At 66.8% G+C, this 56,981-nt stretch carries 58 protein-coding genes (1 of these 58 running past the window's edge); 35 read left to right on the top strand and 23 right to left on the bottom strand.

Going from position 1 to position 56,981, the window contains the following annotated elements:
- The 8 genes from ABZY11_RS13125 to ABZY11_RS13090 all read right to left on the bottom strand — a co-directional run.
- Positions 1–2,744 carry the 5' portion of a hypothetical protein gene (locus ABZY11_RS13125; protein WP_356479211.1) on the bottom strand. The gene continues 508 nt to the left of window position 1, outside the view, so 2,744 of the gene's 3,252 nt are visible here — the first part of the coding sequence; its start codon is at positions 2,742–2,744; the stop codon falls past the left edge of the window.
- A gap of 167 nt (positions 2,745–2,911) precedes the next feature.
- Positions 2,912–5,194, bottom strand: a complete 2,283-nt coding sequence (locus ABZY11_RS13120) for a hypothetical protein (RefSeq protein ID WP_356479210.1) — start codon at positions 5,192–5,194, stop codon at positions 2,912–2,914.
- 40 nt (positions 5,195–5,234) lie between these two features.
- Positions 5,235–6,137, bottom strand: coding sequence for a hypothetical protein (locus ABZY11_RS13115; RefSeq protein ID WP_356479209.1), 903 nt, complete (start codon positions 6,135–6,137; stop codon positions 5,235–5,237).
- Positions 6,138–6,343: 206 nt separating this feature from the next.
- Positions 6,344–8,719, bottom strand: a complete 2,376-nt coding sequence (locus ABZY11_RS13110) for a DNA topoisomerase (RefSeq protein ID WP_356479208.1) — start codon at positions 8,717–8,719, stop codon at positions 6,344–6,346.
- A 156-nt stretch (positions 8,720–8,875) separates the two neighbouring features.
- Positions 8,876–9,001, bottom strand: coding sequence for a hypothetical protein (locus tag ABZY11_RS13105; RefSeq protein WP_356479207.1), 126 nt, complete (start codon positions 8,999–9,001; stop codon positions 8,876–8,878).
- 431 nt (positions 9,002–9,432) lie between these two features.
- Complete coding sequence (locus tag ABZY11_RS13100; RefSeq protein WP_356479206.1) at positions 9,433–10,611, bottom strand: hypothetical protein; 1,179 nt, start codon at positions 10,609–10,611, stop codon at positions 9,433–9,435.
- On the bottom strand, positions 10,608–11,015 hold the full coding sequence (locus ABZY11_RS13095; RefSeq protein ID WP_356479205.1) for a hypothetical protein: 408 nt from the start codon (positions 11,013–11,015) through the stop codon (positions 10,608–10,610). Before ABZY11_RS13095 ends, ABZY11_RS13100 begins: the two co-directional genes overlap by 4 nt.
- Before the next feature lie 297 nt (positions 11,016–11,312).
- Positions 11,313–12,125: a hypothetical protein gene (locus ABZY11_RS13090; RefSeq protein WP_356479204.1), complete on the bottom strand. Its 813-nt coding sequence runs from the start codon at positions 12,123–12,125 to the stop codon at positions 11,313–11,315.
- Positions 12,126–13,041: 916 nt separating this feature from the next.
- Between ABZY11_RS13090 and ABZY11_RS13085 the strand changes: the two genes are divergently transcribed.
- The 11 genes from ABZY11_RS13085 to ABZY11_RS13035 all read left to right on the top strand — a co-directional run bounded on the left by ABZY11_RS13085 (position 13,042) and on the right by ABZY11_RS13035 (position 21,003).
- A complete protein-coding gene (locus ABZY11_RS13085) occupies positions 13,042–13,809 on the top strand; it encodes a hypothetical protein (RefSeq protein ID WP_356479203.1) in 768 nt (255 codons plus the stop codon).
- Between the two features lie 289 nt (positions 13,810–14,098).
- The gene (locus ABZY11_RS13080; protein ID WP_356479202.1) at positions 14,099–14,551 is read left to right on the top strand and encodes a hypothetical protein; all 453 of its coding nucleotides are present in this window, start codon (positions 14,099–14,101) and stop codon (positions 14,549–14,551) included.
- 589 nt (positions 14,552–15,140) lie between these two features.
- A complete protein-coding gene (locus tag ABZY11_RS13075; RefSeq protein ID WP_356479201.1) occupies positions 15,141–15,431 on the top strand; it encodes a hypothetical protein in 291 nt (96 codons plus the stop codon).
- 39 nt (positions 15,432–15,470) lie between these two features.
- Entirely contained in the window at positions 15,471–15,686 is a 216-nt protein-coding gene (locus ABZY11_RS13070) for a hypothetical protein (protein ID WP_356479200.1), read from the top strand.
- Between the two features lie 229 nt (positions 15,687–15,915).
- A complete protein-coding gene (locus tag ABZY11_RS13065) occupies positions 15,916–16,230 on the top strand; it encodes a hypothetical protein (RefSeq protein WP_356479199.1) in 315 nt (104 codons plus the stop codon).
- Positions 16,231–17,024: 794 nt separating this feature from the next.
- Entirely contained in the window at positions 17,025–17,864 is an 840-nt protein-coding gene (locus tag ABZY11_RS13060; protein WP_356479198.1) for a hypothetical protein, read from the top strand.
- Between the two features lie 35 nt (positions 17,865–17,899).
- Positions 17,900–18,313 carry a hypothetical protein gene (locus ABZY11_RS13055; protein WP_356479197.1) on the top strand — a complete coding sequence of 138 codons (414 nt, stop codon included), beginning with the start codon at positions 17,900–17,902 and terminating at the stop codon, positions 18,311–18,313.
- 50 nt (positions 18,314–18,363) lie between these two features.
- Entirely contained in the window at positions 18,364–18,618 is a 255-nt protein-coding gene (locus ABZY11_RS13050; RefSeq protein WP_356479196.1) for a hypothetical protein, read from the top strand.
- A 29-nt stretch (positions 18,619–18,647) separates the two neighbouring features.
- Positions 18,648–19,352 carry a DUF6884 domain-containing protein gene (locus tag ABZY11_RS13045; protein WP_356479195.1) on the top strand — a complete coding sequence of 235 codons (705 nt, stop codon included), beginning with the start codon at positions 18,648–18,650 and terminating at the stop codon, positions 19,350–19,352.
- Between the two features lie 80 nt (positions 19,353–19,432).
- Positions 19,433–20,650: a recombinase family protein gene (locus tag ABZY11_RS13040; RefSeq protein ID WP_356479194.1), complete on the top strand. Its 1,218-nt coding sequence runs from the start codon at positions 19,433–19,435 to the stop codon at positions 20,648–20,650.
- Positions 20,647–21,003, top strand: coding sequence for a hypothetical protein (locus tag ABZY11_RS13035; RefSeq protein ID WP_356479193.1), 357 nt, complete (start codon positions 20,647–20,649; stop codon positions 21,001–21,003). Before ABZY11_RS13040 ends, ABZY11_RS13035 begins: the two co-directional genes overlap by 4 nt.
- A 507-nt stretch (positions 21,004–21,510) precedes the next feature.
- On the opposite strand, the gene ABZY11_RS13030 is transcribed toward ABZY11_RS13035, so the two are convergent.
- Positions 21,511–21,660: a hypothetical protein gene (locus ABZY11_RS13030; RefSeq protein ID WP_356479192.1), complete on the bottom strand. Its 150-nt coding sequence runs from the start codon at positions 21,658–21,660 to the stop codon at positions 21,511–21,513.
- A gap of 187 nt (positions 21,661–21,847) precedes the next feature.
- On the opposite strand from ABZY11_RS13030, the gene ABZY11_RS13025 reads away from it, so the two are divergent.
- The 13 genes from ABZY11_RS13025 to ABZY11_RS12965 all read left to right on the top strand — a co-directional run bounded on the left by ABZY11_RS13025 (position 21,848) and on the right by ABZY11_RS12965 (position 32,449).
- Positions 21,848–22,333 carry a single-stranded DNA-binding protein gene (locus ABZY11_RS13025; protein ID WP_356479191.1) on the top strand — a complete coding sequence of 162 codons (486 nt, stop codon included), beginning with the start codon at positions 21,848–21,850 and terminating at the stop codon, positions 22,331–22,333.
- Positions 22,334–23,039: 706 nt separating this feature from the next.
- Complete coding sequence (locus ABZY11_RS13020) at positions 23,040–23,477, top strand: hypothetical protein (RefSeq protein ID WP_356479190.1); 438 nt, start codon at positions 23,040–23,042, stop codon at positions 23,475–23,477.
- Between the two features lie 5 nt (positions 23,478–23,482).
- Positions 23,483–23,887, top strand: a complete 405-nt coding sequence (locus ABZY11_RS13015) for a hypothetical protein (RefSeq protein ID WP_356479189.1) — start codon at positions 23,483–23,485, stop codon at positions 23,885–23,887.
- Between the two features lie 571 nt (positions 23,888–24,458).
- Entirely contained in the window at positions 24,459–24,812 is a 354-nt protein-coding gene (locus ABZY11_RS13010; protein WP_356479188.1) for a hypothetical protein, read from the top strand.
- Positions 24,813–25,203: 391 nt separating this feature from the next.
- The gene (locus tag ABZY11_RS13005; RefSeq protein WP_356479187.1) at positions 25,204–25,791 is read left to right on the top strand and encodes a hypothetical protein; all 588 of its coding nucleotides are present in this window, start codon (positions 25,204–25,206) and stop codon (positions 25,789–25,791) included.
- Positions 25,792–26,055: 264 nt separating this feature from the next.
- On the top strand, positions 26,056–26,640 hold the full coding sequence (locus ABZY11_RS13000) for a TerD family protein (RefSeq protein ID WP_356479213.1): 585 nt from the start codon (positions 26,056–26,058) through the stop codon (positions 26,638–26,640).
- A 290-nt stretch (positions 26,641–26,930) separates the two neighbouring features.
- Entirely contained in the window at positions 26,931–27,503 is a 573-nt protein-coding gene (locus tag ABZY11_RS12995; protein ID WP_356479186.1) for a hypothetical protein, read from the top strand.
- Positions 27,504–27,694: 191 nt separating this feature from the next.
- Positions 27,695–28,420: a hypothetical protein gene (locus ABZY11_RS12990; protein WP_356479185.1), complete on the top strand. Its 726-nt coding sequence runs from the start codon at positions 27,695–27,697 to the stop codon at positions 28,418–28,420.
- A 105-nt stretch (positions 28,421–28,525) separates the two neighbouring features.
- Positions 28,526–28,921, top strand: a complete 396-nt coding sequence (locus tag ABZY11_RS12985) for a hypothetical protein (protein ID WP_356479184.1) — start codon at positions 28,526–28,528, stop codon at positions 28,919–28,921.
- Positions 28,922–29,060: 139 nt separating this feature from the next.
- On the top strand, positions 29,061–29,357 hold the full coding sequence (locus ABZY11_RS12980) for a hypothetical protein (RefSeq protein WP_356479183.1): 297 nt from the start codon (positions 29,061–29,063) through the stop codon (positions 29,355–29,357).
- A gap of 55 nt (positions 29,358–29,412) precedes the next feature.
- Positions 29,413–29,781, top strand: coding sequence for a hypothetical protein (locus ABZY11_RS12975; RefSeq protein ID WP_356479182.1), 369 nt, complete (start codon positions 29,413–29,415; stop codon positions 29,779–29,781).
- A gap of 450 nt (positions 29,782–30,231) precedes the next feature.
- Entirely contained in the window at positions 30,232–30,492 is a 261-nt protein-coding gene (locus ABZY11_RS12970) for a hypothetical protein (RefSeq protein WP_356479181.1), read from the top strand.
- 190 nt (positions 30,493–30,682) lie between these two features.
- A complete protein-coding gene (locus tag ABZY11_RS12965) occupies positions 30,683–32,449 on the top strand; it encodes a hypothetical protein (RefSeq protein ID WP_356479180.1) in 1,767 nt (588 codons plus the stop codon).
- A gap of 186 nt (positions 32,450–32,635) precedes the next feature.
- Here the strand turns inward: ABZY11_RS12965 and ABZY11_RS12960 are convergent, their stop codons facing one another.
- From ABZY11_RS12960 to ABZY11_RS12935, 6 genes are all read right to left on the bottom strand, one after another.
- Positions 32,636–33,874 carry a cytochrome P450 gene (locus ABZY11_RS12960; protein WP_356479179.1) on the bottom strand — a complete coding sequence of 413 codons (1,239 nt, stop codon included), beginning with the start codon at positions 33,872–33,874 and terminating at the stop codon, positions 32,636–32,638.
- The gene (locus ABZY11_RS12955) at positions 33,871–35,103 is read right to left on the bottom strand and encodes an aminotransferase class V-fold PLP-dependent enzyme (RefSeq protein ID WP_356479178.1); all 1,233 of its coding nucleotides are present in this window, start codon (positions 35,101–35,103) and stop codon (positions 33,871–33,873) included. The genes ABZY11_RS12960 and ABZY11_RS12955 overlap by 4 nt, the downstream gene beginning before the upstream one ends.
- A gap of 187 nt (positions 35,104–35,290) precedes the next feature.
- Positions 35,291–36,139 carry a methyltransferase domain-containing protein gene (locus ABZY11_RS12950; protein WP_356479177.1) on the bottom strand — a complete coding sequence of 283 codons (849 nt, stop codon included), beginning with the start codon at positions 36,137–36,139 and terminating at the stop codon, positions 35,291–35,293.
- Between the two features lie 31 nt (positions 36,140–36,170).
- Positions 36,171–37,475 (bottom strand): glycosyltransferase family 4 protein, encoded by a 1,305-nt coding sequence (locus ABZY11_RS12945; protein WP_356479176.1) that lies wholly within the window; start codon positions 37,473–37,475, stop codon positions 36,171–36,173.
- Positions 37,476–37,497: 22 nt separating this feature from the next.
- Complete coding sequence (locus ABZY11_RS12940; RefSeq protein ID WP_356479175.1) at positions 37,498–38,502, bottom strand: NAD-dependent epimerase/dehydratase family protein; 1,005 nt, start codon at positions 38,500–38,502, stop codon at positions 37,498–37,500.
- A 159-nt stretch (positions 38,503–38,661) separates the two neighbouring features.
- Positions 38,662–38,841, bottom strand: a complete 180-nt coding sequence (locus ABZY11_RS12935; RefSeq protein ID WP_356479174.1) for a hypothetical protein — start codon at positions 38,839–38,841, stop codon at positions 38,662–38,664.
- Between the two features lie 394 nt (positions 38,842–39,235).
- On the opposite strand from ABZY11_RS12935, the gene ABZY11_RS12930 reads away from it, so the two are divergent.
- Together ABZY11_RS12930 and ABZY11_RS12925 are read left to right on the top strand one after the other, a co-directional pair.
- Positions 39,236–40,534: an MFS transporter gene (locus tag ABZY11_RS12930; protein ID WP_356479173.1), complete on the top strand. Its 1,299-nt coding sequence runs from the start codon at positions 39,236–39,238 to the stop codon at positions 40,532–40,534.
- 372 nt (positions 40,535–40,906) lie between these two features.
- Positions 40,907–41,896, top strand: a complete 990-nt coding sequence (locus tag ABZY11_RS12925) for a methyltransferase (protein ID WP_356479172.1) — start codon at positions 40,907–40,909, stop codon at positions 41,894–41,896.
- 76 nt (positions 41,897–41,972) lie between these two features.
- On the opposite strand, the gene ABZY11_RS12920 is transcribed toward ABZY11_RS12925, so the two are convergent.
- Complete coding sequence (locus ABZY11_RS12920) at positions 41,973–43,259, bottom strand: MFS transporter (RefSeq protein ID WP_356479171.1); 1,287 nt, start codon at positions 43,257–43,259, stop codon at positions 41,973–41,975.
- Between the two features lie 154 nt (positions 43,260–43,413).
- On the opposite strand from ABZY11_RS12920, the gene ABZY11_RS12915 reads away from it, so the two are divergent.
- The 3 genes from ABZY11_RS12915 (at position 43,414) to ABZY11_RS12905 (ending at position 45,546) form a co-directional block, all read left to right on the top strand.
- The gene (locus tag ABZY11_RS12915; protein ID WP_356479170.1) at positions 43,414–44,001 is read left to right on the top strand and encodes a helix-turn-helix domain-containing protein; all 588 of its coding nucleotides are present in this window, start codon (positions 43,414–43,416) and stop codon (positions 43,999–44,001) included.
- 218 nt (positions 44,002–44,219) lie between these two features.
- Complete coding sequence (locus tag ABZY11_RS12910; protein WP_356479169.1) at positions 44,220–44,840, top strand: hypothetical protein; 621 nt, start codon at positions 44,220–44,222, stop codon at positions 44,838–44,840.
- Between the two features lie 481 nt (positions 44,841–45,321).
- Positions 45,322–45,546: a hypothetical protein gene (locus tag ABZY11_RS12905; protein WP_326742805.1), complete on the top strand. Its 225-nt coding sequence runs from the start codon at positions 45,322–45,324 to the stop codon at positions 45,544–45,546.
- 133 nt (positions 45,547–45,679) lie between these two features.
- Here ABZY11_RS12905 and ABZY11_RS12900 read toward each other — a convergent pair whose 3' ends face one another.
- Positions 45,680–46,354, bottom strand: coding sequence for a hypothetical protein (locus ABZY11_RS12900; protein WP_326742806.1), 675 nt, complete (start codon positions 46,352–46,354; stop codon positions 45,680–45,682).
- A gap of 612 nt (positions 46,355–46,966) precedes the next feature.
- Here ABZY11_RS12900 and ABZY11_RS12895 point away from each other — a divergent pair.
- The 5 genes from ABZY11_RS12895 to ABZY11_RS12875 all read left to right on the top strand — a co-directional run bounded on the left by ABZY11_RS12895 (position 46,967) and on the right by ABZY11_RS12875 (position 49,130).
- Complete coding sequence (locus ABZY11_RS12895; protein WP_326742807.1) at positions 46,967–47,209, top strand: DnaJ C-terminal domain-containing protein; 243 nt, start codon at positions 46,967–46,969, stop codon at positions 47,207–47,209.
- Between the two features lie 153 nt (positions 47,210–47,362).
- Positions 47,363–47,572: a hypothetical protein gene (locus ABZY11_RS12890; protein ID WP_266773528.1), complete on the top strand. Its 210-nt coding sequence runs from the start codon at positions 47,363–47,365 to the stop codon at positions 47,570–47,572.
- Positions 47,569–48,291, top strand: coding sequence for a restriction endonuclease (locus ABZY11_RS12885; RefSeq protein WP_356479168.1), 723 nt, complete (start codon positions 47,569–47,571; stop codon positions 48,289–48,291). Before ABZY11_RS12890 ends, ABZY11_RS12885 begins: the two co-directional genes overlap by 4 nt.
- 159 nt (positions 48,292–48,450) lie before the next feature.
- Entirely contained in the window at positions 48,451–48,798 is a 348-nt protein-coding gene (locus tag ABZY11_RS12880; protein WP_356479167.1) for a hypothetical protein, read from the top strand.
- 2 nt (positions 48,799–48,800) lie between these two features.
- The gene (locus tag ABZY11_RS12875) at positions 48,801–49,130 is read left to right on the top strand and encodes a DUF6233 domain-containing protein (RefSeq protein ID WP_356479166.1); all 330 of its coding nucleotides are present in this window, start codon (positions 48,801–48,803) and stop codon (positions 49,128–49,130) included.
- 14 nt (positions 49,131–49,144) lie between these two features.
- Here the strand turns inward: ABZY11_RS12875 and ligD are convergent, their stop codons facing one another.
- Both ligD and ABZY11_RS12865 read right to left on the bottom strand, forming a co-directional pair.
- Positions 49,145–50,071 (bottom strand): non-homologous end-joining DNA ligase, encoded by a 927-nt coding sequence (gene ligD, locus ABZY11_RS12870; protein ID WP_356479165.1) that lies wholly within the window; start codon positions 50,069–50,071, stop codon positions 49,145–49,147.
- Positions 50,072–50,118: 47 nt separating this feature from the next.
- Positions 50,119–51,066, bottom strand: coding sequence for a Ku protein (locus ABZY11_RS12865; protein ID WP_356479164.1), 948 nt, complete (start codon positions 51,064–51,066; stop codon positions 50,119–50,121).
- 325 nt (positions 51,067–51,391) lie between these two features.
- On the opposite strand from ABZY11_RS12865, the gene ABZY11_RS12860 reads away from it, so the two are divergent.
- Complete coding sequence (locus tag ABZY11_RS12860) at positions 51,392–52,096, top strand: HNH endonuclease family protein (RefSeq protein WP_356479163.1); 705 nt, start codon at positions 51,392–51,394, stop codon at positions 52,094–52,096.
- Positions 52,097–52,268: 172 nt separating this feature from the next.
- On the opposite strand, the gene ABZY11_RS12855 is transcribed toward ABZY11_RS12860, so the two are convergent.
- The 4 genes from ABZY11_RS12855 to ABZY11_RS12840 form a co-directional block, all read right to left on the bottom strand.
- The gene (locus ABZY11_RS12855) at positions 52,269–52,403 is read right to left on the bottom strand and encodes a hypothetical protein (protein ID WP_356479162.1); all 135 of its coding nucleotides are present in this window, start codon (positions 52,401–52,403) and stop codon (positions 52,269–52,271) included.
- A 302-nt stretch (positions 52,404–52,705) separates the two neighbouring features.
- Positions 52,706–53,770 (bottom strand): N-6 DNA methylase, encoded by a 1,065-nt coding sequence (locus tag ABZY11_RS12850; RefSeq protein WP_356479161.1) that lies wholly within the window; start codon positions 53,768–53,770, stop codon positions 52,706–52,708.
- A gap of 181 nt (positions 53,771–53,951) precedes the next feature.
- Complete coding sequence (locus ABZY11_RS12845; RefSeq protein WP_356479160.1) at positions 53,952–55,244, bottom strand: ParM/StbA family protein; 1,293 nt, start codon at positions 55,242–55,244, stop codon at positions 53,952–53,954.
- 58 nt (positions 55,245–55,302) lie between these two features.
- On the bottom strand, positions 55,303–55,722 hold the full coding sequence (locus tag ABZY11_RS12840; protein WP_356479159.1) for a hypothetical protein: 420 nt from the start codon (positions 55,720–55,722) through the stop codon (positions 55,303–55,305).
- Between the last annotated feature and the right edge of the window lie 1,259 nt (positions 55,723–56,981).

Here is a 56,981-nt window from a genome sequence, read left to right as displayed (position 1 = left end):
GCGGTGGTGCTGCCAGCGCCGTTCTGGCCCCGGGAGCCGTCACGGGAGCTCGGCGGCATCGTGGACGAAGCCAGGACCTCGCCCGGAATGACATTGCCGCTGGAGCTGCCCGGGCTGTACCCGAGGTTCGACAGGCCGCCCTGGTTGCTTAGGCTGTGCGCCGTCAGCTTGTCCCAGAGTGAGCTGCCCGGTGAGCCGCCGGTGAGCTGCAGTGGACTGCCCGTAGCATCGGGCCTGCTGCCCTGGCCGGACAGGTCACGATCACCGGCGGGATCGCTGCCACTCGGCAGAACCCGGACGCCTTCGCCGCCGCCGCCGGGCCTGCCACCAGTCGGAACACCTTCCAGCGACGGTTCGGGTGGGCCCTCCGGTCCGCCCTTGCCGCCGTTCCCGAGGGCCGGCCGCGGCTTGCCGGAGGTCAGTTCCTTCGAGTCACCGTTCGTGCCGCCGGCGTTCGTCGACGGCGTCCTGGCCGTGGGCTTGCCCGTGTTCCGAGACGTCGGGGTGCTGGTCTTGCTGTCGAACCCGGAGGCGAGCTTGTTGCCCATGGCCATGCCCGCGCCGGCACCCGCTCCTGCGGCCAGAGCAGGCAGCAGGCCGCCCTTGTCCGGCTTCGGCGCGGTGTTCGTCTCGAGGAACTTGTCCACGAGCTTGGTGACTACCTCGTCCATCGCCTGCAGCACCGTCTTGCGCACCCGCAGCAAGGCGAAGGTGATGCCCGTGATCATCAGCGAGGAGACCAGGGTCAGGATCACCACGATGGTCCCGCCGAGATCAGCACTGCCCCACAGGCCGTCCGGACTCATGAGGCTTGAGATGGGGCCGGCCATGATGTCCGGGACCGAGATGAGGAACTCCGACACGAACTGGTAGATGAACAGTGTCACGAGAACTTCCAGGATCATGGCCATGGAGTAGACGATCACCTTACTGATCGCCTGCATCGCACCCAGCGTCGCGAACGGCACGGCCGCCACAAGGCCGAAGGTCCGCTTGACCGCGCCCGCCAGCATGCCGATGGCGTACCAGAAGCCCAGAAGGACGATGGCCCCCAGGACCGTGGCCGCGTTGTGCCAGTACATGAGCTTCGCCGGCCCTGTCCCTACTTGGCTGACGGCCATGTGGCTCTGGCGAGTGAACCCGCTGGTGGCGTTGTTCGAGCTGTACATTGTGAGCGAGCTGGGGGCGAACCTGGTGTTGAGGTAGTTGTACGCAGCCAGCGGGGCGAGGTTGCACGACGTGGGCGTCTTGTCGACCTCGAAGCCGCAGCCGTTCTTGGTCCCCGTCGTCGTGAAGGCCGCCGAGTCCCTTCCGGGGCGAGACGAGGTCAGTCCTGTGCCGTCAGTGGAGATCACTGGGTGCTGGGCCGGCTGGGGACCCTTTTCCTCACCGAACTTTTCCACGTCGCCGTAGCTGTCCTTATCGACGAACCAGCTCTTCTTGACGTCAGAGCTCTCGTCCAGCTGTGTGATCGAACTCTTGATCCCGGACTCGAAGTCGGAAGCTGCCACCTCGTTGCTCGCGATGTACTTGGCGATGACCCCAAACGTCGAGATCACCGCCCTGATGTCATCCGCCGCAGTGTTGTCCAGGCAGTCCTTCGACGCTGAACCGTCCACCTTGACCGTGCATTTGTAGCCGGAGACCGTGCCTGACTTCCACGCCGACTCGGCGTCGTTGACCTTCGTTCCGATGCCGATGCCGTCGAACGTCCTTCCGTGGGACTGCTTGTTGATCGCCAGCGCGCTCGTGCGCACCGACATCATCGCGCTCGGACTGGCCTGGTCGCCGCTCCAGGAAACGGACGCCTGGTCCGGGATACCCAGGCGATCGTTCATCATCCACGCCTCGAAGTCGACGTAGGTGCTCAGCACGACGCGCGTGGGGCCGGCGTGCTGACCGAGGACGGAGTCGTCGAACTTGTTGAGCACGTCGGTGTACATGGACCCCATGAGCGGCAGGCCGACGCCGATGAAGACCATGCGCACGATGAGCTTCTTGATCGCCGAGCCCCGGTCCATCCGCTTGAACAGGACCAGGCCGATGAGCAGGGAACCGATGAAGATCGGCACGATTGCCTGCCACGAGATATCGACGAGCAGGCCGTACCAGCCACTGATCCAGCTCTGAAGACCGGAGAGCGCGCCACCTCCAGTGTCACCTCCCGTCATCCCAGCAGCGAAGGCCGGATTGACTGCCGCGACCGCACTGTAGAACCACATGAAGGGGTTGATGAGCTTCAGGAACTGGATGACGACGTAGAACAGTGAGCCGACCGCCAGTGCCAGAGAATAGAGGATCCAGATGACCGACCCTCCGATCGCGCTCACGATCTCACCACCGATGCCCGAAGACATCGTGTCCAGGCCGAGGTCGCTGTTCGCCGCCCCGAAGTGCGCGTAGTCGAGCATGCCCGCGTACTTCGCGTTGTCCTTGTCGTCCTTGGCCGCGAGGGTCTCGTAGGTGACGGTCTGGGAGGACCCCGACACCTCGGCGAAGAACCAGCCCACAATGTTGCCCAGGCTGAACTCCGGGTCGGCGTAGCCCAGCAGGGAGCCGCCAGAGGCCGGACTGCCCGTGACAGGCTTCCAGTTCTCGTGCATGCCCCGGTCGTTCTCCGGCGAGTTCTCCTCGCTGAAGTACGAGCTCGCGTTCGAGGCCAGCTGGTAGAGGCTGTAGTTGTCGCGGTCCTTCTTGTCGTCCGCGGACGCCGGCGAAGAGGTCGCCATCATGAAGACCGGCACAAGCAGCGCCGCCAGGAGGCCGAGGACGAGCCCGCGCGTGAGCCTGCCCCGGCGGACTCCGCCACCGCTGCGGACGCGCCAGACATGCAGCCGCGCCACCGCCGTGATGGTCCCGTTCATCGTGTCTCCTCGGCTCCCCGTCCTCGTGCCCCTCGTGCCGGTGTCGCTCATGCCTTGACCAGCTTCTTCGGCCCGGACATCTTCTCCGGCTTCCCCGCGCCGTTCGCAAGCTGCCCCAAGCTCTTCTTGCCGTTGCCGGGCTTGAAGGCGCTGTTCTGGCCCGCGTCGGCGTCGCCGCCCTCGCTGGGCTTCCGGACGCTGGTGAGATTCGCTCCGGGTGCAGGCTTGTCCCGCATGATGGCGTCCATCCGCGCCGCCTCTTCAGTCTTGGCCGCCTCGATCCGGACCCGCCTGCGCTGTGCCTCGCGGTAGGGGTTGATTCCCAGCGCGAGATCCAGGTGGAAGACGACGTTGGAGACGTCCCGGCGCAGGTACGTGAGGTTCTCGCCCTTGGTCGTGATGAGCCGGGCGAGATCCGGCGGAATCCGCTGGTGCAGCTGCTTCTGGTACTCCGCCACCGTCCGATCACGCATCGGGCCGAAGAGCGTGTAGTCCGCGGCGTCGAACTTGTTGAAGTCCGAGTCCGCGAGCATCCTGTCGACGTCGTTGTAGCTGAACACCACCCGGCCGCCACGTTCGTGCATGTGGTCGAACTGGTCCTTGATGTACTTCTTCACCCGGTCGTCGATGTGCTCAGCGCCGTGGATGATCGCGGTGTCGCCGAGCCCCAGCTTGCCGACGGCGAAGCCGACGATGTTCACCAGCTGTGCCATCGCCACGCCTTTGCCGCGGCGCATGAGCCGGGAGAAGTCGTAGACCACGCGTCGGGAGTCCCGGACCCCGTCGACCGCACTGGCGGTGTGGTTGTTGAACAGGTCGCCGTTCGTGCTCAGCATGGTGTTCGCGATGCCCTTGAGCACGTTGTACGCCCGCAGTTGGTCCGCATCCGTCTTCGAGGAGTTCAGCAGAGACTTGTGAGCGGTCGCCAGGTAGGAGACGAACATCTGCAGGCGCGGCACCTGCGTGTGCGGAATGTTCACCACGCGCAGACGGTGCCGCTGCTCCTTGGCGTTGTGCCGCCACATGCCCTGTTCGATGTAGAAGTCAGTGGCCGTGTCTTCGAGAGCGCTACGGATGATCGATCCGACAGCGCCGTCCGTGGTCTCGTAGAGCTGCTCGAACATGAGCTTGAGCTTCTCCATCTGAGCAGAGAAGACTGTCAGTTCGTCCGCCTCCTCACCGAACATCTCGAACATGTTCACGTCGCCCTGGTTCAGGTCCACGCGAGAGGTGATCCGCTCGAACTTCGGGCCGAGCCTGTCGAGGTTCGCCCCGTCGAGGATGAGGTGGACGACCTGGCCGTTGCCCAGCAGCGCCGCCTGCGAGAGCTTCGAGCACCACATGTTCGCGATCCGCTGGCGGTCGAGGTAGTCGCTGAGCGTGGCATCGGCAATGACCACGTGGCGTTCGTAGCTGTTGACATCCATGAGCACCGCGCTGTTGTTGACGTCGCCGACCATGTAGCCGACGTACTCGCCGCCCTGGTCGTTGAGGCCGTTGGTCACCAGCGAGTACGAGCCGGCCAGCTCGGTCGAGGTGAAGTGGAAGCCCTTGCCCTTCTTCTTTTCGTTGTTGTTCCACAGACCCGAGAGTTCCTGGCGCTGCTCACCGGCATACGCGGCTGCCTTCAACGTGCCGAACCGGTCGATGTACAGGCGCGTCACCCGGTCGATCGAGTCGTCCAGGGTTGCGAGATCGGGGGCCTTGAGGAAGAGCCGGCTGTGCACCGAGAGGTAGCTCGCGCCGTCCTGGATCTCTCCGATCGTGATCCCCAAGTCACCGGAGATCTTCTCGGCTCTGCGCCTGGAGGAGGTCGTGCCCGTTTCTTCCTGCTCGTTCGCGTCGAGTCGCTGGAGCTTCTCCGACTGCTTCGTGTACGAGTCGATCCACTTGTCGTTCATCCGCTTGACCTGCTCAAGCACGACGGCGGTGACCCGGTCGTCCAGGCCGTCCGGGATCCGGTCGATGCCCCAGAAGGCCGCGAAGTTGTCGTGGGCGGCGTCATCGTGGAAGTACGCCAGGATGCAGGCCACCGAGCCGTCGACCTTGAAGTAGTCGGAGCGGAAGAGATATTTCTCCTTCGGCTTCAGCGCGAGCAGGTGAGGGTAGGCGTCGAACGCTCCCTCGAGCTGCTTCACCGCCTGGCGCCGCCGCCACCAGTTCTTCTCCGGCTCGGGAGCCTGATCGGCCGCAGCGTCCTGAGCGCCTTCGGCCTGAGCACCGCCATCCGTGCGCGGATCACCGGCCGGAAGCTCAGCTGTCTCATTCGTCTCGGCAGGCTTCTTTCCCGGGATGCCGAGCTGTGCCCGGACTTTTGTCAGCAGCGCCATGGTGTCCTTCGTTCCGTCGTGTTGGTCGGCCCGGCGCTGATCAGCTCAGCGGCACCTTGAGATCCGGCAGTTCGTCGTCGATGCCCTGGTAGAAGACCCGCAGCATCGACTCGGCCTCCTCACGGTCGAGCATCGTGACCTCCTTGACCATGAGGGACGAGCCCTCGACTTCGGCCTGGAGGACCAGGTGGCCCCTGCGCAGCGCGTCCGCGCTCTTGCCCTTGAGCAGCAGGTACTGGTGGATCGAGGTGAACTTCCCCCCGCCCACGTGCCGCGCGAGGATGTCGTACTGCTCGTTCTGCAGCTCGACAAGGTCGGGATCCCGGACCTGAAGGGCCTGGTTGCGCCGCTCCAGGCTCGCCACCTGGTGGTAGATCCGCTGAGGTTCCTTCGTCGTGATGAAGCTGTGCTCGCAGGCCGTGTCGACCTTGCGCCAGAAGGAGTCGACCCGGTCGAGGATCCCGATCCGGTCCTCGTCGAAGAGCAGATAGCTGGCCGAGCCGACGACCAGGTAGATCTGGCCTTCACCGCCGTCGGAGAAGTGAATCCGGCCGTCATCGTCGATCCCGTCGATGCCGACGATCGAGTGGAAGTCCGATGGGTTCGAGCTTCGGCGGGTGAAGACGTGACGGGCTTTCGGGGGGAGATAGGCCAGCAAGGACGGCACGCGCATGATGCGCAGCTCCTTCGTCTTCATCAGCCCGCCGAAGTAGATGATCACCGCCAGTCCCCAGACGGCGAACAGAGTGATGGGGACCGGGCCCGAGCTCGCGACGAATGTCGACGTGCTGACCCACAGCAGGGCGAGGGCGCCGCCGCCGTAGAAGAGCAGCTGCTTGATCGGCGAAGGTTTGGCCGCCCAACCGCCCTTGCTCAGCGTTATCTCGTGGTCGAGGAAGCTGCGGTTCAGCGAACTCGGCACCTTGTACGTCATCTTCGCCATGGCTCTCTCCCCGCAATCTCACTGGTCACTATCCGGTCTGTCGACAACCTCTCATAGGCGAGGTGTATAGATGGAATGCTACCGCAGAGAGATGATTGGAATCGATGATGAAAGGCGAATGAGTAACGCCACTCGACGACTCGGACTGGCTGTCGGAGTCGTCGGGTGGCGTCTATGGGATGCCGGCTTCCGTGGGGAGAGCCAGTTCAGCCGAACGAGGGCACGATTTTCTTCTTCCCGCCCTTCTCCTTCCAGGAGATACGGGCATCGAACGACTTGCCCTTCGCCGAGACGAAGCCCTTGCCCTCAATCGTCTTGCCGGCTGCCAGGTCCTTGCGCTGGGCGTCAGTGAAGATCACCTGGCACCAGGACCGCGGCGGCTCGTCGCCGGAGCCGAAGTCCGGGACGATTCTCTTCGCCTTCGCATCCCAGCTGACCTTGCAGCTGAAGGGCATGCCGGTTCTTGCGCTCACGAAGTCGTCGATCACCAGCGCCTGGCCAGCCAGGAGTGCCGAGGTCTCCGCCGGTGTGAAGGTCCGGTCAGACCACATCGCAGGCTTGTCGGACACTTCGAGCTGGAACCCGACAAACCTGCGGCCCTTGTAGTCGCCGACGCCGAGCGCACCGGTGGCCAAGTAGGGCCAGCCCTCCTTGTTCATGGCCGAGAACGAGATCCTCTCGCCCGCGAGCAGCCTCGCCACCTCGTCGTCGCTGAACTCGTGACCCGACCAGGTCTTCTTGAAAGCGACCTTCTTCGGCCCGCCTGGAGCGCTCTGCCACACGCCCTCGGCGCGGGCAGCACCCTGAGTCTCCTTCAGGCCCAGCTCGGCCCGCATGGACCCGGCGTTCTTCGTCATCGTGGCGATGTCCTCGCGGACCCAGTCGGCTATGACGGCGAGGCGCTCCTCGGCAGCCGCGGTCCCGGCCGCGATGTCGCGCATGTCGGCGTAGACCCTTTCGGTGAGACCGAGGTCGCCGATGTGCGTGCCCGGCAGCAGCCGCCAGCTCATCTCGCCGGCGTGCGCGAGCGTGAGCTTCCTGCCCTTCTCCGAAAGCAGCGGGTACTTCGCCTTGTCATTGGTGATCTCCGAGTACGTTGAGGTGCGGGTCGCACCCGTGCCCACGTCGCGCTTGTCCAGCTGCTTCATGAGCCACTTCATGGTCGGGTGCTCGGGGCGTTTGTTGGCCCCCTCGAAGACGAACGGCGCAGCGCTCTGGCCCAGGCCCTTGCTGCTCTCCTTCTCGTCGCCCTCGGCGGAGTCGTCGCCGGCGTCCGGGTCGAACACAGCCCTCCAGCCAGGACTCTTGGCTATGTTGGCGACCCCGACGAAGTCCGGGTACTTCTCCACGTAGCCCTTCTGCTGCTCGTAGAGGCAGTCCTCGGCGGCCATGGCCAGATAGTTCTTCGCGAGCGTCTCGTAGATGAGCCGCCCGGCCTTGCCGTACTTGTGCTCGACCTCATCCAGCGAGGAGGGCACCTTCGGGCCTGGGCGGTTCGCGCCGTGCGCGCCCTTGGGCTTCACGTGCGTCGACCGCGGCTGGCGGTGTGTCAGCAGCGCCGTGTCGACGCCGACGACTGCGGCGATCTTGTCGACCAGCGGGGCGAGATCCTTGAACTGCCCGGGCGTGATCGTCTTGTCCTCGGTACGCGGATACGAGACGACCTGGTCCTCGTACATCTTCTGGTAGGTCGACAGCGTGAGGTTCGCCTTCACGCCCCTGCCGACGAGCATCGAGGACAGGGCCGCGAGATCGAGCAGCTTCGGAGGGGCAGTCCGCTTGTCCGCCTTGCCGTCCAGGACGACAGGGGAGGGGCCGTACTGCTGCGGCACCTGGGTCTGCTGGTCGAACCGCGGCTCCTTTGGGTTCGTGTACATCACGTCGTTCTCGTCACGGAACCTGCTCTGGAAGAACGGCTTCTTGACGTAGCCCGCATAGGCCTTCTGCTGGTCGCCGACGAGAGAGACCATTGCCGACTTCAGCCGGCCCTGGCGCAGCACGAGAGTCAGGCCGGACTGGCGGCCCATCGCCGTGGCGATACGTGTGAACTGCATAGACAGGAAGTCCCACTGCGAGCGGTACATCGCCTTGCGGTAGTCGCCCTCGTCCTGCATGGACTTCACCGGCCGGCGCTGCTCGAAAGCCTTCTGGATCGAGGCCTTCGACTCATCGGTGAACTCCATGCGGCTGAACTGCTTGCCATGGAAGCCGAGTTCATCGACCGCCTCCCAGAAGAGCAGATCGCCCTCGCCGGAGGGATCAAGATCCGTGGCGATGACGATCTCGTCCCCGCGGCCGAGCGCGGCACGCAGGTTCTTGATGACGTCAGCGACGTTCTTCTGCGGCTCGCGCTTCCACGAGAGGTCCTGCGGGTTCCACGGCAGGTTTCCCAGGTCCCAGTTCTGATAGCGGTCCGCGAGCGAGGAGTCCACCATCGCGTGCGGCTGGGCGAACTCGTAGAGGTGGCCACGCAAGTTCGTGACCTCATAGGCCGTGCCCTTGTAGCTGCCCTTCGAGCCGCCGAGTGCGCTGGCCATGTTCCGCGCTGCGCTCGGCTTCTCTGCGACCACGATCGCAACCATGTCGACTCCTTCTCGCCGCTGACTCATAGGAGAATTCGAGTCTACTTCGAAAGGCGAGTCAAATGAGAGTCGAATGGTGGTAGTGTTCCTGTCTGCTCGTGCCCAGCACCGTTCCCGGCACCGACGGCACGCGCCGTCAACGGCACTCGATGTGGCTCACCGCCCTGCCTGCAGCGCCACGCCGAGCCGCACCCGATAGACCTTCAGTACCTTGCCGAGCGTCTCAAGCCCCTCCGGATGCTCCACACCTTCCTCCAGCTCCTTCAGACGGATGGGCCGCACGCCGGCCACCTCCGCGGCCTGCTTGCGCGTGGCCTGGCCTGGCCTGGCCCCGGAGCTTGACCAGCAGATCCGACAGGTCCACGGCGAGATCCTCGAACATCCGGAACTTCTCGCGCTCACCCATGCGCGTGTGCCCGATGTGGAAATGGCCCGATGCGCAGGTGTACCAGCTCCTCGACGGGTCCTCGCGGAGCCGGTCGGGGATCTCGCCCACGCTGCGGTAGACCCGCTTGAACACCTTCTGCCGTTGCGCATCGTGGTGCATTCGCGAGGAGCGTCCTCGGGTTTGGTCGCCGGGTTGGCGATCCCCGCACGCTGCGGTGTGCAGTAGAGCCCGAACAGCACCGGGGCCTGGGGGCGGAGTCCCAGGCCCCGGCCGCACTTCTTGCAGCGCTGGCGCTCGGAGAAGAGCCTCTCCCCGCGCGTCGTGCTCATCGAGTCGGCCGCCCCTCCCGCTCGCGTTCGAGCTGAGTCTGCTTTCTGGTCTCCTCGCGCGCCTTGTCCCGGAGGTAGATCGCCTCCCTGTGCGTGATCGGCGCGTCGTGAATGTTGTGCGAACCCCGCAGGAAGTTCTCTGTGCGATCGGCGATGGAGTAGGCCAGCGCCTGCTCGATCACAGCACTGGTCCGGCGCACCTCGGCCAGCTCGTCGCGCAGCTCGTGCAGCAGCCCGTCCCGCTCGCGTTCGGCGACCTCGATGCCTTCCAGTCGCGCCGCCACGCTGCCGAGCAGCGGATCGCGGGAGCGGAACAGTGCGACGGCGCGTTCGGTAGCCGGGTCTGCATCAATGCGCAGGTCGAGCTGCGCCAGCAGGAACGCCGTCACCAGCGTGCCCTGGCTCAGCCGCTGGCTGAATGCGCGCGCGGCGCTGTCGCTCACGCCCAGTTCGCGGACCGCGGCGGCCCGCAGCTGCTCCCGCAGCACACTCATGATGCTCTCGGGCAGTGCCTTGATGTGCGGCTGGCTCTTCACTCCGGAAAGCCGGAAGCCCGACTGAGGGAGCGTGGCGACTGTGTCGGGCGTGTCGTTCGAGCCGCCCTTCGAGGCCGCGCTCTGCACGGTCTCCTGGTGGTCGGTGAGCTGAAGCGAACCGGGCGTCTCGTGCTCGGGCCTGTCCGGTGCGCAGACGGCGTCATGAGCAACGGCCCCGGCTGCAGTAGCCTCCTCGACGTCCGTGTAGGCCTCTGGAACCGGAACGTCGTCAGCCGTGGGCGCGCTGCCCGGAAGTATCCCGTCCGCCGTGCTCTGTCCGCCGTCGGTACCGCCTCGCTGACTGGATCCGCCGGCCCGCTCTGAACCCCCTGCATCAGGCTCGTGGTCCGGCTCCAGGCCCAGGCGATCTGATCCAGCCTCCACGTCACGCACGGCCTGCGAACCTGCAGCGCCGGGTCGATTGCCGACTTCGCCGGCCTCGTCAACCTGCGACTCCGGCTCGGGTGCTGCTGTATCAGACCGCGGTCGCACTGCCTGCGCTTCATGCTCCTGGGCCCGGAGGCGCTTGAGGTCCTGGCTCCCGCTGCGCCGGAAGGTGTCCAGGAAGGACGTGTCCACGTCCATCACCTCGGCGGTTGGCGTGACCGCCTCCAGTATTTCTGCGAAGTCCTGGCTCACGAGAGCTCCCCGTCTTCATCGTCAAGCAGGTAGTTGTCGCCACGCGTGAGCCCGATGAGGGAGTCGAAACCCTGGGTCACCACGCGCTCGAGGTTCGCATTGTTCGTCGAAAGCGCCTTGACCTGATCGACCAGCTCGTTGAGCCGCGCGATCTCCAGCGTCGGCAGGTCGTAGTCGAGGTTCTCGCGCCGGATCTTCTCGATCACCGCCTCGGCCACGTACTCGTTCACCGAGGAGAATCCGCGTCTATCGGCCCAGTACTTCGCACGCTGCTTGTCGTCCGGGTCCAGCCGGACGAACATGCCCGGGCGGCGATCGCCCCCGTTCTGGGTCGCGCCCGGCGGCTTCTTCTTCGCACCGCGCACGGGCCACTTCGCCTTCTCCGACTCCTGTGTGACGGTCATGCGCGACCTCTCCATGGTTCATGCGGTTGATCTATGAAGTCATATCACCAATGCCATCAGGCAGGCCATTCAATGCGAGTGATAGGCGGGGTGAATGTCGTACTCATTGATCTGTCACTCGATCTCCTATAAGGTCGCACTCGCATCGCAGTCGTGACTGACTGCGTGTCGCCGCAGTGGGTGGCCCTGGTCGACACTCCCCTTCGGGCGGGGTTGCCCGCTGCGGTTGTGCGATGGTGAAAGAACAGGAGCCCGGTGCGCCCCGCACCGGGTTCCTGTTTGTCTGGTGGCGTCCGCTCAGGCTGCCGGCGTCGCATTCGTCGTGCAATCGACGAGCCCCTGGGTGAACTCCGGCGACCGCCAGATCGTCTTGTCCTTGGTGATGGGCAGGTGTTCGGCGATCGACCCGGTGCCGATGGGCGCGCCGCCGGCGAGGAAGTGCAGCGCCTCCTGACTGAAGCCCGCGTCGTACGCCAGGCGCGAGAGACACACGCCTCCGGCCGCGTAGGTCTTCTTCTGGCTCTCGTCCCGGGCGTAGGACGAGAACATCGAGACCAGGCCCTTGGTGAGCTCCGTGGGCCAGTTGACCGGCTGGTCCGCGCGGATCGCGAAGGCCGGCCTCAGATCCGGCCTGCCGACCGCTGGCTTCGCGGCAGCCTTCGGGGGCTGGTAGTCCTGCGCCCCGCCGCCGTCCGGGAGTACAGCCCAATCGACACACGCATCGAAGTCCTCACGCAGCGATCGCGAGACCAGAAGTGCGGCGTCACCATTGCTCACCTTGCTCAGGCCATCGATGGCTGCACCCGCGTCGTCGCTGTTGGTCTTGACGATGTAGGCCAGCGTCTTGTCCGACATCCCCGCCTTCCGTGCGGCGGCGGCCAGACAGGCCCCACTGTCCTTGCTCGAACTCCGGGCGCCCTGGAAGGCGAGCCTTTCCAAAGCCTCGCCGAGGGGCTTGTCGGCGACCTTGGCGGTGCTCTCGGTCGGTGCAGGCGGTGTCGCCTGCACGGCACCGCCGTCGCCGCCGGAGCAGCCGACGAGCAGGACGCCAGTGGCTGCGGCGAACGCTGCGGTGAAGAGCGCGGCCTTCCTCGTCCTCCAGGTCTTCATCGCTCTCATCTCTCCTGTCCGGAACGCTGCCGTTGTCCAGTCATATTGAATCAACTGATCTCTACGAGTACTTTATCTGAATGCCTCTCAAGTAAGAGCTTGTGGCGAGTCGAAATGCCGATGCAGTAGGCCTGGCGATGCCACGAGGCAGAGGGCGCAGAAGGCGCGCCGAGCGGGGCGGGTGCGCAGGGTGCACGTTCGTCTGGCCGGCACCTGGGGATCAACGGAGTTGATCCGGAGGACTCTGCGACGCGTCGCGCGTTGCGGCTACGGCCACAGGCGCCCCGCCGGGTGGGAGGAAGTCCTGACGGACTGGATCCGGAGCACCGAGGAGGGCGGGGCCGCAGACGCCTCGTGGCGCGGCATCATGACCGTCGCGCGTCACTTCGCGCAGTTCTGAGAGACGAGAGGCGCCGAGTCGGCGGAGCCGACTCCGGGGTTTCTTTGACAGAGATCACCGCCTCGGGTGCGAGGAGGGAGTTCTGTCTCGTGTCGTGCCGGACGAGAGAGCCCAGCGGAGCAGCCAATCACAGGCACACGCGGGGATCCACGCAGCGGGAGAGCTTTGCAGCCCGTGGTCACGGAGGATCACACACGAATCCGTACGGGAAGCGAAGGCAAGAACGTCGCCGCCCTGGTCGCCCCAGAAAACGAGGAGACAACCGTGCGCACATACGGCCGAGCGGTTTCCACAGCGCCTGCCCTGCGCATCCGGTGCCCGGCCGCGACGCCTCACCAGTGCTGCCGGGCTAAACCACACACCGCGCACGGTCATTCCTCCCCCCCGCCTCTTCGCGAAGCAGCCCCCGACCGGCCCACCGGCTGGAGGGTACTCAACCCCGGGATGGAACTCATGCTCAAGCCCACCCACCTCACGTGGACCAGATTCACTGCCTTCCTCATGTCCACACGGGAGATGAGCGTTGATCTGACCGACGAAACCGGTGCACCGTACCGGCTCATTCTCGACGAGGATCAGCGCGAGGCCCTCGGAGGGATCATGGTCGACCCACCCGGCGCCGAGACCGGCAGCGGGAACGGTGAACCTCTGATCGTCCGCTGGGACAATGCCGTCACCATCCCGCGAGAAGCCGGCGACGACACCATCGTCTGCTGCCACACCGTCGACGGACAGCCTGTGTCTCTCGTCCTCGACAACTGTCTCCGGGAAGACCTCGGTCTCCTTCTCACCGACCCGTGGAACAACCGGTCCGTCGCCGTCGACCGGACCACGAGGCGCACCACCTACACCGTCGCCACGGAAGACGTCGACGAGCAGCCGGCAGCCCGTCCCCGACACCACCAGGGACGGGCCGTTGCGTCTGCGCCTCCTGTGCGTCAGAGCGCCGCACGGAATCACCCGGTGACGACCGACCTCAACCCCATGCCCGGTGTCCGCGATTTCACGTTCCTCGCGACCGCTTCCGTTCTGGTCACGGTCAAGGCGGCGAACCAGCAGGCAGCGCGCACCGCCTTCAACAAGGTCAACGGAGAGGAGTTCGCCGTCGACTTCACTACGGCCGGCGGCCACAACCTCGATGACCTGTCCCTTGAAGACGCCACGCCCGAGCTGTACCGGGTCGACGGAGTAGAGCCGGTCGAGTCCTGTCACCGGCAGGGATGCGACGGCCATCTGATCAACGGCCGCTGCACCGACGCAGGATGCCCACCGAACCGCCCGTAACCAACAGGACGGAACCCTGCCCCGCCTCGCGCCCTATGTGTCCGTCGGTCCGCCCTGCACAGGGGCGGGCCGACGTTCGTATCGCTGCTCCTCGCGTGCCCGTCAACACGGCACACCCGGTTGAGTGTCCTGCCCCCCTGTGGTCCACAGCTTCGGTCCCACCCGGCCCGCGTCTGCAGGCCCTGGAGCCAGGCCGGAGCCCTGACTGCGGGCCGTATCACCGTTCCCAGCTCCCCGGTGCAGCCTTCCTTTGAGGCAGCACACCGACCCTTCTCACAGGAGAGCAATCGTGGACGATTCGCAGGTGATCGACATCGAAGTGACACCGGGCCAGTACGAAGCGCTGATGCGTCTCACGACGCCTGACGGCTCACAGGCGAAGCACATCGCCCAGCTGCGCAACGCCTTGGAAAATGCCGTGTGGCGCAAGCGGCTCAACCGCTTTCGACTGCCCGGCATGACCATCAAGACGATCGAGGGCGCAGAGTTCGTCCTCCAGGTGAACGCGGCCGAGGGCAGCAAGGCCACAACCCTGTACCTCAACCGCTTCCGTCGTACGTACAAAAAGCACCTGACGAACACATCGTTGACCGGCCGCTTCACCGTGGCATGGACGTTCGACGACTGCAGCGAGCGCAACGAGTTCGAAAGCTCCCAGACGTACACAGCCTCCGAGGCCGAAGCCAGGCGGCGAGAGCTGGCCGACGGCGGCGCCTACGACATCGAGATCCGACCCGTCTGAACACGAACGCCGAGCCCCGCACCAGGGACAGGGCGGCGCGTTGCCCTCCTCCGCCACCCACCAACGCGCCGCCCGCTACCAGCCCCGCTCGACACAGAGCCCCCCGGGCTCCCGTCTTGCCCAGGAGTGCTGTCACGGTTGTGGGCCCTGGCCCTGACCGGGCCACCACATGGCCCATCCATCCCGGAGGTGGGCCCGATGCCACGCCTCCTTCAGGCCACGCGCAGCGAAGCCCTGTACAGCCCGGCCCATCTCCGTGCCACTTCATGCGCGGGTAGGGCTGGACGATCTCCTGCAGTTTGGCGAGGGCCTTCCTCTTCACCGCGAGCCGCTTGCACCTCTGGCGGATCCAGCTCACCAGGTAGGTGTCGATGCGCTCAGGGAGAGAGTCAAACGCCGACGGACAGAAGCGCTGGAAGATGCTGATCCAGCCCAATACGGCAAGGTTGAACCTGTCGGCAGCGAAGGGTGGCTCTGACCTGCGCGTTCTACCCCTCCGAGCACCCTAGTCGCTGCGGTGACCGGGGTGCTCACTGTTCACGCGGTGCGCCAACCGCGCATCCCACCACGACTGAACCGAGGACCTCCTATGACCCTCATAGCCGCACTGATCACCGGCCACCTCTCGGCCGACTCGGGGGTGGTCGGCGTAGCCGCCGAGCAGGCACTGTCCGACGTCGCCCCGCAGCTGCCTGAAATGGAGTGGTGCAACTTCTGCTCCTACGACGAGGTGTGCGAACCGGGCATGCCCCGCGAAGTCGTCAATCGCACCGTCGGGCCCGCACTTCCTCCCGAGGACTGGGACGCACGCTGGAGCCAGTGCCCGCCGTACGAGGTCACCTCCCTCACCTGCGGCCACCTGCTCGCCCAGCGCTGCTGAGCCGACGACCGCACTCCAATCGCCGAAAGGATTTTCCCCATGCCTTCCATGACACCGTTACAGACCTGGGCGCTGCTCGTCCTGGTCCTGGCCATCGGTCTGTGCATTCTCTGGCTCGCCCACGAGATCAAAGTCCGGACCCGGCCTCCGGCCCGGGGCGCACGGCGCCGGAAGTCCGGCGTGCGTAGATCCGCCGCGCGCATCAGGGCCCACCAGCCGGACGAACCCTACGACCACGAGAGTCACGGCTTCTGAGGTCAATGCTCTGTTCACGATGCATCACGAACCGGAGCGCGCTGACGACTGATCCGGATCGGCACAGCGGACATGAAAGTAGGTCGGCAGAGCTATGGCCCTGCACTCCACTGACTCTCCGTCAGCTCCAGGCCCACCACCCATTCGCTCGTACCTGTTGCGTCCGGCGTGAGAAGCCACGACGAGCTCGGGAGTCACCACCATCCACCACAAGAAGAGCGAGATCGCCATGACTGAGTCCACGATCACCGAAAAGCACAGCGTCACCGTCAGCTTCGGCTCCATCGAGCTGACCGGAACACTCCACCACGACGATGAGAACCGGTCGCTCGTGCTCGAAACCGACGAGGGGCCCGAGCACCTCTCGATGAACCTGGAGTCCTACGGCTTCACTCCCAAGCCCGGAAACGTGTTCATCAAGGACTGGTCCGAGCACGCCGGCCTCACCGCTCGCCTCGAGCAGGCGGGTCTGGTGCAGTCCTTGCATGAGCTCACCGTCGGCCCCTTCGGATCAACGGCCTACGAAGTAAGAATGACGCTGTGAGGACCCTCGCCCCCGAGTGCCTCGGGATGTTCCTCGTGGGAACCCCCGTCTTTTGACCCAACACTCGGAACGGGCTTGGTCTCCATGCAATGGCCCCAACTGACTCGCTATGTCGTCACGTTGGATGATTGCAGGACGTGCTGATGAGGGTGTTCGCACCCAGAATCTCGGGTCGCATCAGGAACGGCGGACGAGACACCGACCCCTTGCCGCTGCTGCCTCGTCCGGTCGCCCTTGTCGATCCGAACGTCGACGTCCAGTAGGAGCTGTCGCACGACAGCTCGGACACTCACAGCACGGAAGGAACCACCGTCCGCCGCACCTGGACCTCGGCGTACCGCCACCCGTCTGCCCTCTCCTTCCTGGCCCCTGCTCATCGCCCGGCCAGGACGGTCTGGCCGGGCGTCCTTGAAGGGATCACCGTGCACTCGTCCCTGGCTGCCAGTCTGGTCGAGCACTGCATACCCGGCCAGAGAGCGTTGACCGTCATCGCCCGCCCGCCCGCGCCGAACGCTGCGCCTCAACGCACCGTCCCGGCAGCAATTGCCGTTGCCGCAGCGCGCCCGCGAGCGGCTGCGGGAATCCTTCGTCCTGGAGATCGAACGCCGCCGTGGCGAGACCGAGATCGAGGGCGACTACGACATCGCGTACCTGGAAAGGGCCGACCAGCTCTACCGCATGGTGCTGATGCAGCCGAGGGATGACGCAGCTACGGCAAGCTGCCTGCCCGATGGGCGAGGCTCAGCCATTTGTGAGGCCCGGATGACGCCGGCTCCGGTCCGTGGGCTATGCGCGTGCCCGGCTCCAACACGACCGTCGCCGATCGCCACCCGCATAGGAACGCCGGCCCGCTCGATCCACATCGTCCTGCGGAACGTCTTCCGGGCCTTTCGGCAGTCAACCACTCCACCTCGCCCTCTCCCGAGGTGGACAACGACTTGAGGAGCGTTACGCCGATGACTATCGAGCGACTGCCCTTGCAGGCCAACGGGCATCTGATCTCACGCAAGGCCGAGGTGGATGTGCTCCGGTTCGACGGCCGGGAGCCGTACGTTTCGGGCGCCGCGTACCGCTGCGCCGTCTGCGACCGCCGACCGGTCTTCCGGGTCACCGATAGCGCCGTCCACGTGCAGGAACCTTGCCCCTATCCGGACGGCATTACCACCAAGATCACCATCGACGTGCCGTCCGGGAAGCTTCTGGTCACCGACGATCTGCGGCCAGCCTTCAACTGGGACGACAACGCCATCGCCGACTACAACTCAACTCTTGGCCAGGCCCAGGCGGTCGAGGCCATGGCTGCGGTCGGCTGTGCGTACGGCCCGGTGGGCAATAGCTGCCCCGGCCTGTACCGCACCTGTCCGGACAGCTACATCATCGCCAGTCCGTGCTACGACGATGACGACAAGCCGTCGCTCCCCGAGAGCGCCTGTTTGGCGAACATCTGCACCGACCTGTGGGCCTACTCCATCGTCGACCTCGAGCACTGGAAAGCGAAGGGCGGCGACCCCGCCAAGCTCGGCTGGATCGACGTCGTGGACGTACACCCCCGGGACGTACCAGTTCATCCACCACTCCGGGGAACGCGGCTTCGACCGCGACGCAGCCGAGACCGTGACCTTCGCTCACGTTGAGCGCATCGCCTGACTGCAAGACAGGAGAACTGAACATGGAAACCAGCAAGCTCACATCAGCGGCCGTTGAAGCCCTCCAGCACCGCGAGTCCACGGGCAAGGCCGTCACCTCCGTCACGGTCGAGGCCACCACGGACGACTCCGGCTGGATCAGCTACGAGGACACCGCCCTCGTCACCCACCACGATGGGGAGACCCAGACCCTCAACATCCACGGCACCGCACTCTCCGCCGCCCTGGAGCAGCACGCGAACCACGAAGCCGAACTCGGATCCGTGCAGATCGTGGTCATCCCGGTCCCACTTCCCGAGGTCACCCCGAACAACCGGGTCCGCTGTGAGGAACACCCCGGAGTACACACCGAAACCGTCGCGTGCCGGTGGCCGCACAACGTCCACGCCGACGGGGACGAGCCGCAGGTAGGCCACCCCTACCGCGTCACCGACTAGCTACCGCCGACACGATCCGACAGATTGCATGCCATCAAGGAGAAGCCGCAATGACCATTCCCGGATACCCGAAGCGGGCCGCCCGCTGCAAGCACGGCGACCACACGTTGAGTCAAGACGCTCCCGACACGGCGTGGGTAGACGCGTTCGGCGGTCGGGAGTGCCCGGACGCACCCAACCCGGACGACGGCCCCATGCCGCCTCATGAACCCGGCTCGGCCATCCTCTCGCCGACTGCGTGGCCCGAGGCCGTGGTGCCTCGCACCGATCTCGAACCGCCCGCCCTGCCCTACATACCCGGTTGACCTCAGCGGCGATGGAGGACCATCGCCCCGTGCTCATTGCCGACCGCCACCGCTGCCTACCTCGGGTCGGCGACGCGGACAACTCCACCGGCTCCACGCTGGATGAGATCCAGGACGGCACGTGCGTGGAGGGCCGTCGGCACGCTTCCTCGAATGCCCTGGTGATGTCTGAACTGCTGCCGTCAACCCGTACGCGTGGCCCTGTGATTCGGGGGCCGGTGTACGGGATCCCGTCCCCTGGTGCACAGGTTTCCTGGAACCCGCGAGCCTTCGCGTGCGGATCCAAGAAGAAGCCGATCCCCGAGGGACAGCTGCACGGGTGGCCCGCAGGAGAGCTCTGCACCGGGAAGTACCACCGCTCGCTCCGGCTCGCGGCCGAAGCCCTGACCGCCCCCGACTTGATCCTCATAGCGTCCGCTCTCCACGGGCTCGTCCTGCTCGACCGCCCCCTGCACCCGTACGACGTGACCCTCGGCGACGAGAGGGCGATCACCGCGGAACGGATGGGTGGGCACACCGCCGGGTACGGCCTGTTCGACGCTGACGTGATCTTCTTCGGCGGCCAGGAGTACGCCGAGCTGCTGCGCACTTCCGTCCCGCACCTGCTGGCGTCGCTCACCGGCGGGATGGGTGAACAACGGCACTTGTGCAAGCTCACCCGCCTCGGCGCCGACTTCCGCGCGGCGCTGTGGAAGGAAGCTGCCGCCCGGCACGAAGAGCACTCCGCCCGCTGACCTGCCCCTGAGCCCACCCGACGCGTCAGAGCGCCCGCCCTGCGCTCGCCGTCGGGCCGGGCCCGCCCCCAAGGAACGCCATGTCCTCACACTTCAAGCCTCCCATCGACCTGTCCGACCTGCCGAACTATCAGCAAAAGGAGTCACGTCCGCGCAGATCAGTCTTCGTCGGCCGTGTCTCGACCAAGGACAACCAGAATCCCGCCAGCTCGATACCGCGACAGGTAGCCCTTGCCTCCGAACGCCTCCTACCCGACGAAAAGTTCATCGCGTATTTCTGGGACGTCGAGTCCGGAATGCTGCCTCCGGAGCTCCGCGGGCTCGGCCCGCAGGAAATGTACGACGCCCTGAACGTGTCCGTGCCTCGCGACGGCGGGCTCCAGGACCTGCTCGACCGGGCCGAGATGCTCGGCGTCACCCACGTCGTGGCGGAACGGTCCGACCGCGTGGCACGCATCATGCTGGCGAGCCTCATCGTGGAGCACGACCTGGAGCAGCTCGGGGTGGAGGTCGTATACGCCAACGAGCCCATCGGCGGCACCGCGTCCGGCCAGCTGCGCAGCCGTCGGGGCGCCCAGGTCGACGCCGAGCTCTACCGGGTGGCGCTGATGGAGATGTCCATGGGCGGTCAGATCCAACACGCCGTCCAGGGATGGAACCACGGCTACCCGCCATACCCGTACATTGCCGTGATCGACGAGGACGCACCCGTGCGGGACAAAGGACGGTTCGGGATGGACCGACCGAAGAAGAAGCTCGTCCCTCACCCCGACGAGCGCCGGTTCGCCACGGCTCGGGAGCTGTGCCGGCTCCGGCGGGAGGAGCACCTGAAGTCCAGGGACATCATCGAGCTCCTCGCCGCTGACCCCGAGCAGTACCCGGTCGAAGATCGATGGACCCACAACCGGGTCGAGGGGCTGATCGCGAACCCGAAGCTTGCGGGCTACCAGGTCTACAACCGCAAGGCGAGCCGCACCGGGCGGGCGGGGTACTCCCGACTGAATCCGATCTCCGAGTGGGTGTGGTCGCCGACCGTTGTCCACGAACCGGTGGTCAGCCTGGAGGAATGGAAGACCGCCCAGGAGGTCACCGCCGGACTGCGCGCAGATTCAGAGGGGCACGGCCCGCTGCTGCGTATCCGTGCGGCGGCCCGCCGGCTGGGGCTCACGATCACCCTGGTGAGCAGCAGCGGAACACACTCCCTTTATCGGATCGGGCACCAGCAGATAGTGCTGCCCATCCCCACCCCGGCCACAATCGTGCAGCAGTTAGTCGCTGACTTGGAGAGTGCGCGGTGAGCGAGACCATCGAGTGCCAGGCCCATCGGCGCGACCGGAGGTGGACGGTACATGTGGCCACGTACGGCGTCTACGGTCACGGCAGGACGCTGAAGGCCGCAGCTGAGAACACCGAGCAGGGGCTTGCACTGGCCGGTGTGACGGCCGAAGTCGTCCTCATTCCGACGGCACCCGAGCTGGACAAGCTGCGGGCCGCCAGGGAGGCGTACGAAGCAGCCTTACGTGAGGCAGTGACGTCTCTGGCTCGGCGTCAGACGTCCCTGCGCGACATGTCGACCGCGACACGAGAGCCGACCACATGGGTAAAGCGGCTCCTCCCTGCACAAGCGGAGGAGCCAGCCGCCACTGCGTGAGCCGGTAGTGGCCGAGGCCAGCTCCTGCTCTCCAGCCCGTTCGCTTCGTGTTCTTGAGCGTGCCCGCCTCGTACAGGGAGCGCCCAACCACGGACAGGCCATCACCCACGTCCATCTCCTCTCACGCCTCAGCAGGGCGGGTGAGGGGGTACCTGGGGTCTGGGATGCAGAGCAGGTAGAGGTGCGTGGGCACCACTCGCCGTCCGCGACGTACTTGGTCAGCCGGTCGGGAACATCCCCGCAGGCGCGGGGAGCAGATTGTGACGAGCGGGGGCAGCACCCATTCCCCGGGAACATCCCCGCGGGCGCGAGGAGCATTTCGCTCGTACTACTGAGCGAGCTTTTGTCCCAGGGGACAACCCGTAGGAGGAGAACCTGCCTCTGCACGTGCGGGGGAAAATACCGTAGCACTGGTGGCCGAACCCGAGCGGCATGTTCACCCGATCAGGTGGCCGGCGGCTTGAGGGTCGCTCTCCAACTCCCCCTGTCCTGTATTGCCTTCACCGACTACCGCGTGAGAGCGGTGGCCGACGGCGGAGTGGGAAGCATGCTGGCCAGGCGCCCGGCCACGTCGATCAGCGACCGGTCCGACAGGTACGGGCCGATGATCTGGATCGCGAGCGGCAGCCCGTCGGCGGTCGCGCCCGCCGGCACCACGATCGAGGGGGAAAGCGAGTCTGATCGGCGAAGCCGACTCGGGACTCGGAATAGCAGAGCATTCGATCAGCGGAGCTGATCCGGATGCTGGCATGACAGGCAACTGAATCTCAGCTCAACCCACCCAAACTGCGCGCGGATCGACGACGTCGACCGTGCGCTGTGCTGTGCTCGAGGAGAAGAACTCATGTCGAACCCCCGCAACAACGGAACCATCATCGGCCGCCTCGCGAACGACCCCAAGTTCTTCGTGAACAAGGACGGGTCCAAGAAGGTCCTCTTCACGCTCTTCGTCGACCGCGGCTACACCAACGCGCAGAATCAGCGCGACTCGGACGCCGTACCCGTCGAAGCCTTCATCCGTGCGCAGACCCAGGGTATGGGGCCGTACTCGCACATCCACAAGGGTGACCTCGTCGTCGTCGGCTACACGCTCCGTATGGACCGTTACACCAAGAACGGCGAGGAGGTCTTCGACCTCAAGGTGATCTCCGAGGGCGTCTCCTACCTCGAGCCGCGCTCGGTGACCCAGGCACGCCTGAACGAGCGCGTGCAGAGCGCCGAGGCGCAGAACCAGGCCATCAGGCAGGAACAGTCTGCGCCCGTCGCTGTTGCCGCTCCGGCCGTCGCGCACGCCAGCGCCGTGCGGGACGAGGAGCTGCCGTTCGGCTGAGCCGATTTCACAACCAGCGCTACTGAACCGGTCGACAGGGGACAGACCACCATGAAACGCATCCCTGGAGACCTCCGCGGCTCCGGCTTCCACAGCACCCCGGTGTGCGCTGTGCCCTCGGGCAGCAGCTGCGCCGGGGTGCTGTGTTTTCTCTTCCTCCTGGCTCGCGCCGGTCGTCCTGTGAAGCGGGGGGCGCAGGGACCAGCGGAGCTGGTCCGGATCTGACGTTGAAGAACATCATCATCACGTCTGGAGCCGAGTCATGTACTGCCCGAACTGCAACAACGGCGACATGGAATCGAACGACTACGACGTCGACGCCCGCAAGGACGTCACGCACACGTGCTCCGAATGCGGCTACTGCGAAACGCGCTGACAGCTCCCTCAATCCCGCTGCGGTCTCGAAGAAGACCACGCACATGGCGACACGCTCACGCCGGCCTTCGTTGAGACGGCCAAGGGCATATCTCGAAGACGCCCGATGTCTGCTACCGCTGCACAGGACGCCATCTGCTGTTCGGCAGCAAGAAAGCCCGCCCGCTGCTCGCTGACGGGTGGGTCGGGGCGCTGAGCACGGCGTTTTCCGCCCCGGCTCGCGCCCGGTGCTCCTGCACCGCTCAACCAACTCAGCCAGCACCGCCTGAGCCCCACCCACACACATGTCCTCGCACAGGTCTGAATCACCGAGAGAAGCAGAAGAGAACCGATGACCGCACTTGAGATCACTCCTGGCTTCCTGGCCGCCGTCGCCGGCCTCGTCGGCCTCGCGATGATTGGACTCGCCGTCGTCCTGTCAGAGGTCACCGGGCTGGAGCAGACGAACAGAAATCACGACGGCGGAATCAAACGGCCCGGCGTCGGCGCGTACGTCCTCCTCGCCGAGCCCAGCGGATGGATCGGTCATATGTTCGACGCGCGCCCCGGCATCGTCGGCATCGTCGTCCGTCATTCGCGGCAGGGCCATGACGACACCGGGGTGTTTGTCCACTGGCTGACGAAGCCGGACGACCTCGTTTGCCAGGATCTTGCCGCCCTGGAGGCCGCAGGCATCTACGGCGTGCGCTGCGAACTCTATGAACTCGTTTACCTCGAAGGCACGCCGGCCGTTCCGGCCGAGCAGCAGCCACTGACCAAGGAGTACTGACCGCTATGGGATTCTTCGAAAAGATCGGCCTCGTCGAGACTGCAGATCAGGAGCAGGCCCGGCTGGCCCGGGCCCCCGAGGGCTCGCTGAACCACTACCTGTCCACCCTGCCCGAGACCATCACTGAGTGGCCCAAAGACCTGCTCGTCGAGCTCCCCTGGGAGCCGCCGCGCACTGATCGGTCATTCCACGTGATCGTGGTGCCGATCGAGTTCCGGAAGGACCCTCTGCCCGAGGGCGTCGACGAGGAGCCGCTGCCGCGCAAGCGCCACTCCGGCTCCTGGATGTGCGCCGTGGTGTTCTCCGACCACCCGAGCTACCCGGTCGGCGGTTTCCGCATCGATGTCCCCGCCGCCGAGATCGCCCGCGGCCGGAAGATCGACCTTGCTGAGGTTCTGGCTCAGTCCTGACCAACCTGCTGAACCCGAGTCTGCAGGGTCTGGGCCGCCCCCGGATACAACGATCGTTGGGATGTGCACTACGTCCTCCTCGGTAGCCACCCCTTGAGGAGGCGGGCGAAGCCCGGGGTTGGTCCAGATGTCGGGACTCGAACGCGTCGATGCCCCGTCGGGAGCCGCCGCAGGCGAGACCTCCGACATCTTGCTCGACTGCATCTCGACCGGCTGCAAGCGCAGCCTGGTGTCCTGCCTCGGGGCCGATAGCTGCCCCGTGAGCGGTTCGCCTCCGAGTGCGCCAGCTGTATGCGGCGCGTCCCCGGAAATCTCCGTGGCTCCCGCTTCCCGCCACGCCTCGGTGCGCGTCTCGTCACGCTGGAGGGCCGGATGCCGGGCCGGGGCGCTGCTCTCGCTCCGCCTGCGGAGGGCGGGGATCAGCAGAGCTGATCCGGCCGTGGACTCGGAGACCGCCCCATGCGATCCCGGGTCCGTCGCTCCAGGCCCTGGATCACACAACACGACCTAGATGCCTGCAGTTCGGCGATCACCGAACGGTCACCTCGCCTCCGACGAACAGGAATCCCCGATGCCCGGCTTCCACCCTGACCCAGACGTTCTGGCCAGCCTCCAGCAGGACCCTCATGCTCGTCACGTACCTGCCTGGATGTATGTGCAGACTGCCGCCGACGGCACGGTGTCCTTCGTCGGAGCCAGTCGCGTCGACCGCCCGGTGCATCCGCTTCGCTACGGCAGCGATCGCACCCACCAACTGATCGTGGGTGAGCTGATCGTCCGACCTCACTACGTCATCGGTACGGACGTCCTGCGTGGTCACGGCCTCGGCGGCCTTGCGACTCAAGGCCCTGACCTCGCGAGCTACCTGACAGACGGCGAACTGATTCTCGATCCCTACTGCCGCTTCCCGCTGGCGACGGACTGAAGGGCGACTGACCGTGAGCCACTCCACATGCCTCCGCCCGGAGGGCTGGTACCAGTGCACCGCGTGCCGCGCGGCCTGGCTCACCGAAGCCGCCGCCCGTCGCTCAACGTTCGCCTGTCCTGGCATGCCGCTCGCCCACGGACCGACCCGTGAGCACCGCATCTTCCCGAAGTCGGGGGACCGGTCCTGCCGTAGCTGGGGCTGCGAAGAACCCGGTCCCGGCCACTACCACGGTCCCGACCCATTCTGCGATGACACCGGCTGCATCCACTGCTGCCACAACTGCGATTGCGCAGTATGCGCTGGCAACCTGCACGCTCCGCAACTCACCGTCCTCGAAGACATCCCCGAGTACGAACTTGCCCTGACCCCCAGACGAAGGAACGCACGCATGAAGGCCGAACTCCAGAAGATGTTCGACGGCTTCTCGGCCGGTGACCACATCACCGCCACCGGCTCCGACACCCGTGGCTATGAGATCACCCGCACCGGCTACCTCCTCGCCGAACCGAAGCTCGTCAACGCGCGACGAAACGGATCGCCGGCCCAGGGACTCCGGCTGTGCGTCGGCGCGAAGGGCACCGACCCCAGCGAGCGCAACACCTGGACCACCCTCTTCCCCGACACGGGATCCGTGGAGCGCACCCCGGAGCCGGAACCCGGGAAATGGTCGATGACCAAGCTCAGCGACGTCCCCGGGGTAAAAGCCAGCAGCCACAACACCCGCATCCTGTACGGCGGCAAGGGTGGTGCCCGCTCCACCGCACCGACTCAGTCCACACCTGTCAACGTCCTGTACACGGACGAGGGCTACTACGCCCTGTGGGATCCCGACACGGACAGGACCTACGCGGTGATCACGCTCGCCACCAAGATCTGGTGGGCACACGTGTCCCAGAAGGACAACGTCCTGAACGCGCAGTCGTCACCCGGCGCATCCGAAGACGCGGAGTTCATTAGCCCGGCCGCCGGCTCTTGAACCCGCAGAAGCCTTCCTGTGGAGTCCCTGCCGCCCTCCGCTGAGCAGCACGTGCTTGCGGGGGGCTTCTCGCCCTCCACCCACCCGCACGGGGCGGGCGGGTGGAAACACACAGGGATCAGCCGAGCTGATCCGGCTCTGGCGAACATCCTCATCACCTCTGGAGACCGTCAGGCTTCAGCAAGACCAACCCGGCCTTGCTGCCTGGCACACGCCCGTACACCTGAAAGGCATATAGCCATGACCACTCCCGCTACCCCCGGCATCGTCACCCTGACCAAGGAGCACGGCGCTGCCGACCTCGACGGTGTGACGAAGATGGGCATCGGCGCCTCCTGGGACACCACCACTGGCGGCACCGGTGCACTGCTCGGCGCACTGCGCAAAGCCCGCGGCACCGACCTGGATGCGTTCGCCATCCTCCTGAGCGGCAGCGACCCGGTCCGCTGCGCAGGCCTGGACGTGACCGACCCGCTGCAGAACGGTGCCGTTACCTCCACCGGCGACAACCAGACGGGACGCGGCGACGGTGACGACGAGCTGATCGAAGTCACTTTCGACAAGATCCCGTCGCACGTCACCAGCATTGTGTTCGTCTGCGCCGCCTACAAGAAGGGCAGCGACTTCAAAAAGGCCGCCAACGTGTCCTTCAAGGTCTACGACAGCACCGGCGACGCCACTCAGCAGGTCGCCGACATCTGGCCCTCGTTGCTTGGCCACGGCAATGCGATCGCCGTGGCCAAGGCATACCGGGTCGGTGCTGCGTGGAAGCTGGAGGTCATCAACGAACGAGGCACGATCAAGCAGGGTGATCAGGAGAGCCTGCTGCGCTTCGCGGTGAACAAGTAACGCCATCACGCTCAGCCCGGAGCCCTGGGCTCTCAACATCGAGGGCCCAGGGCTTCTTTCATTCCTGCTCCTGCGCTCGGCTCGAATGCGGCTTCGAGGTGCGCTGACACCGCCGCTGCCCCCGGCCGGCCGCTAGGCCTCCACCCGCCCCGCCGCCCTCACGGCACCCAGATGGGAGCTGCGGGGCTTGCCCGCCACCCCCACAGTGCCGTTCTCCGGATCCGGGTCATACGGCTCGTGTCTGCCGACCCGGCCCACGCGCCCGCAACCGCCGACACAGAGGAATTCCCATGAGCACTACCGAGATGCAGGAACGTGCCGGACGTCTCGCCTTCGAGATCTGGCTGAGCCTGCTGCCCCACAGCCCTGCCGTATCGGGCGCCCCGCACCGCCGTGAGCTCGGCAGTCGGCCCGCGGACGCGTTCCGCCTGACTCCCGTGACCGACGCGGCGCAGCTCAGTCCGCGTGATCTCGTCCTGGCCCTCCACGACGACGGCTACGAGACGAGCAACAGGATGATCATGTCCGCCTACACCGTCCGCGAGGCCGTTCAGGAGCGCGAGAGCGCTGTATGTCTTGTTGCATCGGTTAATGCCACAGACGCCATGGTCCACGAGACGATCAACATCCCCCTGGGCGGATGGGGCTCATGCGACCCGGCCAAGTTCGGCCAGCCCCGGAGCCAGGCCATTCTGCCGGCCCGGCTGCGCATCCCTTCCGCCTCGCGGACGATCGCCCGGCTCGGAAGCCTGGACGACTTCCTGCCCGCCTTGCACGAGCACCCCGATTACCCGGCATGGCTCTCTGTATACGCCGAAGTTGAGCGGCTCCAGAACGCACAGCTGGGTCATTGCGGGCACTGACATGCTGCCCGCGTCTGTGCCTCGCTGCGGTTCACGGACCCGTCGCATCCTGGTCGCCTGTCGTTCGTCGATGGCCCGCCCTCGCAGGGCGGGCCATCGATCCCCCTGCTTCCGCCGTGCCTGCCCAGGATGCAGGGTGGCGCTCACCGAAGCCGCCGCCCGCCGCGCTGACGACTCACCCGGAGAATTCCATGACCGACATCGACCGCACCATCCCCACGTCCCTCGTCGAGCTGGCTCAGCGAGCGCTCCGCAGCGGCCGCATCGACGAGGTCTTCCTCGGCTTCGAAGGTCTCGGGGCCGACTTCCCGGCACCCATCGGCTGGATCATGCACCTCAACCGCGTAGAGACCACTCTGGCCGCTCAGCTCGGGATCTCCGACGTGAACAACCATCTCGTGGTCACCTCCCAGATCGGCAGCGAGCCCAGGGCGTTCGTCGGCATCGACCGACCCATGATGGACGTCGAGGCGATCACCGCCTGGATCGACCTGCCGCGCCCGACAGACACCGGCGAGCCGATCGCCGACCTCGGAGACACAGAGATGCTGATCACCGCCGTGCGCAATGGCTGGTCTGTCCAACGTGAGCTAAGGCGAGCGGACCACATGTTCATGTGCCGTCACGCGCCGGCTGAGATGTGCGACAGGCTCCCGTTGGGGGCGAGCTATCAGCTTTACGCGCTGAACAACTTCTACAACGTCAAAGACACACCCTCGCATCGTTCAACAGGTGCGCCGGTTTCCCGCATGATCTTCCTCCGCCGCGATGCCGTGCCTGCAGGCCCTTGGCTGTCGGCGATGGCCGAGGGAACGCGGATCAGTCCCGAGAGTGCGATCAGCGACATCGGCGTACGTGCACCCTGGTACGCCGATGTCGCGTACTTCGACAAGGGCGCCGAGACCTGGATCCTCTGACCCAGGTCCAGCCCTTCAGCGGAGATTGCCATGTCATGAGAGGCCAACAGAGCTGGCCCGGTTACCTCTGTGGCAAGACCATCGGCCCTGGAAAAGGAGTCCGTCATGCCGTTCCTCAGATTCATCGAGACCGCCGAGCAGGAGCGCGAGCGCCTGGCCCAGGCCCCCGAGGGATCGATCAATCACCACCTGTCCACGCTGCCTGTCAACATCCCCGAGTGGCCGCAGGACCTGCTCGTACAGCTGCCCTGGGAGCCGCCCCGAACCGATCAGAAGCACACGGTCGTCGTGGTGCCATTCCAGTTCCGCGGCGACTTGCGACCGAAGGACATCGAGGAGGAACCGTTGCCGCGCAAGCTCCACTCCGGCTCCTGGGACTGCATCGTGGTCTCGTCCGACCACCCGAGCTGCCCAGTCGGCGGCTACCGCATCGTCGTCTGCGCCACGGAGATCGCCCGAGGCACCAAGGTCGACCTCACAGCGGTTCTGGACCAGCCCTGACCAACCTGCCAACTCGCTGCACATCCGTGGCGGAATGGGCGGGGCGATCTGCGTCCTTCGAATCCGAGAGGCGTGTGCACGGAGGACGTTCAACTACCCGGCGCAACTAGCGCTCGACATTGACCGGATCAAAGTCTGCTTGACCACACGGAGCGCCCTGAAGGCGCACCAGAAAGCGAGCGCCATCGTGCTTTCCACCGACCGCGCCGTCTCCGGCGCGCAGCACATCCTCACCGCAGTACAGCGGCTGGACGCCGCCGTCGAACAGGTGTCACGCGCCAGGGACGACGGCGACCCGACCGCCCTGCGCGCGGCCGAGATCCTCAAAGAGCAGCGCCTCCTCGACTACCGGCTCGCGACGCTCCCCGAGCGGCTCGCCCCAGCGCTCGAATCACTCATCGCTGCGAGCACGGCCGTCTCCCAACGGGCGCGCTGAGCCGGGCCGTTCGTCGAGGTTTCGCCACCGCCACAATCACGTGGAGGATGACCTCATGACCGACAGGAAGCAGGCCCGCGCCATGGACCTCCCCGACTACCCCTGCCCGCCCTCGCTCGGTGATATCGCCACCCATGCCGGATCCTGGGGCTGGTTCGACACGTTCGTTCTAGGTTCCAACAAGATCATCGCTCGCGACCCCGAGGGGTTCCTGTGGGTCCGCTCCAATAGTTCCCTCGTGCCGGAGCGCGAGACACACAGCAGGGCACTGGCCGCCTGGACCGAGGACGGTGTCGCTCTCTTCGTCCCCCGCGAGGCATACAAATACCTCCGGACCATCGAGAACCCTGTGGACGAGGCGGAGTGGACGCCGGTTGTAGGTGTGCTGAAGGACCCGCCACAGTACGCACTCAACTTTTGCTGAACAACCGCACGTCGCGTAGCCACGACAAGCCCAGGTCGCCGGTGCCCGGACATAGACCGGGCCATCGAGGTGTTCCACAACACGGTGGCCGGCGCCATTACGAGGCGGGCCTCATGAGCACAGCACGTTCTGTCGGCCTGGGGACGATTCCACGGCCGCTGGTGCCGGCCAACTGCTTCCAGGAGAGACCCCCGAACCCGTCTACTGCGGGCTCTGCCTCTACCCGTCCGACATCGGACTCTCCGGATACGAGAACACAGGGCCGGCGTACGTCAATCCGATCTGCCCCGACCTCGCGGAGTCTCCCGACCACCCCTACGTGAAAGTCCGCGTGTACGAGCTGCATGAGGGGCCCATGGGCGTGTGCCGATGCGGCGCGTCCCGCGACGAGTATCGCCAGCCAACAACGGGATCTGGTCCCGAGACGGAGATGACCTGGATATTGGCGACATGGTCGTCGTCAAGCGCGTGCTCGACCACCCCGCGCACATGAAGCAGGTGGCAGTGGAATCGCTCGACGGTGGCACCAAGCGGGTGCCGGACGGGAATGTCCAGGAGACCGTCGTCGCCCGACGGTACGCCCCTGCCATCCCGGGGCCCCGGCGGCCGCGCGAGGAGAAAGACCTCGTGCACCTGCCGAACGGCTTCTGGTACGACCTCGCCACCGGCCTCCAGGACAGCTCCGGTGCGACGTGTATCGAGCGCGACTGAGCATAGACCGCGACCCACTCACAGGACCCCGTCGTCTGAGCTTCGTGCTCCGGCGACGGGGTTCTTCTTTTTCACAAGCAGATCGGCGAAGCCGATCTCGGATGTCTCCCAGAAGAGCACTGCCTACTGGCCGGTGCTGAGTCCTGCAGAGCCGTCACAGTCCACGATCCACACACCGCGGGAGGCACCCATGTCCGAGAACAGCGCGCGCGTGCTGCTGCACGTCAAGTTCCTCAACCACCGGATCGAGCCGACCGTCGAGGGCGTCCGCACCGGCGCGAGCTTCCGCGTCGTCGCGCGCACCGCACCCGACGGCCGCGTGACCGTGTCTGGCTCGGTGTGGCACCGCGTGCACCGGATGCGCGCCTCCGGCAAGGTCTTCTGCTACTGGCAGACTGTTCGGGCCTTCTCGCTGCTGCGTACCAAGGCAGGCCTCGTGGCGCTGCGCGAGCTGGAGAACGCCAGCCGGAAGAACAGCACCCAGCACCTCTTTGCCGGCGGCGAGCGCCAGCTCGCGCAGTTGCTGCACGTGCTCGGCCACCAGACCCTGCTGGATCCGATGCGCCCCCATGAGTGGGACCCTCTCAATCAGGACGTCCGTGTCGTCGAGGGCCCCGTCTTCGAGGACCACGGGTGGAGCGGGATCGAGGCGCAGATGAGCCTGATCCTCCAGGACCTCCAGGGCGAGGCCATGCGCCTGATCGGCGGCTTGCCCGTGGCAAACGAGCGGTTCCCGCTGCTGAAAGAGGTCACGCCCTGCAGGCTCGGACACTCGGGCCTGATGCACTTCCTGGACGCCGAGGACTACAAAACGGTCGCAGGCAACGTGTTCGGCAAGTCCCGGTACCGCAAGCCGCTGGCGCGTGAGATCCAGCGCCTGGTCGAGAGCATGCGGACCAGGCCGAATTGGCATCAGTCCCACGACATGAGCGTGCTGAACTGGTTCCGCCTGTTCCGCGGGCTCGTGCCGATCGACTGGGTCATCGTCTCGATGCGCCGCACCGAGACGAACCGCTGCATCGCCCTCAAGCCGGCCGAGCTCGTGCGGGCCCGGGCGCTGTTCCGCCGAGTGCCCCAACCGGTCCTGGGGCGGATCCTTGCACAACCCGTCGCACAGAGCATTCGGATCATCAGGGACATCGCACAGGCCCTTGGTAATGCACACATGCAGCTGCGCGACGTGGATCTTCTGCCCGATCTGATCAAGGCCCGGGGGCAGCGACGCATCCGCGGCGCTCGGGACCTGGAGACCCTGGTGCGGTCGATGCCCGAGAACTGGGTGCAGAGCCGCTCGCTCGCGCGCTCGAACCAGGCGATCGGCACCGTGATCAACGAAGTGAACGCGCTGCGCGAGATGCACAGCTACAACGAGCAGATCGCCCGGCTCGAAGACCGTGACCTGCCGATCGCGACCTGGGAACTCTGGAAGGACCCGGCGTTCCGACAGATCGCAGACAAGTTCCTGGTCGAGTACCGACGGGAGCTGATGACCGCCGAGCAGCGCGAACGCGAAGCACGGATAGAGCGCTACCGCCAGGAGCGCCTCATCCGCGAACAGAACCTGGCTGCATGGGCCGCGGACATTACGTCGAAGCTCGACGGCATGCATATCGGCGAGCACCGTCTCGTCGTCGCACGCGACGCAGAAACTCTGGCCCGATGGGGAGCACAGCTCAATAACTGCATCGCCGGCTACGCGTGCGAGTTGGGCCTGGACGTCTTCGTCGCCGTCGTCGACGACAACGGCGGCGGCCGGGTACGGCTCAACATCGAGATCTCCCAGAACCGCATCATGCAGTTCGTCGGCACCAACAACCAGGACGCGGTCAAGGAACTGGGAATGGGCGCGGCACAGCAGGTGCTCGATGCCATCACCGGCACCGGGATCCCGGTGCACGACTACGCGATCGGGGTACAGGGTCTCACGCTACCGGTCCGGGACGCGGTGATCGCGTGACCCAAGCCTCCCCGCCGCAGCACGGTGCTGGGCGGGGGACTCTCCCGTGCCGGTGGGGATCCACGGCCGCCGATCCGGGGCGAACTGGGGTAGCGGCGGACTTGGTGCTCATCGAGGTCAGCCAGTCCGAACTTTGCTCTAGGAGGTCTCCTTCACCTGCCCTCTGAACCTTGCCGCCTTGACTCGTCAGTTCTCCGTCCATCTCACCCTCAGCGGGATCTCCTTCGCGCCGATTGTGTGCCGCGGGTCCTCGTACTTCACCGGTCCGCTCGGTGCGAAGTGGCTCCAGCGCCTCAGCAATGCCTTCAGCGCGATGGTCAGTTCAAGGCGGGCAAGTGGCGCGCCCATGCAGTAGTGGATGCCCCGGCCCAGGGCGAGGTGGCGGTTAGGAGTGCGGCGGATGTCGAACGTATCCGGGTCCGGGAACACGCGCGGATCCCGGTTGGCCGACGTCAACCACAGCAGGACGATGCTGTCCTGAGGCAGCCTCCTACCGTGCAGGACCACCTCCCGCGTCGTGCGCCGGGCTGCGGCTGGCAGTTGACCACGGTGGCGCATGACTTCTTCCACTGCGCTCGCCGTCAGCGACGGATCGGCCCGTAGGTCGGCCGCGGCCTGTGGATGCTCGTCCAGGAGCAGAACCGAGCTGGTCAACAGCATCGTGGTGGTGATGTGCCCGGCGACGAGCAGGAAGCCGCACACTCCGAGGATTTCTTCGTCGCGCAGCCGTTGTCCGCCCTCGTCGACGGTGGCGAGCCTGCTGATGAGGTCGAGGCCCGGCCGTGCCCTGCGGCTGCGGATGATGTCCAGGAAGTATGCGTTCATCTCGGCGATCAGCGGATCGATGGAGCGCAGCATCTCCGCCGTGGCCACTAGGGCCGGTGTGCCGTCCCTGCCCTGGAAGAACAGTGCGCTGGACCACATACGGAACCGTGCGCGGTCCACGACCGGGATCTGCAGGATGTCCGCGATGACCGCCAGGGGCAGCGGATAGGCGTACTGCTCGACGAAGTCGACGTCCCGCGAGTCGTTCATTGCATCCAGCAGTCCCTCGCTGATGCTGGCGATCCTCGGCGCCAGTTCTTGGATCAGGCGGGGCGTGAGGACCTTGCTCACCAGCGAGCGCAGCCTGTCGTGGGCGGGTGGGTCGAAGCCCAGGAACGCGCCCTGCGCGACGGTTGAGAACGCGTCAGGCTGGTCGATCAGGTCGCGCATGTCGGAGGAGAAGGTCCTGTGGTCCGTCAGGGCCGCCGATACGTCGTTGTACCGGAACACGTGCCAGCTGCCCAGTTCCTGGTCGTCATGGACCGGCGTTGCTTCGCGTAGGAAGGTCCACCAGTTGAGTAGCGCCCCGTAGGCGGGGGCCTGGGCGGCCAGTCCGAGTACCTGCGGTTCATGGAGGGGGCCCGGGGAGTCGCTGATCACCGGTCTCCTCCCGCGATGACCCGCTCCAGTTCGTCGACCGCCCGGTCGATGTCCTCCGCAGTGTTGAGCACACCGGGCGCGAACCGGATGGCGCTGCTGCGGTAGGGAGTCTGTCCCGCCATGATCCGCCGTTGCTCCAACGAGGCTACGATGTCCGCCGGATCGCGCCCAGCGACGTCGAAGCAGACCATGCCAGCGCGCAGGTGTGAGGACCGCGGGGTGCGGATGACGACGTCTGGGATCTCCGCCAGCCGTCGTCGGCAGTACGCGGCGAGTTCCGTGATCCGAGCGGCGACCTCAGCGCGTCCCAAGGCCAGTTGGAACTGGAACGCTTCGTGCAGCGCCCAGCGGTGCTCGTACGCAGGGAAGCCGCCCGGTGAGCACATGCGGGCGGGCGGCGCTTCGCCGTCAGGGGTGCGTCCCAGGTACCAGGGCCAGAAGACCTCTACGTCGAAGGAGGTGACCACCGGAGCGACCCTCGACCAGCCCCGGTCGCTGCCCCAGACCACCCCGGTTCCCCGCGGTCCGAAGAGCCATTTGTGGCATCCGGCGACGAAGAAGTCGCAACCGAGCGCAGTGACGTCGAAGTCCTCAACGCCCAGGGCGTGCACGGCGTCGACGCAGAGCACGATCTGGCGGTGGCTCGGCCGCGTGGAGTTCACCGCGGCGACCGCTTCGCCGATGGCGGCCAGCGGCAGTTTCACGCCGGTGCCCGAGTGGACCCAGGTGACGACGAACAGACGGGTTCTCTCTCCGATACCCCGTGCAACGGCCTCCACGATCTGGTCGGCGTCCGCTTCGGGTGCGTGTTCGTACAGGGAGATGGTCCGATGCGTCGCCCCGCTGGCCGCTGCCTTGAATCGGAGGATTTCCGTGGCCGCGTAGTGCTCGTGGTCGGTACTGAGGATTTCGTCGCCCGGTTCCAGGCGCATGCCGGCGCAGACGACAGCGAGACCTGAGGTGGTGCTCTCGGCGAGGGCCAGCGCGTCGGGTCGTCCGCCCAGGTAGGCGGCGGCGCTGTCGAGGACTTGGCGGACTTGGCCGTCGCGTTCGTGGAAGTGCAGTGCAGGGTTGCGATCCAAGGCCCGCCGGTGGTGCTCAATGGCCTCCCTCACCGGCCTGGGGTGCGGGGCCAGCATGGAGAGCGCCAAATGGACGTAGTCCGGATCGAGTTCGAACTGGCTGCGGGCCCACTTCCAGCGCTCGGCGTCGAGTGGACGCTCATGCACGTGCGCGGCGGAGGGGGGAATCGGCGTGGTGGGAGGGATCGGTTGGATGGTGATGGTCTGCCTCCTCAGTTGGGCGGGCTCTGGGTCACGTACGGTGTGGGTGACGGGGCAGGACACGGATGCGGGGGTTCAGAGGGCGCGGACACAGCCGCGCAAGCGCCCAGCAGCACCGGTGCCCGCGACTCGTTCACTCCTCCGGCCGCACCGCGGTCGCGTACAGGACCGGAACCGGGATCACGACCTGTCCGTCGACCACGTGGTCCGCCGCGATCTCAACGGCGATCCGCTCCTCCAGCGCCGCCCGGTGCGGCGACTCGATGCGTTCCCACAGGCGCCGCATGCCGTGCGTCCATGTCCAGCGCACCACGTCGTACGCCGATCCGGCTCTGATGAACGCGTTCTCCACCATGAGTTGCACGTCCGTGAATCCGCACCGGGACAGATCGGCGTACAGCCGGGCCTGTCCGCCGAACGACTCACTGTTCGGATAGACACCGCTGCCGGTGGTGTACGTGCGGGCCATGTCGGCGATCGTCCGCAGCCCGAGCACGCGGGCATGTCCGCCAGGCCCCGCTGCGACGTCCGTCGCCGGGGCCGCGAGCCCCAGTCGTCCACCCGGCCGTAGGAGAGTTCGGTACGCGCGGTACGCGGCGGGCAGGTCGTCGAGCATGTGTACGCTCATGCTCCCTGCGACCGCGTCGAACACGGCAGGCGCGAGCTTGGGCGCCTGCCCGTCCATGACCTGGGTCCGGGCCCACGCCAGCCCTGACCTCTGTGCCAGGCGTCCGGTTTCCTCCGCCATACTGGGCGACAGATCGATGCCCAGCACACTGCCCGTGGGCCCGGCGGCCCGCGCGGCCGGCACGGTGACCGCCCCCCGGCCGCACCCCACGTCCAAGACCCGGTCGCCGGAACGCACCGCCGCGAGCCGTACCAACCGTTCACCGACGGAGCCGAAGAACTCCACAGGTAACTGGTCGTAGGCGTGGGCGACTTCCTCGAAGAGCACGTGCTCACCGGTCGGCCGGTCAGTCATCCTGGGACGCCCTTTCCTAGGGTTGGGCGTGTCACGTGTTCTGCCCGACGCGAGCGGTCTCGCTGTCCATCACTGTGAACAATTCGTTGTGCAGATCGCGTAGCAGCCGCTGCTCTCCCGGGTCGCTCTGGTTCAGCAGGCCCAGCTGATCGGCCCGTTGCAGGAGCGTGTCAGCGTGGGTGAGTCCATAGTGCTCCAGCAGGGCGGCCACCGGCTTGGGGTGGCGTGCGAGGTCGAGCGGGCGCGGGCCCTCCTGGCGCACCGACGCGGGCCTGTGCCGGTGTTGTTGGGCCATGCCCTCGATCAACCCCGGCAGGGTTCTCATTGTTTGCTCGTAGCGGGCCCATTCGGGCACCTCGTAGGCAAGCGGACCGGGCCTGGCCAGCACGCGGCGGCAGGCGGCCGCGCAGTCGTCGACATCCACACGGGCGAACTCGTACGGGTTGGCGACCGGGTCCACCGGCTCCGTCAGGAACTCGACCGCAGCCAGTGCTCCGTTGGTGTCATCGACGTAGTACGGGAAGCCGTCCCAGCGCGGCACCACGACGGGCACCCCGCACGCCAGCGCCTCTAGCGGCGACTTTCCGTATGTTTCGAAGACGCTGGTCGCGCAGGACACGAAGAGGTCGGCGGAGCTGTAGAGGTACGCGGTCTGCTTCTTGTCCAGGCGGTGGAAGAGGACGACGTTCTCCATCCGTCCCGCCAGCCGGTTGTAGTAGTGCGGGTCGATGTGAGTCGCCGACAGCACGAGCAGAATGCGTGGGTCTTCCCTGTGCAGGGTGCGTGCGACGGTGAGCAGGGGGGCAAGGCCCTTGTCGTTCATGAAGCGGCCTGTGTACAGCAGGATGGTGCGGTCGAGTGGCAGCCCCAGGTGTTGCCGGGACGCATCACGCGGCAGCGGGCGGTACACGTCTGAGATGCCGAAGGTGCACAGGGCCCGCGCCGGGATGCCAGTGAGGTGCTCATACGCGCGCTGTGCGTGGCGTGAGCCGCACAGGACCAGATCACCGGGGTGTGCGTGAGCAGCGACGAGCAGGAAATAGCACAGGATGTGCAGGGGGTAGGGATTGTTGTGCGGGATCATCAGGGCGGGGCACGAGTAGCCGTCGCGGCGCATGAAGTAAAGCAAGGGGAGCGACTCCGCGTACTCCGCGACCACCACGTCGATCATCGAGAGGTCGCACGACTCCATGAGGGACCGATAGATCTCCTCGAAGTGCTCGTAGGTGTGCTCGTGAGCCGGCAGCAGCCGGATGCGGAAGACGAACGTCGAACCCGCGGGACAGAAGTGCTGGATGTCCTCGGTCGAGTCGGTGAGCGCCAGGACTGTGGTCATGACGGGCGTCACTCCCCTTCGCTCAGCCGCGCCCGAGAGTCTCGAAGTACCGCTGAGCCCCGCTCAGTCGCTGTTGCTGTGGTGCGTCGACCTGACGGGTGGCGGCGACGACACGGCGGACCCCTTCTACCACGTCCACCTCGTGGCGGAAGCCGAGGACCTCGGTGGCGCGTGTGACGTCGGCCCACAGCCGCTCGGCGTAGATGGTGATGGGAACATCCACGCGTTCGGGCCGGACCTCGACGCCGAGCTCGTCACCGATCAGTTTGAGCACCTCGCTGAACGTGGTCTCGATGCCGGTGCCTACGTTGAATTCCTGGGTGGGCAGGTTGGCGGCGAGCGCGGTGCGGAAGGCCCGGCCCGCGTCTTCGACGTAGATGAAGTCCCTGGTCTGGCTGCCGTCTCCCCACAGGACAGGGGTGGCTCCGTGCAACAGGGCCCAGACGAAGAGCGAGATGACGTTGGCGTATCCGCCCTTGCTGAACTCGTCGTGCCCGTACACGCTGAAGGGCCGCATGCCGATGGCGGTGATCCCGTACCGCTCGGAGTACTGGTGGGCTACCTCCTCGTTCCACTTCTTCGACAGCGCCTTCAAGTCCGGCGGGGCAAGCGGCATGTCCTCGGTGTACGGGACGGGGTTGCCCTCGTACACCGCGCTGGTGCTGGCGTAGACGAGTTTGCCAACGTCGTTCCTGCGCATGGCCTCCAGAACGTTGAGGAAGCCATGAGTGGTGACCGACGCGCCGTCGACCGGGTCCTCCTCGTACATCAGAAAGGAGGACGGCGCGGCGAGGTGGAGCACGGCGTCCTGACCCCGGACAGTCTTGAGCAGCAGGTCGAGATCGCGTGTGTCGCCGTCGATCCACTCCACGTTCTGCCGGATGCCCTCGGGTATGTACTCCTGTCCTCCGATCTTGAAGTTGTCGATGGAGGTGACGTCGCAGCCGTCATCGAGCAGGCCCTGGATCATGTTGCGCCCGATGAAGCCCGCGCCGCCCGTGACCAGGACTTTCCTGTACGTGCTCATGTCGCTCCCTTGTCGTCGGTGCCGTTCTCTGTCTCTCGCCGTCCGTCCCCCGTCGCCCGCGATTCGTCGTCCGCACGGACGGTTCGGGGAGTGTGGGTGTGGCCGCTGCCGCCCCGGTGGGAGGGCAGCGGCCACACCGTGTCCGGAGACCGCAACAGGTCAGATCCGGACGAGCTGGTAGACGCCCGTCTCGCCGGCCGACACGTGGGCGGGTGCCCATGCCGTACGGGCGGGTGCCCATGCCGTACGGGCGGGTGCCCATGCCGTACGGGCGGGTGCCCATGCCGTACGGGCGGGTGCCCATGCCGTACGGGCGGGTGTGCAGCTGATGCTATCCATCGCATTCTCCGTTCTGATATTCGAGTGCAGAGACGCGAGTTGACCTGGAAGCGACCGGCGGCATTGCCGAATGAGGCATTCGAAGTTCGCCCCAGATCGCCAGGAAAACAAATCGAGGACACTCTCATTGAACGTGTTGCGTCTCACCGCACTCGCCAGCGGATTCGCCTCGATCCCTATACACCCTGCACAGCCATTGAGGCTAACGTCAACACCTCAAGGCGTCATGAATCCAACGTGGCTTGTTCCGAACTGCCGACATTGCCGCAAGGGCCGTTGACTGTTTCACTCCCGGCAGGGTGGTGCACCCTTACGGAGGACTTCCATGGCGTTAAAAGCTGACCCGCCACGGCCGGCCTCGTGTGCCGCGGCACACAAGATATCCCTGTTCAGCATGGTGGGCACGAGCATCCAGTACTTCGATTTCTTCAGTTACAGCCTTGCCGCAGTTCTGATCTTCCCGGACGTCTTCTTTTCCACTCTGCAAGGTTCGGACGCACTGCTCGTATCGTTCTCGACGGTCGGTGTAGCATTCGTTGCTCGCCCTCTCGGGGCACTCATATTCGGACACTTCGCCGACCGTACGGGAAGGAAGCGAGCGCTGGTTCTATCCCTATTCCTCATGGGATTTAGCACCACTCTCATGGGTGCCCTGCCCTCTTACGCGCAGGCGGGCTGGATCGCCCCTATGATGCTGGTAATTCTGCGCATCGCCCAAGGAATTGCCCTCGGTGCGGAAGGGATGGGTGCGACCGTGCTCGCCATCGAGCACGCGCCACCCTCACAACGGGGATTCCGCTCCGCTTTCCCGGGGGCGGGTGCCTCCCTCGGGTCGCTGGTGGCCAACACCGTGTTCCTGGTGCTCGCCCGCACGCTGAGCCCGGGGCAGCTCGAGGCATGGGGCTGGCGGATCCCGTTCCTGGCCGGGGCGGCGCTGGTCGGTCTGTCTCTGTACGCACGGTTTTCCGTCACCGAGTCTCCGGTGTTCGTCACCGACCGGCCCGGCGGGCGTGCAGAGCATGTACCGCTGCTGGACGTGATGCGCACACAACCGGGAGCACTGCTTCTCGGAGTGGCGGCGCTGGTGGTGGGGAACGTCCTCTACTTCGTCACACACACCTTCGCCCTCGCCTACGGCACCGGCACCCTGGGGGTGGCCAGGGCAGACATGCTCCGGGCGACCCTGGTGGCTCTGGCGGTGCAAACGGTGACCGGATTCGCCTCGGCCGTACTGTCCGACCGGATCGGACGGCGCAGGGTGGCGCTGGCAGGTGCGGCGCTCTGCGGAGCGTGGGCCTTCCCCTTGGTGGCATTGATCCGCATCGGCCAACCCGCCCACATCACCTGGGCCTTCGCCGTCGCCATGCTGGTGTACGGAATCTATTCGGGGCCTCTGGGAGCATTGCTGGCCGGCGTCTTCCCGACCCGATACCGCTTCACCGCGGTCGCACTGGTCTTCAACAGCGGCGTCCTGATCGGCGGGGCGCTCGCACCCGCCGCAGCCGACCGGCTCATGTCGGCGACCGGCTCGCTGTGGGCGGTGGCCTGCATGGTCGCGCTGAGCGCCGTACTGAGCGGGGCCGCGCTCCTGAAACTGACCGAGCGGCATCCAGAACACCTCGGCGAGACCGGGGTCCCGGCCGAGGTGCTGCCTCCGAGGGCGCCGCCGGGCAGGGGTGAGCCGGAACCATGAGCGGGACGGCCACACGGCGTACCGACGGATATTCGCGCGCCGCCGTCGCCATAGCCGCCGCCAACCGCACGGCCACGTCAGTACCACAACAGCGAGGAGGCCCCAATGCAGGACGATCCGATGCAGGAGAGCCCGGTGCCGAAGGAACCGAGGTGCAAAAACGCGTATCCGCTGCCGGACAGCGCGGCACGACCGGAGTCCGAGACAGCGACGACCGGCACTGAGCCTGGCGTACCCAGTCCTGAGATTCCCGAGTCCGGAGCGCGGGACTCCGACCTGACGCCTGCCCCCAAACCGCCCGGAGCCACAACGTTCCACTCCGACCCCAGCGCTGGCCCCGCACCCGACGCAGCCGTCGACCTCGTCGCCCGCATGGCAACCCTCTTCACGCCCTGGGCCCTGCGCGCGGGCGTCACACTCGGCCTCTTCGATCTTGTCGAAACAGGACTCGGCGCCCCAGCCGTCCTCGCCGAACGGGCCGGGGCGGACAAGGACGCCGTGCGACGGCTGTTGCGCCATCTCGCCAACCTCGGGCTGCTCGACCGTGGGCCGGACAACTACCGGCTGACCGCCCTGGGAGCCGTTCTGACTTCCGGGCACCCGTCCGGTCTCGCGCGCGGTCTCGATCAGTCGGATGCATGGGCAGAGGCCGGCGACTTGGCGGTTCCCGGCCTCGTCTCCGCCGTCACCACGGGCCGACCGGCCTGGCCACAGGCTGCAGGGGCACCGTTCTGGCAGAGCCTGGCCGCCGATCCCCGGCTCGCGGCCTCCTTCGATGCGGCCATGTCGGGGCACGCCGACGCCGTGGGGCCATGGCTGGCCACAGCGTGGAACTGGAGCACAGCATCCCACGTCGCGGACGTCGGCGGCGGTACCGGCAGCACCTTGCGCGACATCCTGGTCCGCCATCCCCACCTGCGGGGCACCCTGATCGACCTTCCGGGGACCGTGAGCCGGGCCGAGGCCAAGTTGGGCGGTGACGCGGCGCTGGCGGGGCGCGTGACCTTGAGCCCCGGGAGTTTCTTCGACCCACTGCCTGGCGGCCACGACATCCTCGTCCTGGCCCACGTCCTGCACGACTGGGGCGACGACGACTGCGTCCGGCTGCTGCATCGGTGCGCCGAAGCCGTCGCCGACGGCGGTTCCGTCCTCGTGGTCGATCGAATGGTGGACGAATCCGTCATAGAGGGCCAACTTCCGGTGACTCAAAGGGACTTGGCGATGCTCATCCTGCTGGGGGGCAAGGAGCGCACCGCGGAGGAGTTCCGGATGCTGGGCAAGAAGGCGGGGCTCAGCCTGCGCCGTTCCCCTTTGGCCGCGCCCCATGAGGGGTTGTGCCTCCTGGAGTTCAGCAGCGATTGAGAGGCCGACAGGTGACCACGGCCCCCTGTGGTCATTGCTCCCCGCCCACCCCTGCCACCTCACCGCATTCCGCCCCTCACCGCCGGTGACCCCGCTCCGCCCGCGCGCCGTGTTCCCCCGCGGCGGCGCCCGCCTCCGCCTCCCCGGGTCCGGCGGACGTGTCAGGGGCGTCCATCCCCGGCCCCGGCCGGGCGGAGCGCACGGTCCACCACACGCCCCCGAGCGCGAGTCCAACCAGGATGGCGGCAACAGCCGGTAGGAGACCGGCGTCAACAACCACCAAGGCACCGCCCAGACCTCCGCCGACCGCCGCTCCGACATACGCGGAGCTGCTGTGCAGGGCCATCGCCTGGGTGGCGCCCTCGGGGCCCACCCGGTCAACCATCAGCGCCTGGATGGCGGGGGGTACGGCCCAGGCCGTAGCCGACCACCACATCAGCAGGGCGGCGACAGGCATGATCGAGACCGGACGGGACACCCACAACCCGCAGAACGCGGCCATCCCGGCACAGAAAAGCCCACCGGCCACGACGAGGGCACGCAGCGATCCGTACCGATCCACGAAGCGTCCTGCCAGGCGCGTCCCGAGGAGACCGCCCGCACCGGAGAGCACCAGCAGGAGCGCCAACTGCCGGCGGGTCACGGAGGCAAGGTCCGTCAGGAAGGGTGCGAGGTACGTCTGGAAAGCGAGGTTTCCCGCAACGGTCACCACGGTGACAAGGAGGACAACAAGGATGGTGCCGTTCAGGACGGGGCGCAGCAACTCCCGTACGCCTGCCTTCGGTCCGGCTGCCGCAGAGATGCGGGGTACGGTCCCGAGGGCCAGCAGCAGTGCCGCCGCGCCCAGAGCCCCGGCGAACACGAACGTCGCCCGCCAGCCGGCGGCATCTCCGATGTACGTACCTGCAGGGACGCCGATCAGCACCGCCCCGGTCAGTCCGGTCATGACCATGGCGAGATAGCGGCCACGCCGGTCGGGTGGGGCTGCAGCGGTGGCCGCGGCGAGGGCGGCGGGCAGGACGACGGCCGCGGCGAGCGCCGCGGAGACGCGAAGGCCCATCAGTGCCGGGAAGGAGGTGACGAGCGGGACCACAAGGTTGGTGGCGGCGAACACGGCGAGCGCGCCGCACAAGGCCAGCTTGCGGTCGATCCGCGCGAGCAGCAGTGCCCAAGCAGGGGCGGCCAGTGCGTAAACGAGGGAGTACACGGTCACCAGCTGACCGGCAGCTCCTTCACTGACATGCAGGTCACGGGCAAGGTCGGGGAGGACGCCGATGATGATGAAGTCGTCGGTCTGCACCGCGAAGGCGGCGAGCGTCAACGTACGGAGCCAGAGGGGTGTTTGACGGAAGGACACACTCACCGAATTAAGGTAACAGACGTTTCCCTTATGGGGTGTGAGGCGGGATATGAAACAGTGGCCGCAAGCCGAGGTCCCTGGGTATACCCCCGGAGTCCGCCGAGAAGGGAGGGTCGACGCCGTGCCCAGACCGGTCAACCCGAAACGCCGCCGAGAGGTGCTCGACGCCGTGATCGGGTGTCTCGCCCACACTGGCATCGGCCAGTTCACGCTGCGCGGCGTCGCTGCGGCTCTGGGTCAGAGCACCCGGGTGCTCACGCACCATTTCGCGGACAAGGGGGAACTTCTCGTTGCCGTCATGCGGCGCCTGGACGAACAGCAGCACCACGCGCTACGGACGACCGAGGGGTGGGAGGACCCCGCCGTGCCGGTCAGCGCCGTCGTGCGATCGGCCTGGGAGCGCAATCTGGGCGAGGTGGAACTGCCCATGACGCGGCTGATCCGCGAGATCGAAGGCCTTGCCGCAGCAGGCCGACTACCTGAGGCAGTACCGGACTTCGTTCGGGGGAGGGCAGACTTCGTGGCCTCGTGCCTGACGCTGCGAGGCGTACCTGAGCGGACAGCGCTGATCACGGCAACGATGCTGAATGCCACGTTCGCCGGTCTTCAGGCGGACTACCTCACCACGAGCGACGCCGAGCGAGCACGGGGCGCACTGGACGAACTGTGCCACTGGCTGGACGCGGTGGTGGCGGCGAGGGGGGATAGGCGCGGCGAGGGGACACCGCGACAGTCTGGTTCCTGAACGCCGGGCACCGCATCGGCTGGGTGACCGGCAACGACGTCTATGGCGGCCACCCGAAAGTGACGCCTTGCAAAAGCACGGCCTTTGCCATGTCCTCGCCTTGGCCTGCTCGGCCGATGTGACCACTGGTGCGGGCACGTTCCGTGAGGTGCACAGGTCAGGAAGCTCCCAGAACGGGCCTGCCAGAACACACACGTTGCTACGGGGATACTTCCGGCATGGGTATTGCAGACACATCGATCGCGGCCGTGGCCGCAGTCTTCAGCGGCGTAGCCGCTTTCGCGTCATGGAAGACGGCCAGCGAGGCGAACCGTACAGCTACCGCAGTCGCCCAGATCGAGCGGGACCGCTGGCACAAGGAGATGACGCCGACCGTAGGGCTCGCGGTGACCAACGAGAGAGGCCGGCCTGAACTTCTGGTCGAGTTCAATGGACCCGCTCCGCTCGGGGCGATCAATGAGCTGGAGCTGTCCATCCGCGACGATCGTGACCGTAGCGGTGATCGGACACTCGCGGGCGGAGCAACGCCTGAAGAGCGGGCGCGGACGATCTGGGGCCCCTTCCGCCTCAGTCCCCACATTGACGGAGCCGACGAGCTCGGGCGCAGTGCGGGGACTTTCTCGCTCACACATGGTGAGCAGCGGCGATTCGCCCTTGAAGCATCGAAGCCGCCGCGATGGTACGAAGGCGCAGAGGGTGCCCGGCGATGGCAAGGCGAGTACCAGCACACGCCGCTCCGAGTATGGGTGGTGTGCCGAGTCGACGGCCACAAATCCTGGAAGCTGACTGCCGACCTGATAACGAATGGCATGACACCCGAGTGGGTCCAGGCCCACTGATTTCGCCACCCGTCAGGTAATGAATTGCGAGTATGCCACTGGCATACTCCGTTTGCAGGAAGTTGGTAGCTGTGCGGAGCCCGCGTGCGTAGCATCGGCAGCGTCGTCGTGAGACGCAGGAGCGGGGCCGCCCCCTGAAGGAACGGCCCCGCGGAGCGGTCGCCGGGCTACAGCGGGAGCCGACTGAGTAAGTCGAGCAGCAACTCGACTGCACTCAGGTAGAAGCTCCACGCGGCGTAGTCCGGCGCATCGTCCCACTTCATGATCTGCCTCCTCGACAAGGCCGGGAGAGGCACTTCCTCCCTCCGGCCAGCTGGTCCGGAGGGAATCCCGCGAAGAGGGACACCACGCGATCGCACTCTAAGCGCCGGGGCACAGCCACCCTCTGCCATGCACGAAAGTGCACGTTCGGTGCCCCTTCCTGACCGAGTGCGAAACCGCTGCGATGGCCGGGCTGGATTGTCGGGAGCACGCTTGAGGCATGACCAGCGCTCCGATCACCGTGCACCAGCCCAGCAGCACGGGCGGCCGACGCGTCACCGCGCACACCCACGGCCACGACGAAGTCCTCGGAACCGCCTTCTCCGACCACGACCTCGTCGTCTTCCTCGAAGCCGCCGGCATCCCCGACGCCGACACCGTGCTTGACGACCCCCGCTTCATCGAATGGCGCGGCGGCCACGCCCACGAGTGGAACGCCGGCTAAGGGGGCCACGCGGAGCCGTGCAATTGCACCGCTGCCGAAATGGAATTCGAGCGCGAGCCATGGTGGTACACGCAGGACACCCTCTTCTTCAGCCTCACGTGATGCCGTGGAACCCGCCCGGCGCCGGGCGGGTTCAGCCCCAGGTCTTGCCGCTGACCTGGTCCGGTCCGAAGTAGTGGGAGGTGATGGCGGCGAGCGCTGGTACCGGGCCGCCGTCCAGGCCGAGGTTACCCAGCGCGTGCTTGAAGGTGTGGACCACGCAGGTCCGCACCGGAAGTGTCGGCCCGTCGTCCATGTTCCCGCAGTGGTTGGCGGACAGCGGCCGGTTCTGGGAGCGTGCCAGGGCGAAGCAGGCCAGCGTCGTGCGTTCGTCCTCGTACTGGAAGTAGTCGGTGATCGCCCGGTTGCCGAAGTCCATGTGGGCGAAGACGACGGCGACGTCCTCGTCGCCGTACGGGGCGGCCCGCAGCGCCGGAAGGATGTCGAGCGCCATCTCGCCGGAGGCGAGCAGCCGGGCCTCCTCGTGCGAAGGGCCCCAGGGAGGGGGGTCGTCGTCCGGGTCCTCTGTGTCCCACGGGTACTCCTCGGTCCGCAGCACCGAACCGACGGGAGGCCGGTCCCAGTTGGCCCGCCCGCTGACGCTGCCCCAGTTGAGGCTCGCGTTGACGCAGAGCTTCCCCGCTAGGAGTGCCCACGGGGTCCGGACCACACGCTCGCGCGCCAACTCGACCGCGAGTCGGCCGAACGTCTCCGTCCGCAGGAGAATGGGTGCCGGGGGTGCGATGAAGGCGTCGGTCCAGATTCCCATGTCCTTCTTGTAACAACGGACCACGGCCCGGCGCGACCGTGTTTCCGGGAAACCGGACCGAGCGGGAACGCGAGGCCGCCAGGGAGGAGGCACGCGACATCCGGCGCGAGGCCCGCCAAGCACGGAGCCGGGCGACGTGTCGTTCGGCGAGCACAGCCTGATTACAGCGCGTCGCAGGTCCGCCTAGCCGGCGAACCGACTGCCGTCATCGAGCCCTGCCTTGGGCTGGCCCTGCGGAACGTGCGAAGTGACCGCAGGGCCGAACCGGGAGCACCGTCCTGTCAGGGCACTCACGCCCGACCATACGAGCAACAGCGGTCCACCGCCCGGCAAGCTGCTGCATACGTGCTCCCCCGGGCACCGGTGCAGTCACGATGAGCCCGCATTGCTGCCGAATACCTGTGCAACCTGCTGCCGCGCCCGACCATGTGCACCGGCTGGGTGGGCCGGGGCGGTGACAGGCCGTCTACTCTCATGTGGGGCCGTTCCCGCCCGGTGGTGACCTCACCTCGAAGCCGATGCCACCACCGGGTTCATCGCCGCCCCGCCGCGGCCCGGACGCATGACATCTACGTCAGCCAGGCGGAAGCCACGGACAGCACGATCATCCCTTTGCGGATCACGGTCCATCGGACGTGCCCCGCATGCGCCACCCGGACCGACGAGAGGGCGGCACGGGCCTGCACCACCTGCAAGGGGGAGGGCCGGATCATCCACGAACAGCACACCCACAAGGTCCGCATTCCTGCGGGCATCAGGCAGGGCCAGAAGCTCCGGATCCGCGAACTCGGCGGCCCCGGCGAGCATGGTGGCGCCCCCGGGGACATGTACGCGACCGTGCACGTCGACGACTGATCCGCCGCGCGGTATTCGGCCAGGGCCTAATGGCTTTGTGCCATTCGACGGCAACCCGCCTCCAACATCACCACGGCCCCGCTACACAAGAGGGTGGGGCGGCACAGCGGCCTCATTTGTGTTCTTGGCCGGTCGTGCGGGAGGTCTGGGCGGTTGCTGACCATCAACGTTGCTGTGCTGCTCGTAGTCGTTGTCTTCCTCCGGCTGCGCCGGCGGACTGAGGCTCGCAGCCGCTTCGACGAGAAGATGACCGTCGTCATCGTCCTGGCGCTCGGGATCCTGCTGGCCCCGACCCCGGTGGGCCAGGGCATCCTGAGCTTCCTGGGGCAGGTCGCGAGCGGCGTGACACAGGCCAGCCGGTGAGCCCCCGCAGGCGCCGGCCCGCGGCGGCCAGGCGCTCCCCGGTACGGCGGCGTACCCGTAGGCGCGGCAGGCGGCAGCGTGCGGATGACCGGCTGGTCGTGCTCCTCGTGGTCGCGGTTCTGGCCGTTGCCGTGGTGGTGGCCGTGGTCAACTGGCTGCTGGTGCACTGGTGGGTTCTGGTCGCCATCGGTGTCCTGGCTGTGCTGGGTGGTGGTGTCTGGCTCCATCAGAAGCAGCAGCGGGCACGGTGGGAAGCGGTCCGTACACAGGGCCTGCGCTACGGGCTGACACAGCTGGACAGCCTGCACCATGCCCGGTTCGAGGACGCGGTGCGGGAGCTGATGCACCGTGACGGCTGCCAGGACGCGGTCCGCGTCGGGGGCGCCGGCGACCTGGGCGCCGACGTGAAGGCCACCGATCCCTACGGACGGCGCTGGGTCATCCAGTGCAAACACCGCCGCAACGGCCTCGCCGGCTCCGCCGTCGGCACCCCGGACCTCCAGGTCCTCAACGGCACCGCCCGCCAGGTCCACGGCGCCGACATCGCGGTGATCGTCACCAACGGCCGCGTCACGGCCCCGGCCGTCACCTTCGCCAAACAGCAGCGCCTCCACGTCGTCGACCGCGACACCCTCGGCACGTGGGCAGCAGGCTCACGCCCCCTGTGGGAACTCCTCCGCGCCGTCCCACCACCCCGCAAGCCGACCTCGCTCTCCTGAAGCCGCGAGGCCGTGCTGGCGGGATTCGGTCCATGGCGCTTCCTCACGAACCGCGCCGTCGGGACCGAGGGCGGCCCGGTCTAGACCTGATGATGCCTGTTTTGTGCGGTTTCGGCGCGTCATTCGCATCCGAAATTCGAACAGATGTACCCTTATGGCGTGCCGAAAACCTTCCCTTTCCCGCAAGACCTCCTCGACGCCCAGGTCGCCCTCCACGAGACCCGCACCGCGTACGAGAAGTACGCCAAGACCCTGCCGTGGTCGGCCGAGCCGATGCCCGGCTGGGAGGGCGACAAACAGCTGCACTCCTCCTACCGGTCCCACAAAGAGGACTCTCCCGGATCCACGGAAGAGCAGGCCACAGAAGTCCGACGCTTCCAGGACGAGCTGCGCCGGCTGAGCGCCGAGGTGATGACGCACCCGTACTGGTCGACACTGAGCGAGGACGTGGTCGCGGCACGCATGGCGTTGAAGCACGCCCACGAGCACGAGCCGGCCGAGGCGTAGCCATGCCCGGCGGCATATCCGACCTGGACAAGAACCGGACCCTGGCCGACTGGCTGGAGTGGCAGCTCCGCCAGGTCAAGGGGCGGATCCGGGAACTGGAAATCAAAGAGCAACAGGAGCAGCGCCGCCGGGAGCAGGCGCATGCCGCGCTGCGGTGGAAGATCCAACCGCAGAGGTCATCGTCGGCGGCTCTGGTACACCGCGGGGACTGCGCCTTGTATCCGGTCGAGGGCGGGTTCCTCGACCGTGAGGAGGCGTTGATCGCCTTGGCGGAGCCGGACATCGAGCCGTGCCAGATCTGTAACCCGCAGACGGGATTGCAACCTCAGTAGAGGACGCGCCGGGGTCAGGTGATGTCGTCCGGTGCGAGGTCGGGGCGCAGCCGGTGCCATGAAGGGTGTCGCAGCAGTCCCGCCCGGGTCCTGGTCGCGTACCGGACCTCGCCGACCAGACGCGGAAGCACCCACCGCGCGCCGGCCACGCTCGGCACCTTGTCGAAAGGGCACTCGTCGATCGCGGCGGCTTCGAGCAGTTCGGCGAGCGTGGCGCGTTCGTTGTCGCTCCATCCGGTGCCGACGCTGCCCACGTACCGCAGGCCGCCGCTGTGCCGTTCGCCTACCAGCAGTGCGCCGGGCAGACCGGCGAGCCGGCCGCGGCCGGGTACCCACCCGCCCACGATCACATCAATGGTCCGGACGTGCCGGATCTTGACCCACGAGCGGGACCTGACCCCGGGCTCGTACACAGACGCAAGCCGCTTCGCGACCACACCCTCCAGCCCCGCGGTCCGGGTCATCTCCAGGGCCTGCGCCCCGTGCCCGACGACCGCCGCGGGCGTCGACCAGTGCTCCCCGTCGAGCCCCAGGCCCTCCAGGAGGGCGCGGCGCTCGGTGTACGGCAGCCCGGTCAGACGGTGGCCGTCCAGATACACGGCATCGAACAGGACCAGATGCGCCGGCACCACCTGGGTCATCCGGGCCGCCTTCGCCGCCGAGGCCAGGCCCATACGGGACTGCAGCCGCTCGAAGTCACTGCGCCCTTCGTCGTCGAGTGCGACAATCTCGCCGTCCAGGACTGCGGGCCGGCCGAGCAGGGACCCGAGCTCTGCGAGCTCCGGGTAGACGGCGCTGATGTCTGCCCCGGACCGGGACCGCAGGACCGTGCTCCCGTCACCGGGCAGGTAGACCATGGCCCGCAGCCCGTCCTGCTTCACCTCGAACGCCCACCGGCCCTCCACGGCCGCGGGCGGCAGACTTCCCGCGGTGGCGAGCATCGGAGCGATCCGCGGCAACCCCATGACCATCCCGCCCGGGCGTCCGTTCAGGACGCGCTGCGCTTCTTCCCGGCAGCAGTCTTCTTCGTTGTGGTCTTCTTCGCCGTGCGCTTCCCGGCTGTGGTCTTCCTGGCCGTGGCGGCTTTCTTCTTGGCCGGGGTCTTTTTGCGTGGCTGCATCGTGTGGACGGTGGCGTCCTGGCCGCTGTGCTCGCCGCGGCTCTCCTTGGCCGCCTTGACGGAGGCGTTCAGGGCGGCCATCAGGTCGACGACCTTCCCGGTCTCCCGCTCCTCGCCCTCGGCCGGCTCCGGGAGCTCGGTGCCCTCGGCCTTCGCCTCGATCAGTTCCTCCAGGGCGTCGCGGTACTCGTCCCGGAAACCGGAGATGTCGTCGAGGGCCATGGTGTCGGTGAGCTGGACGGCCCGCTCGATCTCCTCGTCGTCCAGGTCGATGTCCCTGGGCTTGAGGGAGTCGGGGCTGCGGATCTCGTCGGGCCACCGCATCGCGTGCAGCACGATCGCGTCATCCCGCACCCGGAGCAGCCCGAGCCTTTCGCGGTTGTGCCACGCGAATTTGGCGACCGCGACTTTGTCGGAGCGTTCCAGCGCCTTGCGGAGCAGGGTGTACGGCTTCGCCGCGACCTGTCCGTCGATCGCGAGGTAGTAGCTGTCGCTGATCCGGATCGGGTCGATGCTGTCTGCGTCGACGAAAGCGACGATCTCGATGGCCTTCGCGGTGGGCAGGGGCATCTCGTCGAGTTCTTCGTCGGTGACCGGGACGAGCTCGTCCTTGGTGAGCTCGTAGCCCTTGCCGATCTCCTCCTGCGGCACGACCTCGTCGTCGATCGAGCAGATCTTGCGGGTGCGGACCCGGCCCATGTCCTCCAGATGGACCTGGTGGAAGCGGATCGCATGGTCCTCGGTCGCGCTGACGACCTTGATCGGGATGGTGACCAGGCCAAAGGAAATGGCTCCGGTCCACAAGGGCCGCGGCATCCGTACCTCCAGGCCCCCCTGGCGGGTAGTGGGACGGGAAGCGGACCAGCGCGCCAGGAAGGCGCGCTGACCCCGCGCGCAGACAGGGACGCGGTCGGGCCACCCGTACCTCGATCTTTGTGCCGGGCGGAAGTGATCGCATCACGAAGACGCCGGCCCGGGGCCGCGGGCGGCCTTGTGCACGAGCAGGGATCAAGGCCGGCCCGGTGGACCGGAACTGCCCGCGGCCCGCCCGCCACACACCCGGTACGACTTCCCACCCACGCGGGTGACACCAGCCAGGCAGCAACGATTCTCCGCCGTCCGGGGCCGGAGCATGATCGGCATGACTCGTCATCCGCTGCGCCGCACCGCGCTCCTCACTGCCATTTCGGCGCTCGCCGGGCTCGTGCTGACCGCCGCCCCGGTCACCGCCACCGCGGTCGGCCCCCATACCTCCGCCCACAAGGCCACCGCCGGCCAGGCACCGTCCCTCCGGGAGCTCCCCGAACCGCCGGACGCGGTCAAGGCCCGAGAGCTCCTCGCGGACCTGGTCGTGACCGGCGAGGACGACGTCCCCGGGTACTCCCGGGCGAAGTTCCCGCACTGGATCACCCAGCACGGAACCTGTGACACCCGCGAGGTCGTGCTCCAGCGCGACGGCCAGGACGTGGTCCAGGACGACCAGTGTCGCGCCGTGTCCGGTACCTGGTACTCCGAGTACGACGGCAAGACGATCACTTCCGCCTCCGGCATCGACATCGACCACGTCGTCCCTCTCAAGGAAGCCTGGCGTTCCGGCGCATCGCAGTGGACGACGCCCGAGCGGCGCGCCTTCGCGAACGACCTGGTCGACTCGCAGTTGATCGCGGTGTCGGCGGGCAGTAACCGGGGGAAGGGTGACAAGGATCCGGGGAACTGGAAGCCGCCGCTGCAGTCGTACTGGTGCACCTACAGCCGCGCCTGGATCAGCGTGAAGGCCCACTACCAGCTCACCGCCAACCCCGCCGAGGCCGCAGCCCTGTCCGGGATGCTCGACACCTGCGCCTGACCGCGCGAGAGCCCCGGCGGATCACCCTGAGTTCTAGCGGTTGTCGCAACACCTCAGTTCAAAGGGTGCGATGGACTTCGAGACCCGCAAGAACAGGACACCGGGGGCGGCAAGCTGAGGGGAGGGCGGGACACCCGATAGCGTCCGGTCCCGCCGTGGTGGCGCCGGAAGGTCAACCGGCCGGAGTGACCGTCCACCCGAGACGCTCACACAGCCCGAGGACCGTCCGGCGCACATCCGGGGCGCCCTTGAACGTGTGGGCGCGCCCGTGATCGAAGCACCACGCGTGGATGTCTGCCGTGCCCATGTCGTCAGCTCTCCTTCGAGTACGTGAACGGATGCCGCCGACGGCACGAACCGGCTGCAGGCACGGTCTGATCGTCGACGGGGCGTAGCCGGAACGCGAACTGCAAGGGCAGACTGACGGCGGCCCTGCGCCGCCCGGGTAGGGGCCAGCCGACTCGTCGTGCGGGCCCACGTGCGGGAACTGGTCCGATGGGCGGATCCGCGCGCGACCGCGTTCTTCTTCCGCTCCGCGCCGGCCGCGGCCTGGCCGCTGCCGGCGTACCCGTGCGCCTTTCCCTCACGAGGAGGGCGCGGACCTGGTCCTCAAGCGGCATGCCGGCGCGTGCAGCGAGACTCGGCGGAGTCTTGCAGCGCCCTGCTGAGCAGCTTCTGTGCCCCGCCGACGGACTGGACCAGGCGGAGCTTCTGACCCCAACCGCCCAGGACATGAGCGGGAGTGGGCCACGAGTCGAACGTTCGCAGCGTGAGCGTGTCGCGGCGCTGCACCACCGCGGGGATGTGCAGCAGCGTCAGATGGATGTAGATCATGTGTATGGCCTGGGGAGCTATGTCCTCCGCCGTCACGTGCAGCTGCGTCTGGGGGTTCAGACCGTGCTCTAGCATCGCCTGCGACACAGCGACGCTGAATGAGCTGGCGCCGCAGGCGGGCTCGTACAGATCAGCGAAGCCGTGTGTCTGCACATGCTCGATCACCGACTCGATCTGCATCTGGGCCATCAACTCCGCGACGTCGTAAGGCGTGTAGAACTGACCGAGCCGCTCGTTGCCGATCTCCAGCTCCATGTAGAGGCGGCCGAGCACGTCGCAGGGATCCCGGTCCATCTCCTCGATGACGAGCGCGAGGGCCTGGGCGAAGCGGTTCAGCGACGCACGGTCGTAGCGGCCGGCCGTCCGGAGGTACTGCGCCTCGCGCTTGTCACGGCCGCAGTAGTCCACAGCATTGCGGATAGCCAGCGCGGCCATTTCGACGAAATCCTCGAAGACCTGACTCATCCGCGCCGCGCCGGTGTTCGCGTCGAGCAGTTTCACGATCTTCCGGTAGTCGCTCATGTATCCCAACCCGATGTTGTTGTCCGGACCGCCCGTGAAGAGGGCAGCAGCGATAGCGGGGATCGCGAGTGCCTCGCGTTCCTGGTAGTTGTCGTAGAGAGGGCGGCTGGAGCCGTCGGCCAAATAGAGGAAGCGGACCTCGGTGAACGTAGCCATCTCGGCGCTCACCAGAGCGAGTTGGGCCTCAAGGCAGGTCTTAACCCGTGTCAGGCGACAGGCTCGGCCTGGGCACGACTCGCGCTCCACCTTGGTGCCCGACTTGAGTCGCCCGGCGTCCTCCTCGGCCAGCAGCAGTCGGCGCATCGTGTCGACGTTCACCAGAAGGGCGGAAGAGCGCTGTCCGTGTTGCGTCCGGAACACGAGGCCCCAGGGGCCGCGGGAGCGCCGCCGTCGTAGTCGACGGCGATCCGCGCAGCATGGTGCTCCGAGAACAGAGTCTGCATCTCGCAGACCGTCTGGGCCGCCGAGACCCTCCTCGTGTGGTTGACCGGAGCGGCCGCTAGGCCGCCTTCTTCTTGGTCCCGTCCTGCGCGGCGCTGGCCTGCTGCTCGACGTGGCGCGCCGCGATGTACAGGCCCTCGCGGTTCAGGTGCCGCGAGTAGCTCGAGTCGAGGTAGAGCACCGGCACGTCGCCCGCGGCCTTGAGCAGCGCCGGGTGCAGCAGGTGCTTGATCGGGCCCGAGCCGCCGCCGTAGACGTAGACGACCTCGGTCGTCGCGCCGGCCTGGGAGAGGACGTCGCCGAAAGAGGAGACGATCTCGTCGACCAGGTAGCTGGCCTCGTCCTCGACGAAGCCGGCGGCGCGCCGGTGACGGTTCTTCACCAGCACAGACGGCTCCGCGTGGAGGAAATCCGCCAGCTGCTTGCGCGAGGAGAACTGCAGCGCGGCGTCCGACTCGCTCATGCGCTCCATGGCGTTCATCAGCGCGGTGCCGTAGCCCTCGTCGAGCGTGGCAGCCGCCTCAGGGTTGAACCGGCCGTCGGTGAAGACCGGGAAATTCACGGTGCCTTCGCCGACGTCGACGCCGATGGTGTGCTGGACCGCCACCAGGTCGGAAGCCGAGACGCCCTCGACGACGGACGCGTCACGGGCGCGCAGGTCATCCAGAAGAGCCTGCGCGAGCGGCTCGCCCTTGTCAGTGATGGCGAACTGCGCGGAGGCACCCTCGGCCATCACCTGGACGTCGACAAACTGCAGGCGCACCGAGACTGGAGTGCTGAAGTTCTTGATCGTCACCAGGTGCACCGCGGGGTCTGCGTTGCCCAGGAGGCCGATGAACTCGGCGGCGTAGGCGTGGCGGCGCGCCACAAACTCAGAGATCGGCAGCGCCAGGCCGGCGCGCACCTGCACGCGCAGCTCCTGCTTGGGCAGCGCGCCGTTCTCGCGGACGTAGTCGCGCAGGGCCTTCGCAGCGAAGACGCCCAGGACCAGGACCTTGCTCAGCTCCTGATCGGCCTTGGAGTGCTTGCCCAGCACCTCGAACTCGGTGAACTTCGAGCCGCGCACGGACAGCGCCGCGCGGCCGAAAATCCGGCGGTCCGACGCTGCCACCAGGGGAGTGGTGAGCGAGCAGTCGATCTGGTTGTAGAAGTCACCGGCCATCACAGTGGCCGCGTCCGCGTCGGGCAGCGGCACCTTCGGCGAGGTGCGGGAAGTGGAGACGACCGCGCTGGGCAGATCGATCTCGTCGAAGGTGCCCTGCTTCGTGTTCTGGATGACGCCCTTGACGTAGCCGTTGCCGACGTCGATGCCGCCGGTGAGCGTGATGATGTCGTTGCTATTGGTGCTCATGAATTCAATCCCTCGGTGTCTGTGTTGTCTGCCTGGAAAGTGGTAGTCACCGCGTCGCTCAGCGCCGAGTGCTCGCCATGATTTCGTCGATGGATGCCTGCTTCGGCGGCTCTGTTGCTGCTGCGCTGAGCGCGGGCACTGTGCTCGCTACGGGCTCCTCGACCGATGCGGGAACTGGCTCGGGCTGGGCTTCCGGCGCTGGCGCTGCCGTCTCGACGATGGCCTCGGCGGTGACCGCAGGCTGTGCCTGTACCGGTCCGGCGACCGGACGGCGATCGGCCATTGCCTCGTCGTCTTCGCGCTGCTCGGTCATCTCCAGCGGCGGCCGGCCGCGACGCGGCAGCTGCTCGACCGGCTTGTAGAAGACGTCGATGTATCCGTCGCGCTGAATGGACTCTCGAATGAGCAGTCGCAGCGACTGCGAGATGTTCTCCTGCTGATCGAGCCACTCGATCACCGAGGTGTCGGCGGCGGGCACGGTCCAGCGGACCTTGCGAGGTTCACCCGATTGATTCGCCATTGCACTCACCTCGCCCTGCCACTCGCTCCTGTACCTCATCCGGTCGTTCGCCGGATGTCTCTCGCTCTTTCATATGGACTCACCGCCCTTTGCGTTTCCTCTCGAATGCGAATCGACGCGGGTCCACTTTAGTGTCCCTGTCGAGTCCTGTGCAAGTCCCATTCGATACGCAAGAGAGGTGCCATTCGAGCCCCTATCGAGTACTGGTAGAGACACTTGTGAGACACCCCCCGTGCCTCCACCTGGGGCGACCGCACGCAGGCCGCCGGCATCGTGCGCCGTTGCGCCTCACCTACGACGCGGCAAGTGCTCACGCGGGACACCTGCGAGACACCCGCGGTCACAGCACTGATCCCGAGGAGCTGCATTGGAGTACGGATGAGGCACCATTGGCGTCCCGGTCGTGTCTCCTGGGAGACGCCACCCGGCATCCCTGCACAGGTGAGTCCTCCGAAGGTTCTGTGTGCGACGCCAGTGCGGCACTGTCGGGGCGCGCGCGAGACGCTGTGAGGACGTGCGCAGAACTCCAAGAGGTACACCGGCATCAGTCGGCGTCTTATCGATGTCCCCGTCGAGTCTCCTTCGTGTACCGATGAGTCACCTCGCAGGCGCGAGGGAGGCGCTGTTTCATGGGGCCGAAAAGCCTGTCTGTGCCCCTTGCCGAAGCCCGTCGGCGGGCTTCGGCAGCGCAGCCACGGAACGCCGGCGGAGCGAGATCGGCACAGCCGCCGGCGAGCCGCCGACACGGTGATGGCACGGCGCTGGTGCGACGGTCGGTACGGGGATGTCATCGGGCCGTCATGGTCGCGCAAAGGAGAGCAGAGGGAGAAGGAGCGAAGGGGGAGAAGTCCCCCGCACACAGCGAGCGTGCGAGAACGACTTGCTTCCGCAACAAAGGCCCGTGGGGTAGAGGAAGAGCAGAGGCATTTACTGCGGAAGCAGCCCCTAGTAGCAATACCGGTGATTTAGGTGTTTTTCTGGCGTTTGCTGGCGGGTTTGGTGGGCGGGATGAGTGTGACTGTTCTGGCTGGTGGTCGGGGTGGGTTGCGGTGGTGGGTGTGTTTGAGGTGCCAGTTGGACATCTTGCGTTTGATGACACGGGGGTTGGAGCGTTGCCTGCGTGGTGGCAGGAGTCGTTCCAGCAGCTCACGGATGGTGTGGGTCAGGGCTCGACTGAGTCGTGAGGGGGGAAAGTGCCGCCTGGTCGGTGACGTGGC

Origin of the sequence: Streptomyces sp. NPDC006510, from assembly GCF_040611955.1 — a bacterium.
Lineage (GTDB): Bacteria > Actinomycetota > Actinomycetes > Streptomycetales > Streptomycetaceae > Streptomyces.
Note: the sequence above shows the minus strand (reverse complement) of the source record. Positions and strands in the feature narration are given on the sequence as shown.

Coding starts and splice junctions, on each gene's coding strand:
- ABZY11_RS13120 (WP_356479210.1), bottom strand. CDS start 5,194: ATGGCGCTGCTGACAAAAGTCCGGGCACAGCTCGGCATCCCGGGAAAG.
- ABZY11_RS13115 (WP_356479209.1), bottom strand. CDS start 6,137: ATGGCGAAGATGACGTACAAGGTGCCGAGTTCGCTGAACCGCAGCTTC.
- ABZY11_RS13110 (WP_356479208.1), bottom strand. CDS start 8,719: ATGGTTGCGATCGTGGTCGCAGAGAAGCCGAGCGCAGCGCGGAACATG.
- ABZY11_RS13095 (WP_356479205.1), bottom strand. CDS start 11,015: ATGACCGTCACACAGGAGTCGGAGAAGGCGAAGTGGCCCGTGCGCGGT.
- ABZY11_RS13090 (WP_356479204.1), bottom strand. CDS start 12,125: ATGAAGACCTGGAGGACGAGGAAGGCCGCGCTCTTCACCGCAGCGTTC.
- ABZY11_RS13085 (WP_356479203.1), top strand. CDS start 13,042: ATGAGCGTTGATCTGACCGACGAAACCGGTGCACCGTACCGGCTCATT.
- ABZY11_RS13075 (WP_356479201.1), top strand. CDS start 15,141: ATGACCCTCATAGCCGCACTGATCACCGGCCACCTCTCGGCCGACTCG.
- ABZY11_RS13070 (WP_356479200.1), top strand. CDS start 15,471: ATGCCTTCCATGACACCGTTACAGACCTGGGCGCTGCTCGTCCTGGTC.
- ABZY11_RS13065 (WP_356479199.1), top strand. CDS start 15,916: ATGACTGAGTCCACGATCACCGAAAAGCACAGCGTCACCGTCAGCTTC.
- ABZY11_RS13055 (WP_356479197.1), top strand. CDS start 17,900: ATGGAAACCAGCAAGCTCACATCAGCGGCCGTTGAAGCCCTCCAGCAC.
- ABZY11_RS13050 (WP_356479196.1), top strand. CDS start 18,364: ATGACCATTCCCGGATACCCGAAGCGGGCCGCCCGCTGCAAGCACGGC.
- ABZY11_RS13040 (WP_356479194.1), top strand. CDS start 19,433: ATGTCCTCACACTTCAAGCCTCCCATCGACCTGTCCGACCTGCCGAAC.
- ABZY11_RS13025 (WP_356479191.1), top strand. CDS start 21,848: ATGTCGAACCCCCGCAACAACGGAACCATCATCGGCCGCCTCGCGAAC.
- ABZY11_RS13020 (WP_356479190.1), top strand. CDS start 23,040: ATGACCGCACTTGAGATCACTCCTGGCTTCCTGGCCGCCGTCGCCGGC.
- ABZY11_RS13015 (WP_356479189.1), top strand. CDS start 23,483: ATGGGATTCTTCGAAAAGATCGGCCTCGTCGAGACTGCAGATCAGGAG.
- ABZY11_RS13010 (WP_356479188.1), top strand. CDS start 24,459: ATGCCCGGCTTCCACCCTGACCCAGACGTTCTGGCCAGCCTCCAGCAG.
- ABZY11_RS13005 (WP_356479187.1), top strand. CDS start 25,204: ATGAAGGCCGAACTCCAGAAGATGTTCGACGGCTTCTCGGCCGGTGAC.
- ABZY11_RS12995 (WP_356479186.1), top strand. CDS start 26,931: ATGAGCACTACCGAGATGCAGGAACGTGCCGGACGTCTCGCCTTCGAG.
- ABZY11_RS12990 (WP_356479185.1), top strand. CDS start 27,695: ATGACCGACATCGACCGCACCATCCCCACGTCCCTCGTCGAGCTGGCT.
- ABZY11_RS12985 (WP_356479184.1), top strand. CDS start 28,526: ATGCCGTTCCTCAGATTCATCGAGACCGCCGAGCAGGAGCGCGAGCGC.
- ABZY11_RS12975 (WP_356479182.1), top strand. CDS start 29,413: ATGACCGACAGGAAGCAGGCCCGCGCCATGGACCTCCCCGACTACCCC.
- ABZY11_RS12970 (WP_356479181.1), top strand. CDS start 30,232: ATGGTCGTCGTCAAGCGCGTGCTCGACCACCCCGCGCACATGAAGCAG.
- ABZY11_RS12965 (WP_356479180.1), top strand. CDS start 30,683: ATGTCCGAGAACAGCGCGCGCGTGCTGCTGCACGTCAAGTTCCTCAAC.
- ABZY11_RS12950 (WP_356479177.1), bottom strand. CDS start 36,139: ATGACTGACCGGCCGACCGGTGAGCACGTGCTCTTCGAGGAAGTCGCC.
- ABZY11_RS12945 (WP_356479176.1), bottom strand. CDS start 37,475: ATGACCACAGTCCTGGCGCTCACCGACTCGACCGAGGACATCCAGCAC.
- ABZY11_RS12940 (WP_356479175.1), bottom strand. CDS start 38,502: ATGAGCACGTACAGGAAAGTCCTGGTCACGGGCGGCGCGGGCTTCATC.
- ABZY11_RS12935 (WP_356479174.1), bottom strand. CDS start 38,841: ATGGATAGCATCAGCTGCACACCCGCCCGTACGGCATGGGCACCCGCC.
- ABZY11_RS12930 (WP_356479173.1), top strand. CDS start 39,236: ATGGTGGGCACGAGCATCCAGTACTTCGATTTCTTCAGTTACAGCCTT.
- ABZY11_RS12925 (WP_356479172.1), top strand. CDS start 40,907: ATGGCAACCCTCTTCACGCCCTGGGCCCTGCGCGCGGGCGTCACACTC.
- ABZY11_RS12910 (WP_356479169.1), top strand. CDS start 44,220: ATGGGTATTGCAGACACATCGATCGCGGCCGTGGCCGCAGTCTTCAGC.
- ABZY11_RS12905 (WP_326742805.1), top strand. CDS start 45,322: ATGACCAGCGCTCCGATCACCGTGCACCAGCCCAGCAGCACGGGCGGC.
- ABZY11_RS12900 (WP_326742806.1), bottom strand. CDS start 46,354: ATGGGAATCTGGACCGACGCCTTCATCGCACCCCCGGCACCCATTCTC.
- ABZY11_RS12875 (WP_356479166.1), top strand. CDS start 48,801: ATGCCCGGCGGCATATCCGACCTGGACAAGAACCGGACCCTGGCCGAC.
- ligD (WP_356479165.1), bottom strand. CDS start 50,071: ATGCTCGCCACCGCGGGAAGTCTGCCGCCCGCGGCCGTGGAGGGCCGG.
- ABZY11_RS12865 (WP_356479164.1), bottom strand. CDS start 51,066: ATGCCGCGGCCCTTGTGGACCGGAGCCATTTCCTTTGGCCTGGTCACC.
- ABZY11_RS12860 (WP_356479163.1), top strand. CDS start 51,392: ATGACTCGTCATCCGCTGCGCCGCACCGCGCTCCTCACTGCCATTTCG.
- ABZY11_RS12855 (WP_356479162.1), bottom strand. CDS start 52,403: ATGGGCACGGCAGACATCCACGCGTGGTGCTTCGATCACGGGCGCGCC.
- ABZY11_RS12845 (WP_356479160.1), bottom strand. CDS start 55,244: ATGAGCACCAATAGCAACGACATCATCACGCTCACCGGCGGCATCGAC.